Origin of the sequence: Pseudomonas sp. NBRC 111124, assembly GCF_001320245.1 — a bacterium.
Classification (GTDB): Bacteria; Pseudomonadota; Gammaproteobacteria; order Pseudomonadales; family Pseudomonadaceae; genus Aquipseudomonas.
Genome location: NZ_BCBA01000033.1, coordinates 54,851 through 111,229 on the forward strand (window position 1 = coordinate 54,851; position 56,379 = coordinate 111,229).

At 62.2% G+C, this 56,379-nt stretch carries 51 protein-coding genes, 5 tRNA genes and 1 pseudogene (2 of these 57 only partly in view); 38 read left to right on the plus strand and 19 right to left on the minus strand.

Annotated elements, in window-relative coordinates; genetic code table 11:
* The 4 genes from APH28_RS29160 to APH28_RS13705 all read left to right on the plus strand — a co-directional run.
* Positions 1-496, plus strand: partial view of a hypothetical protein gene (locus tag APH28_RS29160; RefSeq protein ID WP_082432297.1) — the 3' portion only. The gene continues 221 nt to the left of window position 1, outside the view; the window shows 496 of its 717 coding nt (coding positions 222-717); its start codon lies off the left edge, out of view; the stop codon is at positions 494-496.
* A gap of 193 nt (positions 497-689) precedes the next feature.
* Entirely contained in the window at positions 690-1,535 is an 846-nt protein-coding gene (locus APH28_RS13695) for a DUF6502 family protein (protein ID WP_060510149.1), read from the plus strand.
* The gene (locus tag APH28_RS13700; protein WP_060510151.1) at positions 1,532-3,208 is read left to right on the plus strand and encodes a DUF5666 domain-containing protein; all 1,677 of its coding nucleotides are present in this window, start codon (positions 1,532-1,534) and stop codon (positions 3,206-3,208) included. The genes APH28_RS13695 and APH28_RS13700 overlap by 4 nt, the downstream gene beginning before the upstream one ends.
* Positions 3,209-3,262: 54 nt before the next feature.
* Positions 3,263-4,012, plus strand: coding sequence for a hypothetical protein (locus APH28_RS13705; RefSeq protein ID WP_060510153.1), 750 nt, complete (start codon positions 3,263-3,265; stop codon positions 4,010-4,012).
* A 71-nt stretch (positions 4,013-4,083) separates the two neighbouring features.
* On the opposite strand, the gene rimO is transcribed toward APH28_RS13705, so the two are convergent.
* Positions 4,084-5,415, minus strand: a complete 1,332-nt coding sequence (gene rimO, locus APH28_RS13710; protein ID WP_060510155.1) for a 30S ribosomal protein S12 methylthiotransferase RimO — start codon at positions 5,413-5,415, stop codon at positions 4,084-4,086.
* A gap of 235 nt (positions 5,416-5,650) precedes the next feature.
* Here rimO and APH28_RS13715 point away from each other — a divergent pair, with 235 nt between their 5' ends.
* Positions 5,651-7,561 (plus strand): potassium transporter Kup, encoded by a 1,911-nt coding sequence (locus APH28_RS13715; protein WP_060510157.1) that lies wholly within the window; start codon positions 5,651-5,653, stop codon positions 7,559-7,561.
* Between the two features lie 33 nt (positions 7,562-7,594).
* Here APH28_RS13715 and APH28_RS13720 read toward each other — a convergent pair whose 3' ends face one another.
* The 5 genes from APH28_RS13720 to APH28_RS13740 form a co-directional block, all read right to left on the minus strand.
* The gene (locus APH28_RS13720; RefSeq protein WP_060510159.1) at positions 7,595-8,887 is read right to left on the minus strand and encodes a virulence factor family protein; all 1,293 of its coding nucleotides are present in this window, start codon (positions 8,885-8,887) and stop codon (positions 7,595-7,597) included.
* Positions 8,887-11,445: a bifunctional lysylphosphatidylglycerol flippase/synthetase MprF gene (gene mprF / locus APH28_RS13725; RefSeq protein ID WP_371263084.1), complete on the minus strand. Its 2,559-nt coding sequence runs from the start codon at positions 11,443-11,445 to the stop codon at positions 8,887-8,889. The genes APH28_RS13720 and mprF overlap by 1 nt, the downstream gene beginning before the upstream one ends.
* 332 nt (positions 11,446-11,777) lie before the next feature.
* Positions 11,778-11,854: transfer RNA gene (locus APH28_RS13730), tRNA-Met, on the minus strand.
* Positions 11,855-11,988: 134 nt separating this feature from the next.
* A tRNA-Met gene (locus APH28_RS13735) sits at positions 11,989-12,065 on the minus strand.
* A 135-nt stretch (positions 12,066-12,200) separates the two neighbouring features.
* Positions 12,201-12,277: transfer RNA gene (locus tag APH28_RS13740), tRNA-Met, on the minus strand.
* Positions 12,278-12,485: 208 nt separating this feature from the next.
* On the opposite strand from APH28_RS13740, the gene dinB reads away from it, so the two are divergent.
* Positions 12,486-13,544 (plus strand): DNA polymerase IV, encoded by a 1,059-nt coding sequence (gene dinB / locus APH28_RS13745; protein WP_177334266.1) that lies wholly within the window; start codon positions 12,486-12,488, stop codon positions 13,542-13,544.
* Between the two features lie 32 nt (positions 13,545-13,576).
* Here dinB and APH28_RS13750 read toward each other — a convergent pair whose 3' ends face one another.
* From APH28_RS13750 to APH28_RS13760, 3 genes are all read right to left on the minus strand, one after another.
* Entirely contained in the window at positions 13,577-14,530 is a 954-nt protein-coding gene (locus APH28_RS13750; RefSeq protein WP_060510166.1) for a hypothetical protein, read from the minus strand.
* 20 nt (positions 14,531-14,550) lie between these two features.
* The gene (locus APH28_RS13755) at positions 14,551-16,266 is read right to left on the minus strand and encodes a proline--tRNA ligase (protein ID WP_060510168.1); all 1,716 of its coding nucleotides are present in this window, start codon (positions 16,264-16,266) and stop codon (positions 14,551-14,553) included.
* A gap of 160 nt (positions 16,267-16,426) precedes the next feature.
* A complete protein-coding gene (locus APH28_RS13760) occupies positions 16,427-17,692 on the minus strand; it encodes an OprD family porin (protein WP_060510170.1) in 1,266 nt (421 codons plus the stop codon).
* A 737-nt stretch (positions 17,693-18,429) separates the two neighbouring features.
* On the opposite strand from APH28_RS13760, the gene APH28_RS13765 reads away from it, so the two are divergent.
* Both APH28_RS13765 and APH28_RS13770 read left to right on the plus strand, forming a co-directional pair.
* Entirely contained in the window at positions 18,430-18,849 is a 420-nt protein-coding gene (locus APH28_RS13765) for an HIT domain-containing protein (protein ID WP_060510172.1), read from the plus strand.
* A gap of 1 nt (position 18,850) precedes the next feature.
* Positions 18,851-19,057, plus strand: a complete 207-nt coding sequence (locus APH28_RS13770; protein ID WP_060510174.1) for a SlyX family protein — start codon at positions 18,851-18,853, stop codon at positions 19,055-19,057.
* A 39-nt stretch (positions 19,058-19,096) separates the two neighbouring features.
* Here the strand turns inward: APH28_RS13770 and APH28_RS29340 are convergent, their stop codons facing one another.
* Positions 19,097-19,690 (minus strand): cold shock domain-containing protein, encoded by a 594-nt coding sequence (locus APH28_RS29340; RefSeq protein WP_060510176.1) that lies wholly within the window; start codon positions 19,688-19,690, stop codon positions 19,097-19,099.
* A gap of 278 nt (positions 19,691-19,968) precedes the next feature.
* Between APH28_RS29340 and APH28_RS13780 the strand changes: the two genes are divergently transcribed.
* The 18 genes from APH28_RS13780 (at position 19,969) to APH28_RS13865 (ending at position 33,518) form a co-directional block, all read left to right on the plus strand.
* Positions 19,969-20,442: a Dps family protein gene (locus APH28_RS13780; protein WP_060510178.1), complete on the plus strand. Its 474-nt coding sequence runs from the start codon at positions 19,969-19,971 to the stop codon at positions 20,440-20,442.
* A gap of 150 nt (positions 20,443-20,592) precedes the next feature.
* Positions 20,593-20,919 (plus strand): ribbon-helix-helix domain-containing protein, encoded by a 327-nt coding sequence (locus APH28_RS13785; RefSeq protein ID WP_156340887.1) that lies wholly within the window; start codon positions 20,593-20,595, stop codon positions 20,917-20,919.
* A gap of 92 nt (positions 20,920-21,011) precedes the next feature.
* The gene (locus tag APH28_RS13790; protein WP_060510183.1) at positions 21,012-21,233 is read left to right on the plus strand and encodes an FmdB family zinc ribbon protein; all 222 of its coding nucleotides are present in this window, start codon (positions 21,012-21,014) and stop codon (positions 21,231-21,233) included.
* Between the two features lie 94 nt (positions 21,234-21,327).
* Complete coding sequence (aspS, locus tag APH28_RS13795; protein WP_060510184.1) at positions 21,328-23,103, plus strand: aspartate--tRNA ligase; 1,776 nt, start codon at positions 21,328-21,330, stop codon at positions 23,101-23,103.
* A 109-nt stretch (positions 23,104-23,212) separates the two neighbouring features.
* Positions 23,213-23,959, plus strand: coding sequence for a YebC/PmpR family DNA-binding transcriptional regulator (locus tag APH28_RS13800; protein WP_027919958.1), 747 nt, complete (start codon positions 23,213-23,215; stop codon positions 23,957-23,959).
* 140 nt (positions 23,960-24,099) lie between these two features.
* A complete protein-coding gene (gene ruvC / locus APH28_RS13805) occupies positions 24,100-24,624 on the plus strand; it encodes a crossover junction endodeoxyribonuclease RuvC (RefSeq protein ID WP_060510186.1) in 525 nt (174 codons plus the stop codon).
* Between the two features lie 109 nt (positions 24,625-24,733).
* Entirely contained in the window at positions 24,734-25,351 is a 618-nt protein-coding gene (gene ruvA, locus APH28_RS13810) for a Holliday junction branch migration protein RuvA (RefSeq protein WP_060510188.1), read from the plus strand.
* Positions 25,348-26,394, plus strand: a complete 1,047-nt coding sequence (gene ruvB / locus APH28_RS13815) for a Holliday junction branch migration DNA helicase RuvB (RefSeq protein ID WP_060510190.1) — start codon at positions 25,348-25,350, stop codon at positions 26,392-26,394. Before ruvA ends, ruvB begins: the two co-directional genes overlap by 4 nt.
* Before the next feature lie 125 nt (positions 26,395-26,519).
* Entirely contained in the window at positions 26,520-26,972 is a 453-nt protein-coding gene (gene ybgC / locus APH28_RS13820; protein ID WP_054883399.1) for a tol-pal system-associated acyl-CoA thioesterase, read from the plus strand.
* Between the two features lie 2 nt (positions 26,973-26,974).
* Positions 26,975-27,670, plus strand: coding sequence for a protein TolQ (tolQ, locus tag APH28_RS13825; protein WP_027919953.1), 696 nt, complete (start codon positions 26,975-26,977; stop codon positions 27,668-27,670).
* A 14-nt stretch (positions 27,671-27,684) separates the two neighbouring features.
* A complete protein-coding gene (tolR, locus tag APH28_RS13830) occupies positions 27,685-28,137 on the plus strand; it encodes a protein TolR (RefSeq protein ID WP_012273765.1) in 453 nt (150 codons plus the stop codon).
* Positions 28,137-29,213: a cell envelope integrity protein TolA gene (gene tolA, locus APH28_RS13835; RefSeq protein ID WP_060510192.1), complete on the plus strand. Its 1,077-nt coding sequence runs from the start codon at positions 28,137-28,139 to the stop codon at positions 29,211-29,213. Before tolR ends, tolA begins: the two co-directional genes overlap by 1 nt.
* Positions 29,214-29,230: 17 nt before the next feature.
* Complete coding sequence (gene tolB / locus APH28_RS13840) at positions 29,231-30,511, plus strand: Tol-Pal system beta propeller repeat protein TolB (RefSeq protein WP_177334267.1); 1,281 nt, start codon at positions 29,231-29,233, stop codon at positions 30,509-30,511.
* Positions 30,512-30,565: 54 nt separating this feature from the next.
* The gene (gene pal, locus APH28_RS13845) at positions 30,566-31,063 is read left to right on the plus strand and encodes a peptidoglycan-associated lipoprotein Pal (RefSeq protein ID WP_023381906.1); all 498 of its coding nucleotides are present in this window, start codon (positions 30,566-30,568) and stop codon (positions 31,061-31,063) included.
* Between the two features lie 6 nt (positions 31,064-31,069).
* Positions 31,070-31,885, plus strand: a complete 816-nt coding sequence (gene ybgF, locus APH28_RS13850) for a tol-pal system protein YbgF (RefSeq protein WP_060510194.1) — start codon at positions 31,070-31,072, stop codon at positions 31,883-31,885.
* A gap of 157 nt (positions 31,886-32,042) precedes the next feature.
* On the plus strand, positions 32,043-32,690 hold the full coding sequence (gene queE, locus APH28_RS13855; RefSeq protein WP_060510300.1) for a 7-carboxy-7-deazaguanine synthase QueE: 648 nt from the start codon (positions 32,043-32,045) through the stop codon (positions 32,688-32,690).
* 16 nt (positions 32,691-32,706) lie between these two features.
* Positions 32,707-33,381, plus strand: coding sequence for a 7-cyano-7-deazaguanine synthase QueC (gene queC / locus APH28_RS13860; protein WP_060510196.1), 675 nt, complete (start codon positions 32,707-32,709; stop codon positions 33,379-33,381).
* Positions 33,382-33,442: 61 nt separating this feature from the next.
* Positions 33,443-33,518: transfer RNA gene (locus APH28_RS13865), tRNA-Lys, on the plus strand.
* Between the two features lie 107 nt (positions 33,519-33,625).
* On the opposite strand, the gene APH28_RS13870 is transcribed toward APH28_RS13865, so the two are convergent.
* Positions 33,626-33,814 (minus strand): bacteriocin, encoded by a 189-nt coding sequence (locus APH28_RS13870; protein WP_060510197.1) that lies wholly within the window; start codon positions 33,812-33,814, stop codon positions 33,626-33,628.
* Between the two features lie 262 nt (positions 33,815-34,076).
* Here APH28_RS13870 and APH28_RS13875 point away from each other — a divergent pair, with 262 nt between their 5' ends.
* Genes APH28_RS13875 through APH28_RS13885 form a run of 3 tightly spaced genes read left to right on the plus strand, consistent with a single transcriptional unit; the run spans position 34,077 to position 38,787 of the window.
* Complete coding sequence (locus tag APH28_RS13875) at positions 34,077-35,333, plus strand: HlyD family secretion protein (RefSeq protein ID WP_060510198.1); 1,257 nt, start codon at positions 34,077-34,079, stop codon at positions 35,331-35,333.
* The gene (locus tag APH28_RS13880; RefSeq protein ID WP_060510200.1) at positions 35,330-37,435 is read left to right on the plus strand and encodes a peptidase domain-containing ABC transporter; all 2,106 of its coding nucleotides are present in this window, start codon (positions 35,330-35,332) and stop codon (positions 37,433-37,435) included. The genes APH28_RS13875 and APH28_RS13880 overlap by 4 nt, the downstream gene beginning before the upstream one ends.
* Positions 37,432-38,787, plus strand: coding sequence for a TolC family protein (locus APH28_RS13885; RefSeq protein ID WP_060510202.1), 1,356 nt, complete (start codon positions 37,432-37,434; stop codon positions 38,785-38,787). The genes APH28_RS13880 and APH28_RS13885 overlap by 4 nt, the downstream gene beginning before the upstream one ends.
* Before the next feature lie 10 nt (positions 38,788-38,797).
* Here APH28_RS13885 and APH28_RS13890 read toward each other — a convergent pair whose 3' ends face one another.
* The 4 genes and pseudogenes from APH28_RS13890 to APH28_RS13900 all read right to left on the minus strand — a co-directional run bounded on the left by APH28_RS13890 (position 38,798) and on the right by APH28_RS13900 (position 43,389).
* A complete protein-coding gene (locus APH28_RS13890; RefSeq protein ID WP_060510203.1) occupies positions 38,798-39,757 on the minus strand; it encodes a cation diffusion facilitator family transporter in 960 nt (319 codons plus the stop codon).
* A 146-nt stretch (positions 39,758-39,903) separates the two neighbouring features.
* Positions 39,904-40,659: a methyl-accepting chemotaxis protein gene (locus tag APH28_RS29500; RefSeq protein ID WP_371263085.1), complete on the minus strand. Its 756-nt coding sequence runs from the start codon at positions 40,657-40,659 to the stop codon at positions 39,904-39,906.
* Positions 40,660-40,761: 102 nt separating this feature from the next.
* A pseudogene (locus tag APH28_RS29505) lies at positions 40,762-41,970 on the minus strand (HAMP domain-containing protein); the annotation flags it as partial.
* Between the two features lie 66 nt (positions 41,971-42,036).
* Positions 42,037-43,389, minus strand: coding sequence for an APC family permease (locus tag APH28_RS13900; RefSeq protein ID WP_060510207.1), 1,353 nt, complete (start codon positions 43,387-43,389; stop codon positions 42,037-42,039).
* Between the two features lie 465 nt (positions 43,390-43,854).
* On the opposite strand from APH28_RS13900, the gene APH28_RS13905 reads away from it, so the two are divergent.
* Entirely contained in the window at positions 43,855-45,363 is a 1,509-nt protein-coding gene (locus tag APH28_RS13905; RefSeq protein ID WP_060510209.1) for a YdgA family protein, read from the plus strand.
* A gap of 234 nt (positions 45,364-45,597) precedes the next feature.
* Positions 45,598-46,656, plus strand: coding sequence for a quinolinate synthase NadA (gene nadA / locus APH28_RS13910; RefSeq protein WP_060510211.1), 1,059 nt, complete (start codon positions 45,598-45,600; stop codon positions 46,654-46,656).
* 117 nt (positions 46,657-46,773) lie between these two features.
* Here the strand turns inward: nadA and APH28_RS13915 are convergent, their stop codons facing one another.
* A complete protein-coding gene (locus APH28_RS13915; protein ID WP_060510213.1) occupies positions 46,774-48,210 on the minus strand; it encodes a M48 family metalloprotease in 1,437 nt (478 codons plus the stop codon).
* A 117-nt stretch (positions 48,211-48,327) separates the two neighbouring features.
* Between APH28_RS13915 and APH28_RS13920 the strand changes: the two genes are divergently transcribed.
* Positions 48,328-48,567 carry a sulfurtransferase TusA family protein gene (locus tag APH28_RS13920; protein WP_027919941.1) on the plus strand — a complete coding sequence of 80 codons (240 nt, stop codon included), beginning with the start codon at positions 48,328-48,330 and terminating at the stop codon, positions 48,565-48,567.
* A 19-nt stretch (positions 48,568-48,586) separates the two neighbouring features.
* On the plus strand, positions 48,587-49,657 hold the full coding sequence (locus tag APH28_RS13925) for an AI-2E family transporter (protein ID WP_060510215.1): 1,071 nt from the start codon (positions 48,587-48,589) through the stop codon (positions 49,655-49,657).
* A 34-nt stretch (positions 49,658-49,691) separates the two neighbouring features.
* Here the strand turns inward: APH28_RS13925 and APH28_RS13930 are convergent, their stop codons facing one another.
* Both APH28_RS13930 and APH28_RS13935 read right to left on the minus strand, forming a co-directional pair.
* Positions 49,692-50,165, minus strand: a complete 474-nt coding sequence (locus tag APH28_RS13930) for a peroxiredoxin (protein WP_060510217.1) — start codon at positions 50,163-50,165, stop codon at positions 49,692-49,694.
* A gap of 11 nt (positions 50,166-50,176) precedes the next feature.
* On the minus strand, positions 50,177-50,740 hold the full coding sequence (locus APH28_RS13935) for a glycine cleavage system protein R (protein ID WP_060510219.1): 564 nt from the start codon (positions 50,738-50,740) through the stop codon (positions 50,177-50,179).
* A 260-nt stretch (positions 50,741-51,000) separates the two neighbouring features.
* Here APH28_RS13935 and dapA point away from each other — a divergent pair, with 260 nt between their 5' ends.
* The 5 genes from dapA (at position 51,001) to APH28_RS13960 (ending at position 54,702) form a co-directional block, all read left to right on the plus strand.
* The gene (gene dapA / locus APH28_RS13940) at positions 51,001-51,888 is read left to right on the plus strand and encodes a 4-hydroxy-tetrahydrodipicolinate synthase (RefSeq protein WP_060510221.1); all 888 of its coding nucleotides are present in this window, start codon (positions 51,001-51,003) and stop codon (positions 51,886-51,888) included.
* Positions 51,889-51,903: 15 nt separating this feature from the next.
* Positions 51,904-53,022, plus strand: a complete 1,119-nt coding sequence (bamC, locus tag APH28_RS13945) for an outer membrane protein assembly factor BamC (protein WP_060510223.1) — start codon at positions 51,904-51,906, stop codon at positions 53,020-53,022.
* A complete protein-coding gene (locus APH28_RS13950) occupies positions 53,023-53,781 on the plus strand; it encodes an MBL fold metallo-hydrolase (protein ID WP_060510225.1) in 759 nt (252 codons plus the stop codon).
* Between the two features lie 29 nt (positions 53,782-53,810).
* On the plus strand, positions 53,811-54,521 hold the full coding sequence (gene purC, locus APH28_RS13955; protein WP_008097517.1) for a phosphoribosylaminoimidazolesuccinocarboxamide synthase: 711 nt from the start codon (positions 53,811-53,813) through the stop codon (positions 54,519-54,521).
* Between the two features lie 91 nt (positions 54,522-54,612).
* A tRNA-Ser gene (locus tag APH28_RS13960) sits at positions 54,613-54,702 on the plus strand.
* Positions 54,703-54,762: 60 nt separating this feature from the next.
* Here APH28_RS13960 and APH28_RS13965 read toward each other — a convergent pair.
* Positions 54,763-56,379 carry the 3' portion of a hypothetical protein gene (locus APH28_RS13965; RefSeq protein ID WP_060510228.1) on the minus strand. The gene runs 135 nt beyond the window's last position, so only the last 1,617 of its 1,752 coding nucleotides appear in the window; its start codon lies beyond the right edge, outside the window; its stop codon occupies positions 54,763-54,765.

The window sequence follows — 56,379 nt, forward strand, 5'->3', positions numbered from 1 at the left end:
TGGTGGTGGTCACGGCGGCGGTAGCGGTGGTGGCGGCGGAAGCGGCGGTGGTGGTGGTCACGGCGGCGGCAGTGGTGGTGGCAGCGGCAGTGGCGGCGGCCACGGTGGCAGTGGCAACGGCAGTGGCGGCCACGCCGGCAACAGTGGCAGCGGCCATGGTGAAGCAGGCCAGGGCCACGATGGCAACTCGAACTCCGGACGCAGCAGCCAAGCTGAAAGGGGTGATGACCATGGCAATCACGTTGGCGGTGAGCCCGGCGACGATCATGGCGATCACGTTGGCGGCGAACCCGGTGACGATCATGGCAATCATGTTGGCGGTGAGCCCGGTGATGATCATGGCACTCATGTTGGCGGTGAACCTGGCGACGATCATGGCAATCACGTTGGTGGTGAACCTGGTGACGATAACGGCAACCATGTGGGTCGCGAACAGGGTGATGACCGTGGTGCTCATGCCACCGGCGAAGTCGGCGATGACAACAGCAGGAGCTGACGGGCATTGAACAGCCCATACAAGGCCCAAGGGACGGGTCTTGTATGAGCGGGTCTCGGGCAAGCAGCCCTTATCACGCATTTGAAATGAGCGCTGACAGCTTCTTCTCATTCTGAGTCGGATGTAGTTACAGTTGGTGTGGGATGTTTTCCCGCGCCCGTATACTGGGTTCAACTGTCAAGGAATGCGCTTCATGCAATCGCCCACGCTTCCCCCGTCCATGTTGAGCGCCCTGCGCAGGGTCATGCGCCCGCTGGTGCGCCTGATGCTGCGCAAGGGGGTGACCTACACGATGTTCACCGATGTGCTCAAGGAAGTGTTTGTCGATGTGGCTCATCGCGAGTTTCGCCTGGACGACAAGGTGCCGACAGATAGCCGTATCAGCCTGCTCACGGGCGTGCACCGCAAGGATGTCAGGCGGCTGCGAAGCGAGCATGAGGCGTCGATCGCTACACTGCCGGAGAATATTACCTTGGGTGCGCAGCTGGTTAACGTATGGACCCGTTGCGCGCCATTCTGCACCGCGTCCGGGCAGGCGTTGGCGCTGCCGCGGCTGGCCAGCGTTGGCGGCGATTGCTCGTTTGATGCCCTCGTAGCGAAAATCAGCACGGACATCCGCGGCAGGGTGGTGCTTGATGAGTGGCTGCGCCTGGGCATCGTCCGCCTTGATGATCAGGACTGCGTCCACCTCGAGACTCAGGCATTCGTACCGCAGAAGGGCTTTGAAGAGAAAGCCGCTTACTTCGGCCATAACCTGCATGATCACGCCTGCGCCGCGGTGCATAATCTCAGCGGCGAAGGTTTGCCATTTTTCGAGCGCAGCGTGCACTACGATGCCTTGACCCCAGCCAGTGTCGACATGCTGCGCGAAGCGGTCAGCAAGGATGGCATGCAGACGCTGCTGGCCTTCAGCCGGCTGGCTGCTGAGCTGGAAAACACAGACGTGCCAAGCCACGAGCAACGCCAGCGCATTACGGTAGGGCTTTATTTCTACACTGAAGCCACCGACCCCGACTCGTCGAAGACAGCTGGCTCATGACACCCCTTGCGCGCCACCTCGGTATTGTCGCACTCGTTCTGGGTTTGAGCCTGAGCCTGCTGGCGCCTGCCGAGGTAACTGCGGCGCCGGTCTGTGTCAGCCGTGATGAAGTGGGTATGGCCGGCGCGGCGAGCCTGCAGTTCCCGGGGGGGACCGGTGGTACCGGTGCCAGAACCGGCGGAGTTGGCGGCACTGGCGTGCGCAGCGAGAACGGCGGCGTGGGGGGCACGGGTGCACCGATCCAGCAACGCCCTGGCGGCACTGGTGGTACCGGTGCGGTGGCAGAGGGTGTAGACGGTACCGCCATCGATCGCGGCCCTGTCCGGCGCCCGGGCGGTACCGGTGGCACGGGCATAGTCGGCACCATCACCGGGTTTGCCTCTATTTGCGTCAATGGCCAGGAAGTGCACTACGGCAAGGATGTACCCGTGACTGAGAACGGTACCCCTGCCAGCAGCGCCCACCTGGCGATCGGGCAGGTTGTTGCGGTGGAGGCCTATGGCACCCAGCGCGGGCTGCAAGCCGGGCGCATCGCCATCCTCAACGTCTACGAAGGGCCGCTGACCGCACTGCCCAATGCGTCTGGGCCGCTGCGAGTCATGGGCCAACCTGTGCGGCTTGCCGCCGGGGCGCGGGTGGCTGAAGGGCTGAGGCCGGGCGAACCGGTCAGGGTCAGCGGCTTGCGCGATGCTGCAGGCGAAGTGGTGGCTAGCCGTATCGAACGGGCGCCTGGGCTCAGTGAGGCCAGTGCCATCGGTGCGGTTGACCGCCCTGGCAGCCTGCAGGGGCTGAAGCTGGGGACCCGCGTAGCTCCGGCGCGGGAAATATTGGTGCGCGGCCAATGGACCGGGAGCCAGCTGGAAGTGGCGCAAACCCGCCCAGACCCGAGCCTGCCGTTTGCCGGCCGCGTGCAGACTGCGGTGATCGAAGGGCTTGTGCAGCGCAGCCAGACGCATCAGTTGGTAGTCGGCGGCATCAACGTGACGCTGGGGCAGGATACCGTGATCGCTGGCAAGCAGCCCGCTGCCATTGCGCTCGACCAACGGGTGCGGGTAAGCGGGGTGTTCAGTGCCACCCACGAGCTACGGGCCTCCCGCGTCGAGTTCGATGACGACCATGGCGACCATTCGCAAAGAGGGCATTCCGGGCGTAACACTGAGCACGGCACAAGCGGCTCGGGCAGCTCGATCAACAGCGGCCAGGGTGAGCGTGGTGACTCCAGCAGCCGTAGCGAAGACAGTGGTCGGGGTTCGGTCATCGACTCCAGTGGCCATGACAGCCTTGAAAGTGAGGACAGGTCTGGCAAGTCGGGGCATGTCGACAGCGTGGAGCTACGCGAGAGCAGCAACAGTGGCCGCTCCGATCGGGTGGAAAAGGTCGAGGATGTTGAAAAAATAGAGCTCGAAGAAGTCGAGAGGTTGGAAAAGGTCGAGAAAGTCGAAAAGGTCGAAAGGCCTGAGAAGGTCGAGAAAGTCGAAAGGCCCGAGAAAGTCGAGAAGGTGGAGAAAATCGAAAAGTTCGAAAGGCCTGAAAAAGTAGAAAAAGTCGAGAAGGTCGATAGACCTGAAAAAGTTGAGAAAGTGGAAAAAGTAGAGCGAGTCGAAAAGCCTGAAACGGTAGAAAAAGTCGAGAAGGTCGAAAAAGTGGAGCATCCGGAGCGCTCAGGGCATTAGGCAACTAGGCTGGGAAAGTCCGATCACACTTCCCGACGGAATATCGAGGTGCAGATGAGACCCTCGCTCCCTCTTTTTGCCTGTTTGTTGTCCTGTACCAGTGCGTCGGCCCTGGCCGACACCTTCAGCGCCTCCATTGGTATGGACTATTCCAGTGGCGACTATGGCACGGGAACCACTTCGGAAATCTGGTACGTGCCCGTGGTCGGTAAGTATGAAACCGGCCCCATGACTTACAAGGTAACCGTGCCTTGGCTGCGCATCACCAACCCTGAAGTGGGCCCTAATGGCGACCCCTTGCCCGGTGGCTGCCATGCGGTGGAGAGCGGGCTGGGCGACACGGTTGCCAGCGCCGCCTATGCACTGCTCGACGGCAGTGAGGGTGGCCTGATGCTGGACCTGATCGGCAAGGTCAAATTTCCCACTGCCGATGAAAAACAGTGCCTGGGCACGGGCGAGTACGACTATACCGGCCAGGTCGACATCGCCCAGGCATTCGGCCCGGTGACCGGCTTCGCAACCCTGGGCTGGAAGAAGTTCGGCGACCCGCCCGACAGCGACTTCAGGGACCCGATATTTACCAGCCTGGGTTTTGCCATTCCTGTGGCCACAGGCACCTCGGCGGGCGCTTCGTACGACTGGCGGCAAAAAGTCGTCTCGACGGGCTCAGAAATCCAGGAGCTGACCCTGTTCCTGACCCATAAACTCAACCGGGAATGGAAAGTGCAATTGTATGCGGTGAAGGGTTTTTCCGATGCCAGCCCCGATGCAGAAGCTGGAATGATGGTTTTTCACACCTTCTGACGAAAAAAGCCCCTGCTGGGTATTTCCGCATTGGGAATACTCAGCAGGGGCTTTTTCATGTGCCGACGGTTTTAAACCGGCTCGGCCCACATGTCGTATTCGTCGGCATCCACTACGCGGCAACGCACTTTGTCGCCCGGCTTGAAGCCATGATTGCCGTCGATGAAGACGCTGCCGTCGATTTCCGGGGCATCGAAGAAGCTGCGGCCAACCGAACCCTGCTCCTCGACTTCGTCGATCAGCACCTCGATTTCCTTGCCGATGCGCTGTTGCAGGCGGGCAGCGCTGATGGCCTGCTGGTGCGCCATGAAGCGGTCCCAACGGTCTTGCTTGACGTCATCCGGCACTTCTTCAAGGCCCAGATCATTGGCCGGGGCGCCTTCGACCGGCGAGTACTGGAAGCAGCCGACGCGGTCGAGCTGGGCCTCGGTGAGCCAGTCCAGCAGATACTGGAAGTCTTCTTCGGTCTCGCCAGGGAAGCCGACGATGAACGTCGAGCGGATCACCAGCTCTGGGCATTGCTCGCGCCAGTTCTTGATGCGGGCCAGGGTACGGTCTTCGAAGGCCGGGCGCTTCATCGACTTGAGTACCTTGGGGCTGGCGTGCTGGAACGGGATATCCAGGTACGGCAGGATCTTGCCGGCGGCCATCAGCGGGATCACGTCGTCGACGTTCGGGTACGGATAGACGTAGTGCAGGCGCACCCAGGCACCCAGGCTGCTCAGCGCTTCGCACAGTTCAAGCATGCGGGTCTTGACCGGGCGACCGTTCCAGAAGTCGGTCTTGTACTTGACGTCGACGCCGTAGGCGCTGGTGTCCTGGGAGATCACCAGAATTTCCTTGACGCCGGCCTTGACCAGACGCTCGGCCTCGCTCAGTACTTCACCGACCGGGCGGCTGACCAGCTTGCCGCGCATTGACGGGATGATGCAAAAGCTGCAGCTGTGGTTGCAGCCTTCGGAAATCTTCAGATAGGCGTAATGGCGCGGGGTCAGCTTGACACCCTGCGGCGGCACCAGATCGATCAGCGGGTTGTGGTCCTGGCGTGGTGGCACCACTTCGTGCACGGCATTGACCACCTGCTCGTACTGCTGCGGGCCGGTCACCGACAGCACGCTTGGGTGCACGTCGCGAATAGTGCCTTCTTCGACACCCATGCAGCCGGTGACGATGACCTTGCCGTTTTCCTTGATCGCTTCACCGATCACTTCCAGCGACTCGGCCTTGGCGCTGTCGATGAAGCCGCAGGTGTTGACCACCACTACATCGGCATCCTCGTAGGTGGGCACGACTTCATAGCCTTCCATGCGCAGCTGGGTCAGGATGCGCTCGGAATCGACCAGGGCCTTGGGGCAACCCAGGCTGACGAAACCAACCTTGGGGGTGGCGGGAGTGGTGGACATGACTAACCTCGGTATTGAATGCAGTTCGCCCAGCCGCACACGGGGGCGATCTTGACGGGCGCTTTCGGCGCCTCTGATCAAAAAGTGCGCAATTCTAGCGAGCGCACGGTCGCTTGACCAGCAGAAAAGCGACGAACGCTGCGCTATGCTTCGCGCCATTGCGCCGGGGTTGATGGATGCCCTTGACGCAGGTGTGAATTCTACCGGCCTTCAAGGCCATCTGCGGGAGTGTTCGATGGTTCAGGCAAGCAGTCACGCCGAAGGCGGGCACGCGGGGAAGCAGGGCGCGACACGGTCGCTGGGCCTGCTCGTGGCAGCGGTCGGGGTGGTCTATGGCGATATCGGTACCAGCCCCTTGTATACCCTCAAAGAGGTCTTTACCGGCGGCTACGGGGTGCCGGTCAACCATGATGGGGTGCTGGGGATCCTCTCGCTGATCCTCTGGTCGCTGTTGTGGGTGGTGTCGTTCAAGTACGTAATGTTCATCCTGCGCGCCGACAACCAGGGCGAGGGCGGCACCATGGCATTGACCGCGCTGGCGCGGCGGGCCACGGCGGCCTATCCGCGCCTGCGCTCGCTGATGGTTGTCTGTGGCCTGATCGGCGCCTCGCTGTTCTATGGTGACAGCATGATCACCCCGGCGGTGTCGGTGTTGTCTGCCGTGGAGGGCATGGGCCTGGCCTTCGACGGGATCGACCACTGGGTGGTACCCATTTCGCTGGTGGTGCTGGTGGCCCTGTTTTTGGTGCAAAAGCACGGCACCGACAAGATCGGCAAGCTGTTCGGCCCCATCATGGTGGTCTGGTTTCTCGCGCTCGCCGCGTTGGGTGCCCATGGCATTTCCCAGAGCCCGGAAGTGCTCAAGGCGTTCAACCCTGGCTGGGCGGTGAACTTCTTCATCGTCCACCCAGGCATGGGTGTGGCCATCCTCGGCGCTGTGGTGCTGGCGCTGACCGGTGCCGAGGCGCTGTATGCCGACATGGGCCACTTCGGCCGTAAACCGATTGCTCGTGCCTGGTTTGCCCTGGTGCTGCCGGCGCTGGTACTCAATTACTTCGGCCAGGGGGCGATATTGCTGCAGAACCCCGACGCCGCCCGCAACCCGTTCTACCTGCTGGCGCCAGGCTGGGCACTGCTGCCGATGGTCGGGCTGGCGACCATGGCCACCGTGATTGCCTCGCAGGCAGTGATTTCCGGGGCCTTCTCCTTGACTCGCCAGGCTATCCAGCTGGGCTATATCCCGCGCATGCAGATCCAGCACACCTCCAGCGACGAGCAGGGGCAGATCTACATCGGTGCGGTGAACTGGACATTGATGGTCGGCGTTGTGTTGCTGGTGATCGGTTTCGAGTCTTCCGGCGCACTGGCGGCGGCTTACGGTGTGGCCGTGACCGGCACCATGCTGATGACCACCATCCTGGTGTCGGCGGTGATGTTGCTGCTGTGGAAATGGCCGCCGGTGCTGGCAGTACCGATTCTGGTCGGTTTCCTCTTCGTCGACGGGCTGTTCTTCGCGGCCAACGTGCCGAAGATCGTCCAGGGCGGTGCCTTCCCGGTGTTGGCAGGCGGCGTGCTGTTCTTGCTGATGAGTACGTGGAAGCGCGGCAAGCAGATCCTCGTGGAGCGTATCGATGAGGGCGGGCTGCCGCTGCCGGTGTTCATCAGCAGCATCCGCGTGCAGCCCCCGCATCGGGTAGAAGGTACGGCGGTGTTCCTGACGGCGCGGGCAGATGCGGTGCCCCATGCGCTGCTGCACAACATGCTGCATAACCAGGTGCTGCACAGCCAGGTGGTGCTGCTGACGGTGGTCAGCGAAGATCGTCCACGGGTGCCGGAACAAGAGCGTTTCGAGGTCGAGGCCTACGGTGATGGCTTCTTCCGCGTGCTGCTGCACTTTGGCTTCATGGATGAGCCGGACGTGCCGGCGGCACTGAAGCTGTGTCACCTGGATGAGCTGGACTTCAGCCCGATGCGTACCACCTACTTCCTCAGCCGGGAAACGGTGATTGCGTCGCGTCTGGAGGGGATGTCGCACTGGCGGGGCAACCTGTTCGCATTCCTGTTGAAGAATGCCAACGGTAACTTGCGCTTCTTCAACCTGCCGTTGAACCGGGTGATCGAGCTGGGGACCCAGGTCGAGATATGAGTGGCTGGGGCCGCACAGCGGCCCCAGTCATTGTCAGTTCTGTGCAGCGACGCTGGACTTGCCCTGACGGGTTTCGATCTCGTCGATCAGGCGCTTGGCCAGCGCCGGGTAGTTCTCATCGAAGTGGTGGCCGCCTGGCAGCTTCATGCGCTCGCCCACTGCGGTCTTGTCGGTGCAACCGCTCTCGTCGGTCTCTTCAATACCGTACACGCAGACCACCTTGGAGGCTGGCAGCTTGGCCATTTCCGGGCCGGTAGGCGCTTCCTGGCCTTCCTTGCCCAACCAGCCCTCGACCTCGATCTCGAAGCTGCCACTGCGGGCGAACGCCAGCAGCACGACCGCATCGATACGCTGCTGGTCTTCGGCCGGCAGGCGGTTGTAGATGGCCGGCAGCACGTCGGCGCCGAACGAGTAACCGGTCAGCACGAAACGCTTGGTACCCCACTTCTGGCGGTAGTGCTGCATCAGTTCCGACAGGTCAGCGGCGCTTTGCTCAGGGGTCTTGTGCTGCCAGTAGTAGCGCAGGGTGTCGATACCCACCACCGGGTAGCCGAGCTTGGCCATTTCCCCCGCCACGTCGCGGTCCAGGTCGCGCCAGCCGCCGTCACCGGACAGGAACAGGGTGACGGTGTCGGTAGTCTGGCCGGCCGGGACTTCCACCACCGGGATCGCCAGGGCGTTGCCGTCGCGGCCGACCAAGGCCTGGGTCAGCTGGGCCTTGAGCACCTGTGGCAGGTGGATGTCATAGTCGCTGATGCTGGTCTCGGCGTTGGCCTGATCGCGCACGAAGGCGGCACTGGCGTCGTCCGGGTTGTCGTTCCAGGCGACGTTCCAGTGGCCGTGGGCGGCCGACTTCGGCAGCTCGGCCTTGCAGCTTGGCTGCTCCAGGGTGAAGTCGACCGAGATGGCCCGCGCCTTGTCGTCACGCTGGGTAGCCAGCCAGCGCCATGCCTGGGATGCACCCGGGCCGATGCCGGCGACCAGGGTCGGTTTGTCGGACAGCTGGGTCAGTGCCTGATCCATGGCCTGCTGCTGCTTGGTGCAGTCATTCGGTGGGAGGATCACCTGGACCAGTTGCGCCTCGGCGGCCTGGCTCAGGTCCAGCAGCTGCTTGTCGGTCAGGGCCTGGTCCTGAGGCACGCCGATGGCGACACGGGCCTTGGCGTGCACGCCAGGGGTGACCCGGGTGATGCTGGTGTCATTGAGGGTCAGCTGCTCCAGCCGTGCCTCGGGGGCAGGGCGGGCCCACAGCCAAAAGCCCGCAGCGCCGGCCAGGGCGGCCAGCAGCAGGGGAATCAGTACGTACAACCAATAGCGTCGGATCATCAACGTTTCACCAATCCAGTCAGGCCGCCGGCAATCAGGGCGGCAGTATCGGCCAGTGCTACCAGCGGGTCGAGCCCGGCCGGTACGGCCATATAACGAGGTTCCCAGTCCGGCTGGAACTTGTCCTTGAAGCGCCGCAGGCCTTGGAAGTTGTAGAGCTGCTCGCCACGACGGAACACCATCGAGCCCAGGCGCTGGGTCAAGGGTGCGCCGCGCCGTGGCTGCAGGCCGGAAAGCGGAACCATGCCCAGGCTGAAGCGGCCGTAGTCATGGCTTTTGTAATGCAGGATCAAGCCGATCATCATGAATTCCATGGTCAGCTTCGGCGCCTCGGGGTGAGCGCGCATCAGGTCGAGGCTGGCCAGTTCGTTGCTGTGGGTTTCCAGCAGGTTGGCGAAGGCCACCGGCCGGCCCTGGAAACGAATCAGGGCGATACGGAAGTGCTGCAGGTATTCGGGGCTGAAGCGCCCCAGCGAGAAGCCTTTCTCGCGTACGTTCTTGCCGCCGAGCCAGGCGTCAGAGATTTCCTTGAGCTCGGCCAGTGGGGCCTGGCCGGGTTCGTGAATCTCCAGGCTCAGGCCATCCCGGCCGCCGCGGTTCCAGGTGTAACGCAGGTCCTTCATTTCCTTGCCCTTGGCTTCGAGGTCGAAGCGGCGCAGGTCGACCCGCGCTTCCTCGCCCAGCTTCAGGGCAGTCAGGCCGATATCCATGTAGAACGGCAGGTTCTCCGCGCGCACCTGGTAGAACACCGGGCGGGCGTGGTGCAGGTCGCACAGGTCGCGGAACTGCCAGATCATCTCGGCGCGTTCCTGGGCCGGGCCGATCGGGTCGTACAGCGCCACCAGGCTGCGGCCACGGCGGGCATACATGAGGAAGGCATTGTCGCTCGGGTGGAACAGCAATGCCTTGTCGCCGGTCAGTGCCAGGCCCCCATCGGGCTGGTCGGAGGCCTGCAGGATGCGGTTGGCACGTTGCAGTTCGGTGTCGTCAGGCAGGTGAATGACCGGACGGGCGGTGCGCAGCAGCCAGGTGAGAGCGACAATCACCAGCAGCACCGCACTGCCCAAAGCTGCGCGCAGGCCGCGGGGGGCGTCGGCGTCGAGGGTGAACTGCCACCACAGCTTGTGGGTGTAGGGCACATCCTGGTAGGCGAACAGCAGCAGCCACACCGAAGCGCCGACCACGCAGGCACTGGCCACCAGGTATACCGGTGAGAAGGGCAGTTCGAGCAGCCGGCTCGGCCGGTAGAACGAGCGGCGGAAAATGGCCAACAGCGCAGCGGTCAGGGTCAGCAGGCTGGCTTCTTCCCAGTCGAAACCTTTGAGAATCGACAGCAGTGCGCCGACCAGTAAAAGCACGGTGGTCAGCAGCCAGGCCGCCGACAGACGCCGGCGCAAGCCCTGGGCCAGCAGCAGGCAAAGTACGCCAATCAGGCTGGCGCCGAAGTGCGAGGCGTCGATCAGCCGGTGCGGCACGAGGAAGCCCATGTGCTCCAGGCGGGTGTCGATTTCCGGAGTGGCGCCGGAGAACAGCAGCACCACGCCCGACAGGAACACCAGAATCGCCAGGATCGGTGCGCCCAGGCCCGAGGCCGCCTTGATCGCTTGCTGGGCGAACAGCAGGCGGCGTGCTTCGTTGGCCAGCAGCAGTACACAGGCCAGCAGCAGCGGCAGCACCACGTAGATCAGGCGGTACAGCAGCAGGGCAGCGGCCAGTGGTGCAGCGCCCAGCTGGTCGGCGAAGGCCGCCAGCAGAATCGCCTCGAACACCCCGACGCCGCCCGGCACATGGCTGAGCACGCCAGCGGCCAAGGCCAGCAGGTAGACCAGCACGAAGGCGCCGAAGGGTGGGGCCTGCGGCAGCAGCAAGTAAAGCACGGTGGCAGCAGCGGCCACGTCCAGCGCAGTAATCAGCAATTGCAAGGCCGCCAGGCGGCCACCGGGCAGGCGCAAAGTGCGGCGGCCCAATTGCACCAACAGATTGTCGGCCAGCGGTTGTTCCGGCAGGCGGCGGCGATACAGCCCGATCACTAGCACGGCGGTGATGGCCAGCACGGCGATGGCGATCCCAGCCAGCACCGACGACGGTAGGCGCAGGGCGGTTGCTGCTGCCGGCAGGTTGCTCAAGGTCGCCAACGCCGCCAGTGGCGGCAGCGCGCAACCCAGCGACAGGCTGGCAAACACCGTCATGCGCGCGACTTCAGCGGCGCCAAGGCCCTGGCGTGCGTACAAGCGGTAGCGCACCGAGCCGCCCGAGAGCATTGACAGGCCGATCGCGTTGCCGATGGCAAAGGCGCTGAAGCCACCCATCACCAAGGTACGCGGGGGCAGCTTGACGGCTGCATAACGGCTGGCCGACCACTCATAGCCCAACAGGATCACGAACCCTGCGACTGTCGCCAGCAGGGCGCCGATCAGTGACTGTGCCGGTACGTCGAGCATGGCATCGTGCAGGGCGTAGATGTCCAGCTCGCTCAACAAATGCCGACAGGCGATCAGCGCCATGGCAAACAGCAACAAGGTAACGGCCAGTCCAATTGGCTGACGGTAACGGCTCATCCGCTCCAGCCAAGGCAGGCGTTGCGCAGCAGTCGGCAATGCCGAAGCGAGAGGCACCTGGGGTTCAGGATTGTGCGATGTCATGAGATGCCTCGGGCGTACTGCGCGAGGAGGGGAAGAGCTGCGGCCAAGTGAAAGTCCCTTTGGTAAACGTATCCTGATATTACTCCGGGCAACGTTACTTTCAGTCGTCCGGCAGTGTTAAAGATAGTTCATCCTCAATACGACACCTCAAATGAACGGGTTTGGGTGGAATAGGAGGATTTTTCAGGCGACGAAATGCAACAAACCCCGCGCTGCTGTTACACAGGCGGGGTTTGTTCTGACGAATATGGTTGCGGGAGCCGGATTTGAACCGACGACCTTCGGGTTATGAGCCCGACGAGCTACCAGGCTGCTCCATCCCGCGTCAGAGGTGCGCATTTTATAGATTTGGTTATCTATGTCAATAGCTAAATGCTCAATGGCGCGTAATTGCTTCAGGCGGTGTTTTTCGGCACAAAGAAAAAGGCCACTGCGTTAACAGTGGCCTTTTCTCGAATCTGGTTGCGGGAGCCGGATTTGAACCGACGACCTTCGGGTTATGAGCCCGACGAGCTACCAGGCTGCTCCATCCCGCGCCTGTGGGATCGAATTCTACAGTGTAAGCAGCGGGTGTCAAGCGCTACTTGTTGATTTACCTGATTTTTCTTCGCCGGATAAAGGCGGGGCAAAAGAAAAAGGCCACTGCGTTAACAGTGGCCTTTTCTCGAATCTGGTTGCGGGAGCCGGATTTGAACCGACGACCTTCGGGTTATGAGCCCGACGAGCTACCAGGCTGCTCCATCCCGCGCCTGTGAGATCGAATTCTACGGATTTTCCTGCCCATGTCAAGCGATATGATGAAAAACCCTTTTTCGTTCAACCTCTTAGCGTTTGTGCCTGGCTGCGGCTCAGGCGCGGCGGGGCTTTCAGGCCGATTATCGAAGCAGGCTGTCTCAGCGTCAGTCGCATGCGCTACTATCTGTATGAATTTACAGTGGTGGCCGTCATCAATGTCTTTGCGCAAGATCATCCATATCGACTGCGATTGCTTTTACGCCGCGATCGAGATGCGTGACGACCCGCGCCTGGTCGGTCGCCCTATGGCAGTGGGCGGTTCCCCGGACCGTCGCGGGGTGATCGCCACCTGCAATTATGAGGCGCGTGCCTACGGTGTGCGCTCGGCCATGTCGTCGCGGCATGCCTTGAAGCTTTGCCCTGACCTTGAAATCGTCAAGCCGCGTTTTGACGCCTATCGGGAGGCTTCGCGCGAGATTCACGCCATTTTCCGTGATTACACCGAGTTGATCGAGCCGTTGTCACTGGATGAAGCGTACCTGGATGTCAGCGAAAGCCAGTGGTATGCCGGGAGTGCTACGCGAATTGCTGAAGACATTCGCCGGCGGGTCGCCCGTACCCTGCATATCACCGTATCCGCGGGGGTCGCGCCAAACAAGTTTCTAGCCAAGATTGCCAGCGACTGGCGTAAACCCAACGGCATATTCGTGATTACCCCGGATCAAGTCGAGGCCTTTGTTGCTGCCTTGCCGGTGGCCAAGCTGCACGGAGTGGGCAAGGTGACAGCGGAGAAGTTGAGCCGCCTGGGTATCGATACCTGTCTCGACCTGCGCGAGTGGTCGCGGCTGGCGTTGGCGCGTGAATTCGGCAGCTTTGGCGAGCGGCTGTGGGGGTTGGCGCGGGGGATTGATGATCGTGCTGTTCACAACGATAGCCGCAGGCAGTCGGTCAGCGTCGAAAACACTTATGACAACGACCTGCCGGACCTGGCCAGTTGCCTGGAACGTTTGCCTGAGTTGCTCGACAGCCTCAATGAACGTATTGCCCGGATGGACAGCAGTTATCGCCCGGACAAGCCGTTCGTCAAGGTCAAGTTCCATGACTTCAGCCAGACGACCATGGAGCAGGCGGGGGCGGGCAGGGACCTGGAAAGCTACCGCCAATTGCTGCGCCAGGCGTTTGCCCGGGGTGGCAAGCCGGTGCGCTTGCTGGGGGTGGGAGTGAGGCTGCGGGATCTGCGCGGGGCGCATGAACAACTGGAATTGTTCCCCGGAAAATGAGAAGGGGCCGTAAAACGGCCCCTTCTTTATAGCTACTGCACGCCGGGATCGGCGACCAACCGGCCAGTGGCCTTGGTCAGTGCTGTCAGAAACTCCTGCTGCAGCTCTGGATCGTTGCGCGTCAGCTCGATCAGGCTCTGCTCCATCTCGCTGGCTTCCTCTTCCAGGCCGAGCTCGGATAAACGCTTGACCCGGTGTACCCACTGGCCTACATCGTCATCTTCGAGGTCATCGAAGATCAGCTCGTGGGCCTCGCGCAGCTTGTTGCGCAAGGTGGCGCTGACCAGCAGGCTGGCATCGCCACGCACGCCGTTGTCCTCGTCGACCACCTGCATGTGCAGGGTGCCGACGTGGTTCAGGTGCTGTTCCGAGAACGGGCTGTCCAACAGGTTCAGGCGCAACACGCCGTTCTTGTCGGTGGTCAGCTCATGGGTCATCTTGCCGGCTTTGACCTCGACCAGTCGCTCGCTCCACGGCACGCTGGTGAATTCTTCGCGCTTGTCCTTCTGCACTTCACTGATGCCCGCAAGGTTCTGCTGGGCGCGACCATTGGACGGCGTGTTCATGAACGGGTTGAGCCCATCCACGCCATAGCTGAGCCAATCGTGGGTGATGCTCTGAGGCAGACTACCGAGGGCGAACACGTTGACCACGTTTGCCCCTATACCGGCCACCACGGCGACCGCGCCCAACGGGATCTCGTAGATCTCCCGCCAGGGCTGGTACGGCGTGTAGCGGTCGTAGCGGCGGGTGACCTCGTATTCGGTAACCTCGAAGCGCTTTTGTTCATGGATGCGCACACGCCGTTGCGGAAGCTCCATCACCTTCGGCTCGCCGACATCGATCTGCAGGGTGTGTTCGAGCAGCTTGCGCTCGACGCGCTCTTCATGGTCGCTGCGCTGGGACATCTGGTTGGCGCAACCGCTGACGAGCAGGGCGCCACACAGTGTGGCGCCCCCCAGGGTAAAGGTACTTCGCTTGGACATGATCACTCGTGCATTGATTATCAGCGGCGAACGCGGGCCTGCAGGAAGGTCAGCACTTCATTGAGCGGCAGCGGATGGGCTTCCGATTCGGTGCGGTGCTTGTACTCCAGGTTGCCTTCGGCCAGGCCGCGGTCGCTGACGACGATGCGGTGTGGAATGCCGATCAGCTCCATGTCGGCAAACTTGATGCCGGGGCTGGTCTTCTTGTCGCGGTCGTCCAGCAGCACTTCGAAGCCAGCGGCGGTCAATTCGGCGTACAGCTTGTCGGTCGCCTCGCGCACTACCTCGGTTTCGTAGCGCAGCGGTACCAGAGCGATCTGGAACGGTGCCAGGGCGTCGTTCCAGATGATGCCTTTATCGTCGTAGCTCTGCTCGATGGCGGCAGCGACCACGCGGGACACACCAATGCCGTAGCAGCCCATGGACAGCACCACCGGCTTGCCGTTCTCGCCCAGTACCTGGCACTTGAGTGCCTCGCTGTACTTGGTGCCGAGCTGGAAGATGTGGCCGACTTCGATGCCGCGCTTGATCACCAGCGTTCCCTTGCCATCCGGGCTTGGATCGCCTTCTACGACATTGCGCAGGTCGGCAACCTGTGGGACTGGCAGGTCACGCTCCCAGTTCACGCCGAAGTAGTGCTTGTCGTCGATGTTGGCGCCGATGCCGAAGTCGCTCATCAGGGCGACCGAACGGTCGATCACGATTTCCAGCGGCAGGTTCAGCGGGCCGAGCGAACCGGCGCCGGCACCAATGGCCTCGCGCAGTTCGGCGTCGGTGGCCATGACCAGCGGGTCGGCAACCTGTTCCAGCTTGGCGGCCTTGATTTCGTTGAGTTCGTGGTCGCCACGGACGATCAGGGCGACCAGCTTGCCTTCTTCGGCGCCGTGCACGATCAGGGTCTTGACGGTCTTTTCGATCGCCAGGCCGTGGTTTTCCACCAGTTGGGCAATGGTCTTGGCATCCGGTGTGTCGACCAGGCGCAGCTCCTCGGTAGGAGCAGGGCGCACGGTTTCACGCGGGATGGCTTCAGCCTTCTCGATGTTGGCGGCGTAATCGGAGCTGTCGCTGAAGATCACGTCGTCTTCGCCGGACTCGGCCAGGACGTGGAATTCGTGGGAGTAGCTGCCACCGATGGAGCCGGTGTCGGCCTGCACTGGGCGGAAGTCCAGGCCCAGGCGGGTGAAGACATTGGTGTACGCCTGGTGCATGCGGTCGTAGGTTTCCTGCAGGGAAGCCTGGTCGGCATGGAAGGAGTAGGCGTCCTTCATGATGAATTCGCGGCCGCGCATCAGGCCGAAGCGTGGGCGAATCTCGTCGCGGAATTTGGTCTGGATCTGGTACATGTTGAGCGGCAGCTGTTTATAGCTGGACAGCTCGTTGCGGGCCAGGTCGGTGATCACTTCTTCGTGGGTCGGGCCAACGCAGAAGTCGCGCTGGTGGCGATCCTTCAAACGCAGCAGCTCAGGACCGTATTGTTCCCAGCGGCCGGATTCCTGCCACAGTTCGGCAGGCTGGATGCTTGGCATCAGCACTTCCAGGGCGCCGGCGGCGTTCATTTCCTCGCGCACAACGTTCTCGACCTTGCGCATCACCCGCAGGCCCATCGGCAGCCAGGTGTACAGGCCGGAGGCCAGTTTGCGGATCATGCCGGCACGCAGCATGAGCTGATGGCTGATGACCACTGCGTCGGCAGGGGTTTCTTTCTGGGTGGCGAGCAAATATTGACTGGTGCGCATGGTTAGCCGTGTCGATTGCCTAAGACGTTGAAATAGCCCCGCATTGTACGGGGGCGAAACGAAGGCGTACAGAATGCCCCAGGGCGTGGCAGTTGTCAGCCAAGAAAAAGCCCGGCAAGTGTGCCGGGCTTTTTCAGGTGCAGGGCACTATAAGCCAGGCTTACAGGATGCTCAGCGGGTACTCGACGATCAGGCGCAGTTCGTCGATCGAGTTCGAACCGTAGTAGACGCCATCGCTGGAGCGGTAGGTGGCCTGACGCACGCGGAAGCTCAAGTCCTTGGCCGGGCCTTCCTGCAGTACGTACTTGACGTCTACGTCGCGTTCCCATTCCGAGCCATTGTTGGTGCCAGTGACATGGGCGTCGGTACCGCGTACATAACGGGTCATGAAGGTCAGGCCCGGAATGCCGAATTCAGCGAAGTTCAGGTCGTAGCGAGCCTGCCAGGACTTCTCGTTTTCCGCGTTGAAGTCGGAACGGGCAACGGAGTTGGCCAGGAAGACGGTACCGCCACCGTCGACGCCATAGCCATAGTCGCCGTCGCCGGAGACTTTCTGATAGGCCAGGGTAAAGGTGTGTGCGCCAATGTTGTACGCACCGGACAGGCTGTACGCGCGGTTGTCCAGTTTGCCTTCATCGAAGGACTTGTAGTCGGCCGAGCCAATACTCTTGGTGTCATAGATGTTGAAGTCGAACACCAGGCCCTGCTTCTCGGAAATTGGCAGCGCCCAGTTCACGTTGGCGTAGTACTTGCGCCAGTAGTCTTCAACATTGGAGTAGTACAGGCTGGTGGACAGGTTGTCGGTGAAGGCGTAGGTGCCACCGATAACGTCGGCCTTTTTCAGGCGCATGCTGTCGTGGTTGGTCTCGGCCTGGGCATCCAGCGCGGTGAAGTGACCCGCGTTCAGGGTCAGGCCCTTGATTTCGTTGCTGGTGACCAGGGCGCCTTCGGCCATCTCCGGCAGCAAGCGGCTGTCGTCGGTGGCGAACACAGGCAGGGCGGTGAACTGATCACCTACTTTCAATACGGTGTCGGAGACGCGGAATTTGACCGCACCGCCGCCTTTGGAGTAGTCATCTTGTGAGCGTTGGTCGGAACCTGTCGGGAAAAGGCCGGTGCGGGCGCGGCCCTTGCCGCTGTCAAGTTTCAGACCGAGCATGCCGATCGCATCGACGCCCACACCGATGGTGCCTTGGGTGAAGCCGGATTCGTAAGTGCCGACGAAGCCGAGACCGGTTTCTTCAGCGCGGCTTGGGCCGCTGTCGTTGTTACGGAAGTCACGGCTGAAGTACAGCATGCGAGTCTTGACGTTCAGCTTGCTGTCTTCGAGGAAACCCTTGGAATCGTCCTGGGACGAGGCCACTGCCATCTGCGAGGTCCCTGCCGCAACGGCCAGGGCGATCATGCTCCACTTCATCACGCGCATCGTGATTTGCTCCTTTGGTTTTTAGGAAGAGTACCGCTGCGCCCAAGTCTTTTAGTTATATGGGGCAGCTCTTTCTTGTTATGTCGGCGGAAATGTATAGCACGCTGACTGTTGTTGGCGATATGGCAAAAATCATCCTTACGGGAACTTTATTGCCATGTCGCATTCAGGTATTTCCATGTCGCAAATCACTTCCCGGTTAACCGGGCAGTCCAACGCCAGCGCTGTTCCTTTGCCGTAACGATTCTGTAACTACAGATTCCGGTTAAGGAAACTCCCTGGGGTAGCCAATTCGCTGTTGTTATTTGTCGCGTCACCCAGTCAATGCAGGTGTCGTGCCGACTTGGCGTGAAGAGAATGCAACAAGCGTGCTCAAAATTAACAACGATTCATGAAATTTTCACAGACGCTGCTGTCGAGGGTCGAAAAGTGCCGAGAATACGGGGCGGGAGTTGTCTGATGGTGTGCCAGGTTCAATGGGCCGGATAAAAGAAAAAGCTGCCATAAAAGTCAATGTGTTACCGCTGACTGTTGATCCTGAGTCGTTCCTGTGAGTAGAAGCGTAGTGCTGCACACTTTTGTGGCCTCTTTTTGGTGCGAAAAGTAGCGTTGTGTTACCGCCATTGTGCAAGTCTTGGCGATTCATGAACTTAAAGCGTGCAGCCCTGCGCCTGACCATGTCGAGGCGGGCGAAGCAGGGTATCCTTGGTGCATTGGTTTATGGGTGGAGATTGATTGTGTTTGATATGGATTCGCGTTTGCAGCAGGATTCCTTGGTCCTTGGTGATTTCCCACTGTGCCGGCTGTTGCTCAGCAAGGATGCCAATTACCCTTGGTTCATTCTGGTACCCAAGCGCGCGGGCGTTAGCGAGCTGTTCGACTTGAGCCAGGAAGACCAGTCACAGCTGTGGAAAGAAACCACCTACCTCGCCGAAGCGCTCAAGCGTGAGTTCGCGGCTGACAAGATGAACGTCGCCACGCTGGGTAACGTGGTCAGTCAGATGCACATGCATGTGATCGTTCGCCACCAGGGCGATGCAGCCTGGCCAGCGCCGGTCTGGGGCAAGGTCCCGGCTGTCGAGTATGCGCCGGGGCAGGTGGATGCCATTCGTCAGCGCCTGCGTGCACTGCTCAAACTCGATTACCAGGAGGCCTGACATGTCACCGGAGTCGCGCATTATTGAACTGGAAACCCGTCAGGCGTTTCAGGACGACACGATCCAGGCGCTGAATGATGTGGTGGTCGAACAGGGGCGGGTCATCGAGCGCCTGCAGTTGCAGGTGGCCGAGCTGATCAAGCGCTATGAAGAAATGGTCGGGCAGTACGGCAGCGAAGGGGAAGAGGCGCCGCCGCCGCATTACTGATGTGGGGTAGCCCTGGGGTTGCCCCAGGGCTGCGCAGGGTCAGCGGCGGTTCACCGCGACCACGTCCTCGGCCTGCAGGCCTTTGTCGCGGTGCATCACCGAGAATTCCACGCGCTGGCCTTCGACCAGGATGCGGTGGCCCTCGCCGCGGATGGCGCGGAAGTGGACAAAGATATCGTCACCCGAGTCGCGGGAAATGAACCCGAAGCCCTTGGAGGTGTTGAACCACTTCACTGTGCCGGTATCGCGCTTGCCGGCCTCCATTGGCGCGCCTTGGCTGGCGCGGGGCTTTTTGCTGAGGCGGGCGAAACCGGCTACCAGGTGCAGGGCGACGGCCAGTGCAGCGCAGACCAGCGCCGCCAGGTTGCCCATTTCCGGACGTGCCAGCAGGGTGAGGGTCTGCACGACAACGGCCACCACCAGCAGGGCGCAGGCCAGGTATTGCAGCTGTTGCCGCGCACCGCGGTAATACAGCGGCACGACCGGGGCCAGCAGCAGGTTGAGCAGGCCGAGCAGGGCCAGATAGACCGCGTCGGGTTGCTGCAGGAAGGGTGTAGCTTCGGGTTTGAGGCTGGGCATGAGCGATAGCAGCAAAGCCGCAACGCCCGTCACCAGATGGACGATCTTGAACATGGGTTGGCTCACAGTTGATAAGGCCGATCACAGGAAGAGCTGGCGGCACGGTGCGCATGAGGTATAAAGCGCGAACACGTGGTGGGCCAGCCTATGCACCCGGCAATAACAGTCCGCACGGGTGGCACCGTGCCTATTTAACAGCAAAGGCGGGGGGTTCTCAAACCGCAGGCGGCGGGTGCCGATCGCTTGCCCTGTGTCATGGGCACGTTGCGCCAAGTGTTGATACAGTGTACCGGGCCCGCTTGATCATCAAGCCTTATGGAAAGGGGAACTTCATGGCAATCGATATCGGTATCAGTGAAGAAGATCGCAAGTCCATCGTCGAAGGGCTTTCCCGCCTGCTGTCGGATACCTACGTGCTGTATCTGAAAACCCATAACTTTCACTGGAACGTCACCGGTCCGTCGTTCCGCACCCTGCACCTGATGTTCGAAGAGCAGTACAACGAGCTGGCGCTGGCCGTCGACTCGATCGCCGAACGGATTCGCGCGCTGGGCTTCCCGGCGCCGGGCTCGTATGCTTTTTATGCCAAGCACTCCTCGATCAAAGAGGAGGAAGGCGTCCCGCCTGCGGACGAAATGATCCGCCAGCTAGTCCAGGGGCAGGAGGCCGTGGTGCGTACTGCGCGCAGCATTTTCCCTGTGGTGGACAAGGTCAGCGATGAGCCGACCGCCGATCTGCTGACCCAGCGGATGCAGGTGCATGAAAAGACCGCCTGGATGCTGCGAGTGCTGCTCGACGGTAAATGATCGGTTAATCGTGTAGTACTTTTCCGAAGGCCCGGCTGAATCCACTTCAGCCGGGTCCTTTTGTTTGTGCGGGAAGATTTTGCCGCTGCTTCAAACGCCTCGCTCAGCGCTTCATTGAACCCCAGTTGATTGAGCTGAGGAAATGGCGTGATGCAAGCAATCAAGCGTGCGGTGAGGGTGGGGCACTGGCCAGGCAAGCAGTGCATCGATCCGTTCAAGGCCGATTTCGACATGTTGCAGACCCAGCCCGTGTCGCGTTCGGTTAGGTTGAATGGTTTTTCCACCTGTCTGCGCCTGGAGGCCGTGTATTGGGGTATCCTCGACCAGATTGCCGCAGCGAACCAATGCTCGGTCAGTGCCGTGCTGTCGTATGTCGACCGCGAAGTGCACCTGCGTCAGGGCGGGGTGCGCAACTTCAGCGGGCTGATCCGGGTGATCTGCGTGGCCTGGTTGCGTGATCCGCCAAGTGAACGCTGATCGCCCGGCGGGCTGCGCAGTGTCGGTTAACCATATATAATCCCGCTTTTTGCTGCCCCGGCAGCCAGCGTTGTGGTTGACGAGAGACGTTCATGCCCCTTTATGACTATCAATGTGCCTCCTGCGATCACCGGCTGGAGGCGCTGCAGAAGATCAGCGCCGCGCCGCTGACCGACTGCCCGGCCTGTCAGGCGCCGGCACTGAAGAAGTTGCTGTCGGTCCCCGGCTTTCGCCTGAGCGGCACTGGCTGGTACGAAACCGACTTCAAGACCGGGGCGAAAAAGAACCTGGCAGGCGGCGACAAAGCCGACTGAGTTGAATTGCAGTAGCCGGGTCTTGCAGTATTAGCCCTCCGGGCGGCCAAGGCCTCCAACGAATACACGAATCACGAGAAGCGAAACCACCATCATGATGCGCAGCCATTATTGCGGCCAACTGAACGAGAGCCTGGACGGCCAGGAAGTCACCCTTTGCGGCTGGGTCCATCGTCGCCGCGACCACGGCGGGGTGATCTTCCTCGACATCCGTGACCGCGAAGGCATGGCCCAGGTCGTGTTCGACCCGGATCGCGCCGAAACCTTCGCCGCCGCCGATCGCGTTCGCAGCGAATACGTCGTGCAGATCACCGGCAAGGTGCGCAAGCGCCCGGACGGCGCGGTCAACGCCAACATGGCGTCCGGGGCCATCGAGATCCTCGGCTATCAGCTGAACGTGCTCAACGAAGCGGAAACCCCACCGTTCCCGCTGAATGAATATTCCGACGTCGGCGAGGAAACCCGCCTGCGTTACCGCTTCATCGACCTGCGTCGCCCGGAAATGGCCGACAAGCTGCGCCTGCGTTCGCGCATTACCAGCAGCATCCGTCGCTTCCTTGATGAAAACGGCTTCCTCGACGTCGAAACCCCGATTCTCACCCGCGCCACTCCGGAAGGCGCGCGTGACTATCTGGTGCCGAGCCGTACCCACGCGGGCAGCTTCTTTGCCCTGCCGCAGTCGCCTCAGCTGTTCAAGCAGCTGCTGATGGTTGCCGGTTTCGACCGCTACTACCAGATCGCCAAGTGCTTCCGCGATGAAGACTTGCGTGCTGACCGCCAGCCGGAATTCACCCAGATCGACATCGAGACCAGCTTCCTCGACGAAGCCGAGATCATGGGCCTCACCGAGAGCATGATCCGCAAGCTGTTCAAGGAAGTGCTGGACCTGGAATTCGGCGAATTCCCGCACATGACCTTCGAAGAAGCCATGCGCCGCTACGGCTCCGACAAACCAGACCTGCGTATCCCGCTGGAACTGGTCGACGTTGCCGACCAGCTGAAAGACGTCGACTTCAAGGTCTTCGCAGGCCCGGCCAACGATCCGAAATGCCGCGTCACCGCCCTGCGCCTGCCAGGCGGTGCCAGCATGCCGCGCAGCAAGATTGACGAGTACACCAAGTTCGTCGGCATCTATGGTGCCAAGGGCCTGGCCTACATCAAGGTCAACGAGCGCGCCAAGGGCGTCGAGGGCCTGCAGTCGCCGATCGTCAAGAACATCCCTGAGGCCAACCTCAACAACATCCTCGACCGCGTTGGCGCTGTCGATGGTGACATCGTGTTCTTCGGTGCCGACAAGTTCAAGGTCGTCAGCGAAGCCTTGGGCGCGCTGCGTATCCGCCTGGGCCACGACTTCGAGCTGCTGACCTGCGAGTGGGCACCGATGTGGGTGGTCGACTTCCCGATGTTCGAAGAGAACGAAGACGGCAGCTTCACCGCGCTGCACCACCCGTTCACCGCGCCGAAGTGCACCCCGGAAGCGCTCGAGGCCAACCCGGCCACCGCACTGTCCCGTGCCTACGACATGGTCCTGAACGGTACCGAGCTGGGTGGCGGTTCGATCCGTATCCACCGCAAGGAAATGCAGCAAGCGGTATTCCGTCTGCTGGGCATCGAGGCCGAGGAACAGGAAGAGAAGTTCGGCTTCCTGCTCGACGCCCTGAAGTTCGGTGCACCGCCTCACGGTGGCCTGGCCTTCGGCCTGGACCGCCTGGTCATGCTGATGACCGGCGCCCAGTCGATCCGTGAAGTGATCGCCTTCCCGAAAACCCAGAGCGCCGCGTGCGTCATGACCCAGGCCCCTGGCATGGTCGACGCCAAGGCCCTGCGCGAGCTGCACATCCGTCTGCGCGAGCAGACCAAGGTCGAGTAATCGGCCCCGGGCGCATCCCGGCGGGTGCGCCCAAGCGCTTCGGCGCAGTATTCCCACGTTCCGCCCTTCGGGGCGGAACCTGTTTCTGTTTCAAGGATTCGGAGTCGTTATGGCTGGTCATTCCAAGTGGGCGAACATCAAGCACCGCAAAGAGCGCCAGGATGCCAAGAGAGGCAAGATCTTCACCAAGTGGATCCGTGAGCTGACCGTTGCCGCCAAGCAGGGTGGTGCTGATCCAGGCTCCAACCCGCGCCTGCGCCTGGCGCTGGACAAGGCCCTGGGCGCCAACATGAGCCGCGACATCATTGATCGCGCCGTGGCCCGTGGCGCCGGCACCAACGAAAGCGACAACGTCGAAGAGCTCAGCTACGAAGGTTACGGCCCTGGTGGCGTGGCGATCATGGTCGAGGCCATGACCGACAACCGCAACCGCACCGCTGCCGCTGTGCGCCATGCTTTCACCAAATGTGGCGGCAACCTCGGCACTGACGGCTCGGTGGCTTACCTGTTCGAGCGCAAGGGGCAGATCAGCTTCGCCCCCGGCATCGACGAAGATGCCCTGATGGAAGCCGCAATGGAGGCCGATGCCGACGACGTGGTGGCCAACGACGATGGATCGTTCGAGGTGTTCACCTCGTTCAACAGTTTCTACGCCGTGCGTAACGCGCTGGAAGAAGCGGGTTTCAAAGCCGCCGACGCAGAAATCGTCATGCAGCCGACCACCAGCGCCGAACTGGACCAGGAGGGCGCCGAGAAGGTGCTCAAGCTGATCGACATGCTCGAAGACCTGGATGACGTGCAGAACGTCTACTCCAACGCGCAGATCTCTGACGAGATCATGGAAAAACTCGGCTAAGATTTTGCGCTTGGCTTACAGGGCCTATTCGCGGGCAAGCCCGCTCCCACAGGTATTGCATCAGGCTCAGGTTTGGTGCGGTCCCTGTGGGAGCGGGCTTGCCCGCGAATAGGCCGGTACTTTTTGAACACGCAGGCGCTATGACTCTGATTCTTGGTATCGACCCCGGCTCGCGCATCACCGGCTACGGTGTGGTCCGCCAGACCGCCCGTGGTTGCGAGTACGTGGCGTCGGGCTGCATTCGTACCGGCAGCGGCGAGTTGCCTGAGCGGTTGCAGATTGTTTTTCGCGGTGTCAGCGAGATCATCGCTCAGCACGGCCCGGTGACCATGGGCATCGAGCGAGTGTTCATGGCGCGCAACGCCGACTCCGCGCTCAAGCTCGGTCAGGCCCGTGGCGCTGCCATTGTTGCCGCCGCCGAAGCCGGCCTGGAAATCGCCGAATACAGCGCCAGCCAGGTCAAGCAGGCAGTCGCCGGCAGTGGCGGGGCAAATAAGGAACAGGTGATGCTGATGGTCATGCATCTGCTCAAGTTGACCCAGAAGCCGCAGATCGATGCCTCCGACGCCCTGGCCATCGCCCTTTGCCACGCTCACACCCGCTCCAGCCTGGTGCCCCACGGCCTCGCTACGGCACGGCGGCGCGGCGGGCGCTTGCGTCTGTAAGCGCTTCATGCGCTGATACACATTTTGTTCGGGTGAAGCGTTCGCCCGGCGCATTTGCTGATAGGGTTGAGCGGTCTTTGACCGGCTCCCCGAGAGGAAGGATCGGAACGTGATTGGACGTTTGCGCGGCACCCTGGCGGAAAAACAGCCGCCGCACCTTGTTATCGACGTCAACGGCGTGGGCTATGAGCTGGAAGTGCCGATGACCACCCTGTATCGCCTGCCCAAGGTCGGCGAACCAGTGACCGTGCATACCCACCTGGTGGTGCGCGAAGACGCTCACCTGCTGTATGGCTTTGCCGAGAAGCGCGAGCGCGAGCTGTTCCGCGAGCTGATCCGCCTCAATGGCGTGGGCCCGAAGCTGGCGCTGGCACTGATGTCCGGCCTGGAAGTGGACGAGCTGGTGCGCTGCGTGCAGGCTCAGGACGCTTCGGTTCTGGTGCGCGTACCCGGTGTCGGCAAGAAAACCGCCGAGCGCCTGCTGGTCGAGCTCAAGGACCGCTTCAAGGCCTGGGAAACCTCCCCGGCCATGTTCACTCTGGTCTCCGATGGCCCGCTGCCGGTGGCCAGCGAGTCTTCCGCCGAGGCCGACGCGGTCAGCGCTCTGGTGTCCCTGGGCTACAAGCCGCAGGAGGCGAGCAAGGCGATTGCCGCGATCAAGGACAAGGCCGGCCTGAGCAGCGAGGAACTCATTCGTCGCAGCCTTAAAGGGATGATTACCAAGTGATCGAAGCCGACCGCCTGATCGCCGCCAGTGGCCGCGACCGTGAAGAAGTCCAGGACCGTGCGATCCGCCCGTTGCGCCTGGACGAATACATCGGCCAGCCGGTGGTCCGCGAGCAGATGGCGCTGTTCATCCAGGCGGCGCGCGGGCGTGGCGAGTCCCTCGACCACACGCTGATCTTCGGCCCGCCCGGGCTGGGCAAGACCACCCTGGCCAACATCATCGCCCAGGAAATGGGCGTTTCGGTCAAGAGTACGTCGGGGCCGATCCTCGAACGGCCGGGCGACCTGGCAGCGATGCTGACCAACCTCGAGCCGCACGATGTGCTGTTCATCGACGAAATTCACCGCTTGTCGCCGGTGGTTGAAGAAGTCCTGTATCCGGCGATGGAAGACTTCCAGCTCGACATCATGATCGGCGAAGGCCCTGCGGCCCGTTCGATCAAGCTCGACCTGCCGCCGTTTACCTTGGTGGGTGCCACCACCCGCGCCGGCATGCTTACCAACCCGCTGCGTGACCGCTTCGGTATCGTCCAGCGCCTGGAGTTCTACAGCGACAAGGACCTTTCGACTATCGTCAGCCGCTCGGCTGGCATCCTTGGCTTGGCCATCGAAGAGCAGGGCGCCTACGAGATCGCCCGCCGTGCCCGCGGTACGCCACGTATCGCCAACCGCCTGCTGCGCCGAGTGCGCGATTACGCCGAAGTACGCGGCAAGGGCCAGATCACCAAGGCCGTGGCCGACATGGCGTTGAACCTGCTGGACGTCGACGAGCGCGGTTTCGACCATTCCGACCGTCGACTGCTGCTGACCATGATCGAAAAGTTCGATGGTGGCCCGGTGGGCGTGGACAACCTGGCTGCGGCGATCAGCGAGGAACGCCACACCATCGAGGATGTGCTCGAGCCCTACCTTATCCAGCAGGGTTACATCATGCGCACGCCGCGCGGTCGAGTAGTTACCCGGCACGCCTATCTGCACTTCGGCTTGAATGTGCCTGGCAGCCTGGGAGGCACGGGTGAATTTTCCGAGCCAGGCGATGAATGACAGATCAAAACCGGCTTTTCATGGTCCTACCGCTGGCATGCCGATGGTGCGCTGGCAATACGACATTAATGAACAAAAAACAGTTGCCGCAGCGGATTGGCAAGCTGAGGAGTAAGCACTAGAGTATGCGCGCGCAAAATGGCCTGGAACCGTTCGCACACCGTTGTCGTGTCTATTACGAGGATACCGATGCCGGTGGCGTGGTGTATTACGTCAATTACCTGAAATTCATGGAGCGCGCGCGCACCGAGCGCCTGCGGCATCTGGGGTTTTCCCAGGCGCAGCTGGCCGAGGACAACCTGCTGTTCGTGGTTCACTCCAGTGAAGCCCGCTATCACGCGCCGGCACGCCTGGACGACGAGCTGAGGGTCACCGCGCAAGTACTTGAACTCAATCGCGCCAGCCTGCGCTTCGTGCAGCAGGTCTGGCGAGAAAAAGATGAAACGCTGCTCTGTGAGGGGCAGTTCCTGGTGGCCGCCGTGCGCGCCGACACTTTCAAACCCCGAGCCATACCCCCGGAGCTGCGCGACGCCTTTGTGGCGGACGGCTCGGGTAATCAATCGAACGCAGGAGAATAAGCGTGGAAGCTAACGTCGTCGACCATACCTCCATGTGGAGTCTGGTCAGCAATGCCAGCGTGGTGGTACAGCTGGTAATGCTGACCCTGGTGGCCGCCTCGGTCACCTCATGGATCATGATCTTCCAGCGCAGCACCATGCTGCGCGCCGGTCGTCGTGCGCTGGATGCCTTCGAGGAGCGCTTCTGGTCGGGCATCGACCTGTCCAAGCTGTATCGTCAGGCAGGCAGCAACCCGGACCCGGATTCCGGTGTGGAGCAGGTCTTCCGTGCCGGCTTCAAAGAGTTTTCGCGCCTGCGCCAGCAGCCAGGCGTGGACCCGGACGCGGTCATGGAGGGCGTGGCCCGTGCCATGCGCGTGGCCATTTCGCGTGAAGAAGAAAAGCTCGAGCAGAGCCTGCCGTTCCTCGCCACCGTCGGTTCGACCAGCCCGTACATCGGCCTGTTCGGCACCGTGTGGGGCATCATGAACTCGTTCCGCGGCCTGGCCAGTGCCCAGCAGGCTACCCTGGCCACCGTGGCCCCGGGTATCGCCGAAGCACTGGTCGCCACGGCCATCGGCCTGTTCGCGGCCATTCCGGCGGTCATCGCCTACAACCGGTTCGCGGCGCGCAGCGAAGTGCTGATCGGTCGTTACTACACCTTCGCCGACGAGTTCCAGGCGATCCTGCACCGCAAAGTGCACACCAGCGAAGAGTAATCAGGTAGAAGCCCATGGCCCGAGTTCGCCACAAACGCAAGCCCGTCGCCGAGATGAACGTGGTGCCCTACATCGACGTGATGCTGGTGCTGCTGGTCATCTTCATGGTGACGGCGCCCATGCTCAACCAGGGCGTGAAGGTCGACCTGCCCAAGGTTTCCAGCGAAGCCTTGCCGCAGGACAACAACGTCCAGATCCTTACCATTTCCATCAAGGCCGACAAGACCTACTACTGGAACCTCGGCAGCGAAGTCGACACCGACAAGCAGATGGACAAGGCCATGACCTTGCCGGACATGACCAACGCAGTGACCAAGATCATTGCCGCCGGTCGCGACCAGGGCAAGCAGACCCAGGTCTTCATTCGTGGCGACAAGGCTGTCGACTACGGCGCCGTCATGGGCGCCATGGGCGGGTTGCAGAAGGCCGGTGTCGGTAACGTTGGCCTGATTACCGAGGCGCCCTGATGCAACAGCGAGAGCCATCCGCCTCGGAAAGCTACTTCTGGCCCAGTGTCTGGGCCATCGGCCTGCATGTGCTGGTGTTCGCGCTGCTGTTCGTCAGCTTTGCCATGACGCCTGAATTGCCGCCTTCCAAGCCGATCGTTCAGGCTACCCTGTATCAGCTCAAGTCGAAGAGCCAGGCGACCACCCAGACCAATCAGAAGATTGCCGGGGAAGCGAAGAAAACCGCCGCGCGCCAGACCGAAGTCGAGCAGCTGGAGCAGAAGAAGGTCGAGCAGGAGGCCATCAAGGCCGCGGAACAAAAGAAAGCCGACGCCGCTCAAAAGGCTGAGGAAGCACGCGAAGCCGCCGAAGCCAAGAAGGCCGAGGAGGCTGCAAAGGCTGCCGAAGCCAAGAAAGCCGCCGAATCCAAGAAGGCCGAAGAGGCGAAGAAGGCCGCCGAGAAGCAGCAGGCCGACATCGCCAAGAAAAAGGCCGAGGAAGAAGCGAAGAAGCAGGCCGAGGAAGAAGCCAAGAAAAAAGCAGCCGAGGAGGCCAAGAAGCAGGCCGCCGAGGACGCGAAGAAGAAAGCAGCCGAGGACGCCAAGAAGAAAGCGGCGGCCGAGGACGCGAAGAAGAAGGCAGCTGAAGAGGCCAAGAAAAAGGCCGCTGCAGACGCTCAGAAGAAAAAAGCACAGGAAGCGGCCCGCAAGTCGGCGGAAGACAAGAAAGCTCAGGCCCTGGCCGAGCTGTTGTCCGACACCACCGAGCGGCAGCAGGCCCTGGCTGACGAGCAGGGTGACCAGGTGGCCGGCGACTTCGACGACCTGATCCGCATGCGCGCGGCCGAGGGTTGGGCGCGTCCGCCTTCCGCGCGCAAAGGCATGACGGTGACCCTGCAGGTCAACATGTTGCCTGATGGTACTGTTACCGGTGTGAGCGTGATCAAGTCCAGTGGTGACGGTCCGTTCGACAGTTCGGCGGTGGCAGCGGTGAAGAATATCGGTCGTCTGACCGAGATGCAGGGTATGAAGCCGAGCGATTTCAACCGTTATCGTTCGTTCAAGATGACATTTACTCCTGAGGATCTAGCGTTGTGATTAAACTCCTTCGAGGAATGCTGGTCATGCTCTGCTGCGTGGCCGGCATGGCCATGGCAGAGGAAAAGAACATCCTGGTCACCAGCGGCAGCGATCGGGCCACGCCCATCGCGGTAGTGCCGTTCGGTCTGCAGGGTGGCAGTGTGCTGCCGGAAGACATGGCCGACATCATCGGCAATGACCTGCGCAACTCGGGCTACTACTCGCCGATTCCGCGTCAGAACATGATCAGCCAGCCTACCCAGGCCAGCGAAGTCATCTTCCGTGACTGGAAAGCGCTGGGTGCCCAATACGTCATGGTTGGCAGCATCGTGCCGTCGGGCGGTCGCCTGCAGGTGCAGTACGCGCTGTTCAACGTCGCCACCGAGCAGCAAGTGCTGACCGGTAGCGTGGCGGGCAGCACCGACCAGCTGCGCGACATGGCGCACTACATTGCCGACCAGTCGTTCGAGAAGCTCACCGGCATCAAGGGTGCGTTCTCTACCCGCATGCTGTACGTGACCGCCGAGCGCTTCTCGGTCAACAACACCCGCTACACCCTGCAGCGTTCGGACTACGACGGTGCCCGTGCAGTGACCTTGCTGCAGTCGCGTGAGCCGATCCTGTCGCCACGCTTCGCGCCGGATGGCAAGCGCATCGCCTATGTTTCGTTCGAGCAGAAGCGCCCGCGCATCTTCGTCCAGAACATCGACACTGGCCGCCGCGAGCAGGTGACCAATTTCGAAGGCCTGAACGGCGCACCGGCCTGGTCGCCTGATGGTTCGCGCCTGGCATTCGTGCTGTCCAAGGACGGCAACCCGGACATCTACGTGATGAACGTGGCTTCGCGCCAGATCAGCCGCGTCACTGCCGGCCCGGGCATCAACACCGAACCGTTCTGGGGCAAGGATGGCAACACCCTGTACTTCACCTCCGACCGTGGCGGCAAGCCGCAGATCTACAAACAGTCGGTCAGCGGTGGTGGTGCCGAGCGTGTGACATTCGTGGGCAACTACAACGCCAACCCGAAACTGTCGGCGGACGAAAAGACCCTGGTCATGATTCATCGCCAGCAGGGTTTCACCAACTTCAAAGTGGCGGCACAGGACTTGCAGCGCGGAAGTGTAAAGATTCTCTCGGAAACAAGTCTTGATGAGTCGCCCACTGTTGCGCCAAACGGCACCATGCTAATCTACGCCACCCGCCAGCAGGGCCGGGGAGTCTTGATGCTCGTGTCGCTTAACGGCCGTGTGAGGCTCCCACTTCCTACCGCTCAAGGCGAAGTCAGAGAACCGTCCTGGTCCCCTTACCTGAACTGATTGCGGCGTAACACGTTTTGCTTAACACACTGGGGTTTCATTAGGAGTTTCACGATGGAAATGCTGAAGTTTGGTAAATTTGCTGCGCTGGCTCTGGCCATGGCCGTAGCTGTAGGTTGCTCCTCGAAAGGCGGTGACAACGCTGGTGAAGGCGCTGTTGATCCGAACGCTGGCTACGGTGCCAACACTGGCGCTGTTGACGGCTCCCTGAGCGAAGAAGCTGCCCTGCGCGCAATCACCACCTTCTACTTCGAATACGACAGCTCGGACCTGAAGCCAGAAGCCATGCGCGCTCTGGACGTTCACGCCAAGGACCTGAAAGCCAACGGCAACCGCGTTGTTCTGGAAGGCAACACCGACGAGCGCGGCACCCGCGAGTACAACATGGCTCTGGGTGAGCGTCGTGCGAAAGCCGTTCAGCGCTACCTGGTTCTGCAGGGCGTTTCCCCTGCTCAGCTGGAACTGGTTTCCTACGGCGAAGAGCGTCCAGTTGCCACCGGCAACGACGAGCAGTCCTGGGCTCAGAACCGTCGCGTAGAACTGCGTAAGTAAGTTCTTATGCGTATGTGCCGTCGTGTTGTAACCGTCCTCGCACTCAGCCTTCCGCTTTCGGCGTGGGCTGCGGTTCCTGTAGTTGATGACAACGGGGGTGCTTACCCACCTTCCGGTTATGGCACGAGCGGCGCCTATGCCGGCGCAGGGGCTTCGGCCCCTGCCTCGGCACAGGGCCAGCTGTTCATGCAGCTGCAACAGATGCAGGATCAACTTTCCCGCCAGCAAGGCATCATCGAAGAGCTGCAAAACGATGTGTCGCGCATGAAGCAGGAAAACCTGGAGCGTTACCAGGATCTTGATCGTCGCATCAACAGTGGTGGCGCGCCTGCCGCGACCCCCGACAATTCCTCTACCGGTGGCGCACCCGATGCCGCTACCGGTGCTGCAGCAGGCGCCGCTGGCGCTGCTGCACAACAGCCGGCCGCCAGCAGCGAGCCCGGTGATCCGGCGAAAGAAAAGCTCTATTACGATGCCGCTTTCGACCTGATCAAGCAGAAGGACTTCGACAAGGCCAGCCAGGCGTTCAACGCCTTCCTGCGCAAGTACCCTAACAGCCAGTACGCCGGCAACGCCCAGTACTGGCTGGGTGAGGTAAACCTGGCCAAGGGCGATCTGCCAGCGGCTAGCCAAGCCTTCGCCCAGGTCAGCCAGAAGTACCCCAAGCACAGCAAGGTGCCAGATTCGCTTTACAAGCTGGCTGACGTCGAGCGCCGCATGGGCCACACCGACAAGGTGAAAGGCATCTTGCAACAGGTCATCACCCAGTATCCTGGCACGTCCGCCGCGCAACTGGCGCAACGCGACCTGCAGAAGCTCTAAGTTGCACCTTTGCAAGAAACCCGCGCCTGTCGCGGGTTTTTTCGTTAGAATTACGGCCCTTTTTATAAACACGCTGTAGCGGATAACGCCATGTCGAGTCCGCGACAGTGCCTGACGGAGGCGGACAGCCTGTTTAGCTGTCACGCCCGTGGCGAGCATGCAAGACACATTACGCATCACCGAAGTCTTTTACTCTTTGCAGGGTGAAACACGAACGGCTGGGCTGCCCACGGTATTCGTGCGCCTGACCGGTTGCCCCCTGCGCTGCCAGTACTGCGACAGTGCCTACGCCTTCACCGGCGGCACCCTGCGCACCCTCGATTCCATCCTTGAGCAGGTTGCTGGCTTCAAGCCGCGCTACGTCTGCGTTACAGGCGGCGAGCCGTTGGCCCAGCCGAACGCCTTGCCGCTGCTGCAGCGCCTCTGCGATGCCGGTTACGAGGTCTCGCTGGAAACCAGTGGCGCCCTGGATATCTCCGGCACGGATGTGCGCGTCAGCCGTGTGGTCGACCTCAAGACCCCCGGGTCGGAAGAGTCGCACCGCAACCGCTACGAGAACATCGAGCAACTGACCTGCAACGATCAGGTCAAGTTCGTCATCTGTTCCCGTGAGGACTATGACTGGGCGGTATCCAAACTGATCCAGTACAACCTGGCTGAACGTGCGGGCGAAGTGCTGTTCTCGCCCAGCCACCACCAGGTGAGTTCCACCGACCTGGCCGACTGGATCGTTGCCGACAACCTGCCCGTGCGTTTCCAGATGCAGCTGCACAAGCTGCTGTGGAACGACGAGCCCGGACGTTGATTGAGGAGTGAAAGAGATGACTGAGAAACGCGCGGTAATCCTGCTGTCTGGCGGCCTCGATTCGGCCACGGTCGTGGCCATGGCCAAGGCCGAAGGCTACAGCTGCTACACCATGAGCTTCGACTACGGCCAGCGCCACCGCGCCGAGCTGAATGCCGCCGCTCGTGTCGCCCGCGACTTGGGCGTGGTCGAGCACAAGGTCATTGGCCTGAACCTCGATGGTATTGGCGGCTCGGCCCTGACCGACAGCAGCATCGATGTGCCGGAAACCCCAGGCGAGGGCATTCCGGTGACTTATGTGCCGGCCCGTAATACCGTGTTCTTGTCGCTGGCCCTGGGCTGGGCAGAGGTGCTGGAAGCGCGTGACATCTTCATCGGTGTCAATGCCGTGGACTATTCCGGCTACCCGGATTGCCGCCCGGAGTTCGTGGAGGCGTTCGAGCGCATGGCCAACCTGGCGACCAAGGCCGGCGTCGAAGGGCAGGGCTTCCGCATCCAGGCGCCGCTGCAGAACATGAGCAAGGCGCAGATCGTGCAAGCGGGCATTGCCCAGGGCGTGGACTACAGCCTCACGGTTTCCTGCTACCAGGCCAACGATGAAGGCCAGGCGTGTGGAAACTGTGACAGTTGCCGCCTGCGTGCCGATGGTTTCAAAGCGGCGGGTGTAGCAGATCCGACGCGCTACTTTTGACGAAAGGTCGGTGCAGGTATTGATTTCCCGTTAGAAATCAGTATTATACGCGCCATCCAACGGGTCGTTAGCTCAGTTGGTAGAGCAGTTGGCTTTTAACCAATTGGTCGTAGGTTCGAATCCTACACGACCCACCATATGCAGAACACAAAGCCCGCAACCAGCAATGGTCGCGGGCTTTGTCGTTCCGGGCCTTTCACGAACGGCAACGGTCCACGCCCTCAAAGGTCGTGGACCTGGTCAATCAGCACAGCTTCAGCTCGAAGAAGTTGTACTTGCCGCTGTTGCTGCCCCAGCTCACATGCAGGGTCGAGCCTTGACCATAGTTAACGACGCTGGCACCGGCGTGGTAGCCGAATGCTGAAATGCCTCCACTGACCTGTTCCAGTTCGTCATCGTCGAGTGTGCGCAGGTTTTCATGTTCGGTATTCATGGATGAGTCCTCTTCAAGTTGTGTTGTTCCGTCACCGGTAAAGCGTCTACCGGACCTGGCAAATCATGTGAAGGGGCTGGCGCTTGAGGCAATAGGACGGGTGACCTAGTGTCCTATTGCCACAGTGTGATGCCGTTCTCGCGGCGTCACGCACTAGTGCATCTGTACTAGTGCCCGTTGTGACTGGCTTGTTTAGTCTGGCCTGGCCCGAAGCCGGACTTGCTGCAGGGCGATTTCGCAACTGCCAGTAGTAGGCCAGGGAATGCTATTTCGTAAGGAAGCACTGCAATCAGGGGCACGCAACGACCTGGGTAGCGTGATATTGCTATCGCCACCGTCCTTGCGCATCGCCAGCGCCTGCGCAGTGCTGTTCTGCATCGCCGTAAGCCTGTTCATCACCTTTGCCAGCTACACGCGGCGTGAGGCCGTTAGCGGTGTGCTGGTGCCCGAGGCCGGGGTAATCAAGGTGTTCGCCCCGCAGGTTGGGGTGGTGCAGGACCTGCAAGTCAGCGATGGCGAGCAGGTAAGGGCGGGGCAGGCCCTGTTGACCCTGGTCAGCGACACCCGCAACGGTGAGGCGGCTGCGAACCAGGATGCCATCAGCCGGTTGCTTGCCCGGCGCAACAACAGCCTGGCCGACGAAATTGACGAAACCCGGGTGCTTCATCAGCAGGAACGTGACGGCAAGAGCCGCCGCCTCGGCATGTTGCAGGGCGAACAGGAAAAGGTCGCCGCGCAGATTGCCCTGACCCGCCAGCGCCTGGCCTTGGCCCAGGGGATTGCCGAGCGCTACGCCGAGCTGCAGCGTCAGGACTTCGTTTCCCGTGACCTGCTCCAGGCCCGCCAGGATGCGGTGCTGGAAATGCGCCTTCGCGCCGAGGAACTGAACCGCTCGCTGTTGGCCCTGCGCAACGAGAGTGCCGCGTTGCGCGCCGAACTTGCCGAACTGCCCTACAAGCAGACCAAGCAGATGGCAGAACTGCAGCGCCGGTTGCTGGAGAGCCAGAGCAGCCTGCTGGAAAGCGAGCTCAAGCGCCAGGTGATGCTCACCGCCCCGGTGGCAGGGGAGGTGGCGGCGCTAGGGGTGGTCAACGGGGCGCGCGCCGATACGGGTCGCCCGCTGCTCAGCCTGGTACCGCAGGACAGCAACCTGTACGCGGAACTCTATGTGCCCAGTCGTTCGGCCGGCTTCGTGCGGCCAGGGAATACCGTGCTGCTGCGCTACCAGGCTTTCCCCTATCAGCATTTCGGCCTGGCCCGCGGTACCGTGGCTTCGGTCTCGCGCAGTGCCATGCCGGCTGACGAGGTCATGAGCGTTGGCGTGCCCTCCGAGGCGTTGCGCGAACAAGGGCCGCTGTACCGGGTCAAGGTCACGCTGGAGCGACAAAGCCTGTTTGCCCGCGGCGGTGAAGAACACCTGCGCTCCGGCATGCAGTTGGATGCGGACATCATGCTGGAGAAGCTGCCGCTCTACGAATGGCTGCTCGAGCCCCTGCGCGGCATAGGAAAACGCCTGTGAGCCTTTACCATTCCTTGAGCTTCGGCATCGGCCGCAAGCTGCCTGTGATGCTGCAGGTCGAGGCCGCCGAATGTGGCCAGGCTTGTCTGGCGATGGTTGCCGCCTTTCATGGCCAGGTGCATGACATGCAGGGCCTGCGCCAGAGGCTCGCGCCTTCCATGAAGGGGGCCACGCTCAAACAATTGATGGCCATGGCCGGCCAGTTGGGCCTGGCCACGCGGCCGCTGCGTCTGGAGCTGGAGGCACTGCCGCAATTGCGTCTGCCGTGCATTCTGCACTGGCAATTCAACCACTTCGTGGTGCTCAAGGAAGTCGGCCCGCGTGGCGTGGTCATCCATGATCCGGCGCGCGGGGTGCGCAAGCTTGGCCTTGAGGAGGTCTCCGGCGCCTTCACCGGTATCGCCCTTGAGCTGTGGCCACACAGCGATTTCCAGCCGGGTGAGGTGAAGACGCGGCTGTCCCTGCGCCGCTTGCTGGGCAGGGTCGAGGGCTTTGGCGGCGTGTTCGCCAAGGTACTGGCGCTGGGCCTGGCGCTGGAGCTGTGCACGATACTCGCGCCATTCTTCATACAGACAGTAATCGACAAAGTGCTGGTCAGCGCCGATCGCGACCTGCTGGCGGTGTTGGCCATCGGCTTCGGCCTGCTGCTGCTGGCACAGCAGGTGCTGTCGCTGGGCCGTTCATGGGCATTGATGTACCTGGGTACGCTGCTCGGCAGCCAGTGGCAGATCAATGTGTTCAACCACCTGGTGCGCCTGCCGGTGGCATTCTTCGAGCGGCGGCATCTGGGCGACATCATTTCTCGTTTTGGTTCGCTCAAGGCAATCCAGCGCACCCTCACCACATCGTTCATCGAAGCCATTCTCGACGGTCTGATGACCGCGGTCACCCTGATCCTGATGTTCCTCTACAGCCCGCCATTGGCGCTGATAGCGGTGGCTGCCATGGTGCTCTACGGGCTTGCGCGCTGGGCCTGGTTCGGGCCACTGCGACGGGCCAGCGAAGATGAACTGGTGCGAGCGGCGAGGCAGCAGAGCCATTTTCTCGAAACCATGCGCGGTGTACGCACGCTGAAACTGTTCGCACACCAAGAGCAGCGGGCGACGACCTGGAGCGGGCTGCTGGTCGACGAGATCAATGCCGGGTTGCGGCCGCAGAAGCTGCAGCTGCTGTACCGCACGTTCAACGGCCTGCTGTTTGGCATGGTGACCCTGCTGGTGATCTGGCTGGGCGCCCGGCAGGTGATGGACGGTGCGTTCAGCGCCGGCATGCTGATCGCCTTCAGTGCCTACAAGGACCAGTTCAACAGCCGCGTGTCAGGGTTGATCGACAAACTGGTCGACGTCGTGATGCTGCGCCTGCACGGTGAGCGCCTGGCCGACATTGTGCTGGAAGCCGCCGAACCGCAGTCGCGGTTGCTGCCGGAGACTGACACTGGGCCAGTGCCGCGGCTGGAAGTGCGTCAGCTGAGGTTCCGCTATTGCGCCTACGAACCTTGGGTGCTGGACGGTGTTTCACTGGTGATAGAGCCGGGTGAGTCGCTGGCCATCGTCGGCCCGTCAGGTTGCGGCAAAAGCACGCTGCTGAACGTGATGCTGGGCATCCTGGCACCGGTCGAAGGGCAGTTGCTGCTCGATGGCGAACCGATCGACGCACGTTCGATAGACCGCCTGCGCCGGATCAGCGCCACGGTGCTCCAGGACGACGTGCTGTTCGCCGGTTCCATCGCCGACAACATCAGCTTCTTCGCCAATGACGCCGACCCAGCCTGGATCGAGCAGTGTGCACGCCTGGCTGCCGTACATGACGACATCGCACGCATGCCGATGGCCTACAACACGCTGGTCGGCGACATGGGGGCAGTGCTCTCCGGCGGACAGAAGCAGCGCATCCTGCTGGCCCGGGCGCTGTACCGGCGCCCGAAACTGCTGTTTCTCGACGAAGCCACCAGCCACCTGGACATCCAGCGCGAGGCGGCAGTCAACCAGGCACTGGAAGCGCTGCACATCACCCGCGTGATCGTCGCCCATCGGCCGGATACCATCCGCTCGGCCCAGCGGGTGGTTGCGCTGCTCGACGGGCGGGTGACGGGCGCATCATGAAGCGCCGCGCAGTGTTGGCCATGGTGCTTTGCCTGGCCGGCCTTCAGGGGCAGGCGGCGCAGCCTTTGCAGGCTTGCCCCGGGCCATTGCCTGGCGACCAGCCGCTGGCCTTGTCCCGTGCCGTGGCCATGGCTCTGTGCGCTGACCCCGAGCTGCAGGCAGCCTGGCGTACGCAGTTGAGCAGCCAGGCCAGCATGGAGGCCGAACGCTCGGCCTACTGGCCAACCCTGCAGGGGCAGGCAAACAGCGGCAGGGCCAACCGCCGGACGCGCTATGACGGTTTTCCCGAAGCCGACTCCAGCCTGAATGCCCGGACCAGCGGCTATGGGTTGAGCCTCAACTGGGTGCTGTACGACTTTGGCCTGCGCGCGGCCAGGGTGGAAAGCGCCCGCCAGTTGCTCAATGCGGCCAGCAGCAGCCGGTTGGAAAAGATCCAGCAGGTGGTTCTCGGCACCAGCAAGGCGTTCTACCAGGTGCAGGCCAGCAGCGCACTGCTCGAGGCCCGGCGCAGCATCGAGGCGCTGGCCGCCGACAGCTTGCGCGTGACCATCGCCAAGCACCAAGCCGGGGCAGGGGAGCGCGCCGACCGCCTGCAGGCACAGACCACCTTCGAGCAGGCGCAACTGGAGCGGGTGTTGGCCGAGGGCGACCTGGCCATTGCCAGTGGTGCGCTGGCCAGTGCCTTGAACCTGTCGCCTTCCGCACCACTGCGCCTGGAGGCGCTGGACGAGCCGCAAGGTCAGGAAGCAGGCTTCATGCAAAGCGTCGATGCGTTGATGGAGCAGGCCCGGCAGGCTCATCCTTCGGTGGACAGCGCTCGCGCCCAATGGGCCTCCAGCCTGGCCAAGGCCGAGGCGGAGCGGGCCCAAGGGCGGCCGACGATCTCGCTGTACAGCGACTACCGGCATGAGGATACGCCGGTCGAGCAGGTGGCCTCGCGGCAGCAGATCGAAACCTGGACCGTGGGCGTGCAGGTCAGCGTGCCGATCTTCGATGGCTTTCTAGCTCGCCGCCGGGCCCGGGCGGCCGAGGCGGAAGCGGCGGCGCGGGAGCAGGACCTGTACGGTGCGCAGCGTGCCATCGCGCTAAGCGTCTGGCGCAGCCGCCAGTCCCTCGAGGCGCGTACGCAGGCGCTGGTCATCAGCCGCCGGCTGGTCGCCAGTGCCAGTCAGTCGCACCGGGTGGCGCTGGGGCGGTACAAGGCCGGGGTCGGTAGCATCATCGAGCTGCTGAACGCCCAGAACGAACTGGCCAACGCGCAGCAGCGACGGGTCGCGTCGGTGGTCGACTGGTACACAGCGCGCCTGCAACTGGCCGCTGATCTCGGCCAACTGAACGGCGCCGAGCACTAGCGAACGCCGTTTATTCCGCCCAGGCCGGGTCGCCGGTGAACACCACGGTGATCCAGCGATCCGGGCCTTCGCCGCCGACAGCCTCACCGACCTCGTCACGCAAGGCATCCCACTCAGCGATCGAGCGTGGCCGCATGTCCGCTGGCACGATGAAATAGAGTTCGATTTCGCGTGAGCGCCCGACCTTGGCCACGTAGGCCTTGTAGGACTTCAAGCCGTGCTTGGCGACGAACTGTCGTGCAACGGTGTCGACGTGCAGCTTGAGGTCGCCGGGTGTCACCAGGAATATCTCCGACAGTGCCTGACGCACCACCGACAGTGGCAACGGGATGATCACCAGGCAGACCAATGCCAGTACCGCCGGGTCGATGTACGGCGATACCCACTCCCATCGCGTGCCTTGCACCGCGTAGCCGAAGCAGAAGGCGATCAGCAGGGCGGCGGTGATGCTGGCCGACATCACCCAACCCTTGACGTCCATGCGCACAAAGTCCGACTTCAGCTTGCGGTTGGCGCGGTCCTCGATCACCGCGATGGTCGCGCAGGCGATCACGGTCAGCAGCGCGTAGACCATGGCGATGCCGAACTCCAGGTGTCGCCCGCCTTGCAGCAGGCTGCTGACAGCGTTGATCAACGCGTAGATGGCAACGCCGCTGAGCAGGATGCCATTGAGTGCCAGGACCATCGGTTCCAGGTGCCAGAAGCCCATGGTGAAGCGCTCACGCAGCTTGCGCGAGAGTTGCAGGCTGGTGGCATGCGAAGTGATCAGCTTGACCACTACCAGCGACAGGCCGCTCATGCTGGCGTCAACCAGCGAGTAGACGCCGTCGAAGACGATCGAGAACGAGCCGGAGGCCAGGCCGAAGCCGATGCCGATGGTGGCGATGAACAGCGTGACGGCGATTGAGGTGCGTAACAGGCCCTGTTCGCTGGTTATATCGAAAAATGAACTTCGGGTTGCGGTTTGCATGTGTTGTGCTCGGTAAATAGCGATGTTGCTGTGTTGTCTGTGTTGGCCTCTTCGCGGGCGCGCCCGCTCCCACAGGAATATCACAAGCCTTGAGGGCTGCGCTGTACCTGTGGGAGCGGGCATGCCCGCGAAGAGGCCCTTACAGGCTAGACGCGGAACTGTTCCATCAATGCCTGCTGTTGGTTGGCCAGGCGATTGAGCGCCTGGCTGATGCGCGCCGATTCGTCGGCCTGGCCCGACAGCGACTCAGTCACGTCGCGAATCCCGGCCACGTTGCGGTTCACTTCCTCGGCCACCGCACTTTGCTCCTCGGCCGCCGAGGCAATCTGCAGGTTCATGTCGCTGATCACCGCCACGGCCTCGCCGATGCGCTCCAGCGCAGGCAGTGCCTGCTCCATGCGGGTGGCGCTGGCCTGGGCCTGGCGCTGGCCTTCGTGCATGGCACCGACCACGTCCTGGGTGCCTTGCTGCAGGCCTTCGATCACCTGGCGAATCTCTTCCACCGACACCTGGGTGCGCTGGGCCAGGCTGCGTACTTCGTCGGCGACCACGGCAAACCCACGCCCGGCTTCGCCTGCGCGTGCGGCTTCGATGGCGGCGTTGAGGGCCAGCAGGTTGGTCTGCTCGGCAATCGCGCGGATCACCTCGAGGACCGAGCCGATCTGCTCGCTTCGGTGCTCCAGTGCACGGGCTTCATCCATGGCGGTGTTCATGCCGGTTGCCAGCTGGTCGATGGTCTGGCGTGTGCTGGCGATCAGTTGCAGGCCCTCCCGGCTGGCCTGATCGGCGCCACGTGCGGCCTGGGCCGCCTGTGCGGCGTTGTGCGCGACATCCTGGGCGGTGGCACTCATTTCGTTGGCGGCGGTGGCGACCTGTTCGATTTCCCGCTGCTGTTGCTGCATGCCATTGCTGGTCTGGCTGGCGATGGCGGCGGACTGGTCGGCGGTGCCACGGGCTTCGAGCAGTGAGCCTTTGACCTGAGCGATCACCGGCTGCAGCTTGTCGAGGAAGCGATTGAACCAGCCTGTCAGCTGGCCAAGTTCATCCTCGCGGGCGTAGTCCAGGCGACGGGTCAGGTCACCTTCGCCGCTGGCGATGTCTTTCAGGCGGGCAGCCACGGCGAGGATCGGCCGGGTAACGCCACGGGCAGTCAGCCAGACCAGCAGCAGGCCGATGATTGCGGCGCCCAGGCCGATCAGCAGGCTGGTCAGGTTGGCGCTCTGGTTGTGGCTGTCCAGGCGCTGGTTGAGGGCCACGGCTGGCGCTTGCAGCACGGCTTCAGGCAGTTCCAGCTGTACGTGCCAGGGGCTGGCTTCAGGAATAGGCGCGAACGGCCGGGTTACACGCAGCAGGCCCTGATCCACTTCCTTGTCCAAGGGCTGGCCCAGCTTGCTGGCGTCGCGACTGTGCCCGGCGAGCAGGCCGGCAGCGCTGACGATACTGACCTGGCCCTGGCCGTCGAAGAGTTCCTTGCGGCCATCCAGGCTCAGCTGCTGCAGGTTGTCCAGGCTGATGTCCAGGCCAACCACGCCGACGACCTTGCCGTTTTCCAGCAAGGGCAGGGCGATACTGGTCATCAGCACCTGGTGACCGTTGACCTCATCAAGGTAGGGCTCGAGTACACAGGCCTTGGCGGTTTCCTGCGGGCAGGTCAGCCAGCGGTTCTTGGCCAGGCCATTGGTGCCGGGGCTGTTGTCGCCCAGCATCGATTCAGGCATCGCCTCCAGCTCGAGGGAGCCTGGGCGGGGTTGTGACCAGTACAGCGAGAAACGTCCGCTTTCATTGCTACCGCTGGTCTCTTGGCCAACGAACTGATTGTCCTGGTGGTCCAGTGCGTTGGGCTGGAACACCAGGTACAGGCCGATCACGTCCGGGTTGCCGGCCAGGCTGGCGTGAGCCTGACGGGTCAGTTCGGCGCGCAAGTCGCTGCCGCCCTTGGTCTTGAGCACCTGTACCAGGCGGGCAAAGCCGTTGCCGTACTGGTAGGCGTCCATGAAGTAACGCTGGATGCGTAACGCCTGCGTTTCGGCGTGGGCCTGAAGGCGCAGGCGTGCACTGTGTTCAAGCATTTCCGTGCTGGCCTGGTTGACCAGCGCCGCGCTACGCCGCGACTGGGTCAGTGAGCTGGTGACCAGCAGGGCGACGATGGCCAGCAGGCACAGGCCGGTGAGCAGGGTGATCTTCCATTGGATGGAGAGGCGACGCAGCGGCATGAGGACTTTCCTTCTCGTTCAACAACAACGCCCGCGTTCAGGCGCGGGCGTTGTCGGAGGCTGGTGTCATTCAGCGACGTAGTTCGGTGGCGCGACCCGGAAGGCCTTGGTCAGCCAGGCCAGATGTAACAGCCCCGCCAATGCCCAGAGGCCGCCGAAGATCAACGAATGCTCGTTGAGGTCAAGCCAGAGCTTGGCAATGATACAGAAGCCAAAGGTCGGCAATACCAGGTACTTCATCTTGTTCGCCAGCCCCTGACGATTACCCTCGCGCAGGTAGCAGTGAATGATCACCGACAGGTTGACGAAACTGAAGGCTACCAGCGCGCCGAAGTTGATGATCGAGGTGGCGGTGACCAGGTCGAAGAAGATCGCCGAGAGGGCGATCACGCCGACCACGGCAATGTTCACGATCGGGGTCTTGTAGCGCGGATGCAGGCGGGCGAACACGCCGCTCGGGATCACATTGTCGCGGCCCATCACGTACAGCAGGCGCGACACGCTGGTCTGCGAAGCCAGGCCTGAGGCGATGGTATTGATCACGGTGCAGGCGATGAAGATCGACTGGAACAGCTTGCCACCGACATACAGGGCAATTTCCGGCAGTGCTGCTTCCGGGTCATGGAAGCGCGCATTGGTCGGGAAATACGCCTGCATGAAGTACGACACCAGGATGAACACCGCGCCGCCGATCAGGGCAGTGAGGAAGATCGCGCGTGGGATGGTTTTGCCCGGATCCTTGGTTTCTTCAGACAGGCAGGTGACCGCGTCGAAGCCCAGGAACGAGAAGCACAGGATGGTTGCGCCGGCAGCCAGGGCGCTGAGCTGCGTCTGCGAGTCGGCGAACGGCAGCAGGCTCCAGGTAGTCCCCAGCCCTTCGCCTTGGTCCAGGCCGCGTACGCAGAGGTAGATGAACACCGACATGATCATCAGCTGCACGACCACGAACAGCAGGTTGAAATGCGCGACCAGGTTGATACTGCGCATGTTGATCAGGCTGATCAGGGTGACGAAGCCGGCCACCCACATCCAGGCCGGCACCTCAGGGAACATGGCCGAGAGGTAGAGCTTGGCCAGCAGCGCGTTGACCATCGGCAGCAAGAGGTAATCGAGCAGCGAAGACCAGCCGACCAGGAAGCCCACGTGCGGGTTGATGGCGCGCTGAGTGTAGGTGTAGGCAGAACCGGACTGCGGGAAGCGGCGCACCAGCGTGCCGTAACTCACAGCGGTGAACAGAACGCCGGCCAGGGCCAGCAGGTAGGCGCTGGGAACGTGGCCGGAAGTGATGCCGGACACGATGCCGAAAGTGTCGAACACGGTCATGGGCGTGAGGTACGCCAGGCCAATGATGACCACGTGCCAGAGGCGCAGGGATTTACGGAATTGGCCGTTGCCGGTGGCGTTGTGGTCATGCTGCATGCTGGTGTGGCTCCATGTTGTTCACCTTTTTGTTTGGAGCAGAGGTAGGCGCGTGCTAGGCGCCGGCGTCAGGCTGGCAGTGCCTTGGCGAGGAGGTTGAAGCGTGCGGGCAGGGGCATCCGAGCATCATGACGGCGCGACTTTTTCTTCTTCGTGGATCGGGCGCTGGGCAGGTGGTGAAAATAAAAAACGATTGGTAGGGAGGCGTCAAGTTAAACATGACAAGATGTTGCGAAATTGAAATATTTATCGGGTAAACGGCCTGAATGTTCGGTTTTTGCGCGTTTTTTTGCGGTTTCGATCGACTTGGATGTTCGTAAAAATTAACGATTGTCGGACATTTCCTTAATCCATTCTTCTGCCCAAGGCGTGCTCAACACGCTGCCGCGTCGATGATATCCTTTTGCATCCCTTGCAGCCGATTGGCTGTGAATCCGCCCATATGGACATCGATCGGTTCTATTCATGAAGAAATCAGTAGGCATTCTTTCCGGCCTGGCTATCGCCATTGCCGTCGTGAGCACCGCAGGCGCCTGGTACACGGGCAAACAGCTGCCCGGGGAGCTGGCCAACGCCGTCAGCCGCAGCAACGACCAGCTCAAGAAGGCCCTGACCAACTATGGCGGCAGCATGACCGTCGAGCTGGTCTCGCTCGATCAGCATTTCTTCAGCAGCACCGCGCAGTACCGGCTCAAGGCCAAGGATATCAACCTGGGTAACGGCGAAGTCGTCAGTTTCGACCTCGGCATGACCGACCAGATCGAGCATGGGCCGTTCCCGTGGTCGCGGGTCAAGGCACTGAAGCTGGTGCCGGTGCTGGCTGCGAGCAGCAGCAGCCTGCAGAAGGATGATCTCACCGCGCCGTGGTTCGCTGCTGCAGGCGAGCAGTCGCCGATCAGCGCACACACCAGCCTGGGCTTCTCGGGCAACGTCGACAGCAGCATCAGCGTGGCACCGCTCAAACACACCGAAGCCGACGGCAGCAGCCTGGATTTCTCGGGGATGTCGCTGGAGGTCAGCGGTGATCAGGAAGGCAAGGCGTCGAAATTCCATGGCAGCGCGGATCGCTTCGTGATGAAGCTGGTCGGCGAGGACCATGCGCCGGCCACCCTCGAGCTATCGGGGTTGAAGGTCGGTGGCAATCTGGCTGCCAGCAAGCATGACGCCGTTTATGTCGGCAATGTCGACCTGCTGCTGGCCGAGGCCAAGGCAACCTTGGGTGACAAGCAGCAGGTGCTGGTGCTCAAAGGCCTTGAACAGAATGTCCTGCAGACCCTGGATGGCCCTGACACCGTGGGTGGCCGCGTCGATTATCGGGTAGCGGACATCACCTGGGATGGCCGCGCGGTCGGTAACGCGCAGATGGGTGTGAGCGTCAAGTCGCTCAATGCCCCGGCCTTGCAGTCGCTGTCGAAATGGTACCAGGCCCACCTGCCGGAGTTCGAAGCCGCTCAGGCTGCCGGCCAGCCGGTGCCGGAAATCCAGATGGATGAGGCGGAAAAAGCCAGGTTCCATGGCGACCTGCAACAATTGCTGGCCTCCAAGCCCAAGCTGGCCATCGAGAACCTGGCGTTTCGCACCGCCAATGGTGAGAGCCGCTTCGACCTGTCGATGGATTTCGCCAGCCCGGCCTCGTTCGACCTGCCGCCTGACCAGCTGAGCAAGCAGCTGATTACCGAGGTGAAGAGCAAGCTGTCGTTGTCCAAACCGATGATTGGCGACCTGGCGACCTTGCAGGCGCTACTGGAGGGGCAGACCGATGCCCAGGCGATTGCTTCGCAATCGAGTCAGGCCGGGGAGATGGTCGGCATGATGGCGCTGCAGAGCGGTATGGCCACCGTGCAGGGCAACGATGTGGTGTCGAGCCTGCACTATGCCGATGGCATGGTCGACTTCAACGGCAAGAAGATGACCGTCGAAGAATTCGCCATGTTGCTGGCGGCGCATTTTGCCGCCATGCAGCCGCAGGGTTGATGGGTTGACCTGTGCTGGCCTCTTCGCGGCTTTAGCCGCAAAGAGGCCAGCACAGGCCTCACAAAAACCACTTTAGAATTCCCTTGATTGTCTGTAGCCTTCGGCGTCCGATAATAATCCGCGCCCGCAGAGGGCCGTGGCGGCACGCCTGCCGTCCGGCACCCTTAGCCGATCTGCCAGGGCCGGGTGATACACTCGATTTGACGCGCACGCGCGCCTGCAGGTCCAGCGATCATGACCCAGATTTCCGAACGCCTGTTGGTTCAGGCCCACCTTGATGCCAAGCAGCCCAACCCGCTGACCGCCGAGCAGGAGGCCGAATACCGTGCGGCCATCGCTGCCGAGCTGAAAGCGCAGAATGCCGTGCTGGTGGCTCACTACTACTGCGACCCGGTCATCCAGGCGCTGGCCGAAGAGACCGGCGGTTGCGTGTCCGACTCGCTGGAAATGGCCCGCTTCGGCAAGAACCACCCGGCCCAGACAGTGATCGTCGCCGGTGTGCGTTTCATGGGCGAAACCGCCAAGATCCTCACGCCGGAGAAGCGCGTGCTGATGCCGACCCTCGAGGCGACCTGCTCGCTTGACCTGGGTTGCCCGGTCGAAGAGTTCTCGGCTTTCTGCGATCAGCACCCGGAGCGTACCGTGGTGGTGTATGCCAACACCTCCGCTGCGGTTAAGGCGCGGGCTGACTGGGTAGTGACCTCCAGCTGCGCGCTGGAGATCGTCGAAAGCCTGATGGACAACGGTGAAACCATCATCTGGGGCCCGGACCAGCACCTGGGCCGTTACATCCAGAAGCAGACCGGTGCCGACATGCTGCTGTGGGACGGTGCGTGCATCGTCCACGAAGAGTTCAAGTCGCGCCAGCTGGCCGACATGAAGGCGCTGTATCCGGATGCCGCCATCCTGGTACACCCGGAGTCGCCGGAAGCGGTGATCGAGCTGGCCGACGCAGTGGGCTCCACCAGTCAGCTGATCAAGGCGGCGCAGACCCTGCCAAACAAGACCTTCATCGTCGCCACTGACCGCGGCATCTTCTACAAGATGCAGCAGCTGTGCCCGGACAAGGCATTCGTCGAAGCGCCGACTGCCGGTAACGGCGCGGCGTGCCGCAGCTGCGCGCACTGCCCGTGGATGGCGATGAATACCCTGGAGCGGGTACTGCATTGCTTGCGAAATGGGGGGGATGAAATCTTCGTTGATCCGGCGCTGGTGCCGAAGGCGATCAAGCCTTTGAACCGTATGCTGGACTTTACCCAGGCCGCTCGCCTGAAGCTCTCCGGTAACGCTTGAGATCGCTGGGGCCGCGTTGCGGCCCTTTCGCGACACAAGGCCGCTCCTACAGAGGATCGCACAATCCTGTAGGAGCGGCCTTGTGTCGCGAAAGGGGCGCAAGGCGCCCCCAAAATATCAGCGCCCCATCATTTCCTGAACCATGCGCTTCTGCTCCATGATCTCGCGCTGACGCTGGTCGATCTGCGATGCCAGCGGGAAGTTGCTGCCCGCTCGACGCTTGGCGTAATCCAGCTGCTGTACCGCCTGGTCGAAATCCCCCACCAGGGTGAAGTATTCCGCGCGCGCCCGGTGCAGGCCAATGGTGTTGCCCGACAAGCCGCGCACTTCTGCCATGTCGTACCACACGTCCGGGTCATCCGGCCGGCTCTTGAGCAGGTCGTCCAGCACCTTCTCGGCCTCGGCCGGCTTGTTCTGCTTCACCAGCAGGTCGGCACGCACCTGTTTCAGCGGATAGTTGCCCGGGTACAGCCCCTGCATGCGCTCGGCGCGCTGCTGCGCGTCGGCCAGGCGGTTGTTGGTGATGTCCAGGTCGATCTGCGCCAGGTTGTAGGTGATGTCGTTGGGCGCCTTGGCCAGCAATGGTTTGAGATTTTCCCGCGCTTCATTGAGCTGGCCACCCTTGATCTGTGCCAGGGCCAAGCCATAGCGGGCGGCATCGAGTTTCGAGTCTTCGTCGAGCTGGGCGCGGAAGCGCTTGGCCGCGAGGCCCGGAGTGCCCTCATAGGTCAGTGCCACGCGGGCGCGGATCAGTTGGTAGCGCTGGCTGTCTTCGACGCCGCCCTTGGGCGCCTGCTCGGCGCGGTTGCGGGTGTCGGCAATACGCGATTCGGTCACCGGGTGAGTCAACAGGAACTCTGGCGGCTTGGCGTCATAGCGGTACTGGCGCGCCAGGCGTTCGAACATGGTCGGCATGTTGCGTGGGTCGTAGCCGGCCTTTTCCAGGTTCTGGATACCCACGCGGTCGGCTTCCTGCTCGTTCTGCCGGGAGAAGCGCCGTTGCTCCTGGATCGCCGCCGCCTGGGTGCCGGCGATCATGCCGATACCGGCATCACCCGCGCCGCCTGCTGCCAGCACGATACCGGCCAGCAGGGCAGCCATCATCGGCAGCTGCATGCGCTGCTGGGCCTCGACGCCACGGGCGAAGTGGCGTTGTGACAAGTGTGCCAGTTCGTGCGCCAGTACCGAAGCGTACTCGCCTTCGGTCTGGGCGTTGAGGAACAGGCCGCCGTTGACCCCGACGATGCCGCCCGGCGCGGCAAAGGCGTTGAGCTCGCGGCTGTCGATAAGGATGAACTCCAGGCGCCGGTCCTGCAGCTGGCTGGTTTCGGCCAGCCGGTAGACGGTGGTTTCGACATAGTCCTTGAGCTGCGGGTCGTTAAGCTGGTTGACCTGGCCGCGCAGCAGGCTCAGCCAGGCGCGGCCGAGGTCGTGCTCCTGTTTCGGCGAGACGATCGCGGAGCTGGCGTCGCCCAGTGACGGCAGGTCGTCGGCATGACCGGGAAGGGCCATCAGGCAGGCCAGCGTCAGCAGGGTGGGGCGCAGTAGATTCATGCAGAAGCTCGCGTCGATCAAAAGGCTTACTGTAGCCGGGTCGCGCGGAGCCGACCAGTGGCGGTATGCTACCGAGCTTTTCCCAAGACTGTCCGCCCCGCCCTGGAGACGCGCCCGATGAGTGACACCCTGACCTGCGACGCCGAGCTCGACGCCAGCGGGCTGAATTGCCCGCTGCCACTGCTGAAGGCCAAGATGGAACTCAACCGCCTGGCCAGCGGGGCGGTACTGAAAGTCATTGCCACCGATGCCGGTTCCCAGCGCGACTTCCGCACTTTCGCCCAGCTTGCCGGTCATACCCTGCTGCATGAAACGGCCGAGGCCGGAACCTATACCTACTGGCTCCGCAAGGCCTGAGCCAACCCAAGGATCGTCAATGTTCAAAGTGCTTCGCGACTGGATAGAGCGCTACTTCTCCGATGAGGAAGCAGTGGTGCTGGCGGTCCTGCTGTTCCTGGCCTTCACCGCGGTACTCACCCTCGGCGGCATGCTCGCGCCGGTGCTGGCGGGCATGGTCCTGGCGTTCCTGATGCAAGGGCTGGTCAACGCCCTGGAGCGCGTACGGGTGCCTACCCGGCTGGCGGTGATGCTAGTGTTCGCCCTGTTCATGGGGGCGCTGGCGGTATTCATGCTGGTGCTGGTGCCGTTGCTTTGGCATCAGCTGATCACATTGTTCAACGAGCTGCCGGGGATGCTTGGCAAATGGCAGTCGCTGTTGCTGCTGCTGCCTGAGCGTTATCCGCACCTGGTGTCGGATGAGCAGGTGCTGCATGCGATCGAGTCGGTGCGGGGCGAAATTGGCAAGTTTGGCCAATGGGCGCTGACCTTCTCGCTGTCGAGCCTTCCGTTGCTGGTCAACGCGATGATCTACCTGGTACTGGTGCCGATCCTGGTGTTCTTCTTCCTCAAGGACCGCGTGCTGATCGGGCGCTGGGTCAGTGGCTACCTGCCGCGCCAGCGCACCTTGCTGAACCGGGTGGGCAGCGAGATGAACCGGCAGATTGCCAACTACATTCGCGGCAAAGGCATCGAAATCCTGATCTGCGGGATTGCCACCTACATTGCTTTCATCAGCCTGGGGCTCAATTACGCCGCGCTGCTGGCGTTGCTGGTGGGGTTGTCGGTGGTGGTGCCTTATGTGGGCGCGGTGGTGGTGACCGTACCGGTGACGCTGATCGCGCTGTTCCAGTGGGGCTGGGGCGACCAGTTCATCTACCTGATGACGGTGTATGCGATCATCCAGGCGCTGGACGGCAACGTGCTGGTGCCGCTGCTGTTCTCCGAGGCGGTGAGCCTGCACCCGGTGGCGATCATCTGTGCGGTATTGCTGTTTGGCGGGTTGTGGGGGTTCTGGGGGATCTTCTTTGCGATCCCGCTGGCAACCTTGATCAAGGCTGTGCTGGATGCCTGGCCCCGGCAGGAGTCGAGCGTTTCACCGTTGCTTTGAGGTAATGGGGGCCGCACAGCGGCCCCCATCCATTTCAGCCTTTGTTCAAGGCCTGGGCAGCTGCCAGCACGGCATCCACATGCCCGGGCACCTTCACCCCACGCCATTCCTGGCGAAGCACACCGTCCTTGTCGATCAGGAAGGTGCTGCGGTCGACGCCCATGTATTCCTTGCCATACAGCTTCTTCAGCTTGATCACGTCGAACAACTGGCACAGGGCCTCGTCCTTGTCGCTGATCAGCTCGAACGGGAAGGCTTGCTTGGCCTTGAAGTTCTCGTGCGACTTGATGCCATCACGCGACACGCCGAACACGACGGTGTTGGCGACGGCAAAGGCGTCATGCTGGTCGCGGAAACCCTGGCCTTCGGTAGTGCAGCCCGGGGTGCTGTCTTTCGGGTAGAAGTACACCACCACTTGCTGGCCCTTGAGCTCGGCCAGGCTGACGGTCTGGCCACTGGTGGCCTGGGCCTGGAAGTCGGCGACGGGTTGGTCGAGTGCTACTGCCATGGTCGGTTTCCTTACATGGGGTTTTGTGGACGCCACGGCTCGATCAGGGCATCGAGGTTCAGGGCGTCGGCGAAGTCCAGGAACTGGTCGCGCAGCCAGCTGATCTGCGTGCCGGCCGGCAGGATCACGGTGAACTGGGCATTGAGCATGCTGCTGCCGGTCTGCGGCGCCAGGTAGGTGTCGCAGGTCATGGCTTCGAGTTCGACGCGGTGATCGAGGAAGAACTGGCACAGCTCGTTGATGATGTCCGGGCGGTAGGCGGCGCTGACGTAGGCCACGTAGGGCAGCGCCTGTGGGCGTACTTCTTGGTCGGCGCTGCGCACCACGTCGAGGGTCAGGCCGTGTTTCTTGCCCAGGCCCGGCAGCATGGCTTCGAGGCGCGCCAGGGCGTCCCAGCTGCCGCCTACCTGCAGCACCAGGGCGCTGGTCTCGCCGTGGCGGCTCAGGCGCGAGGTGACCACCGCGCAGCGGTTTTCGAAGGCGGCGCGGCTGAGGACATTGGCCAGCTCCATGGGGTTGGGCCCCAGGGCGCTGATGACGAGGAATTGTTCGCGGACGGAGGTGGGGGTGGACATGCAGCATTCCTAAAGCGATGAGCGGTCGGTGCAGGACGGGCGAAAGCCTCCTGTCGGCAGGGCCCGGGGCTCGCATGCGAGGACGTGGACGCTGGCCGCGGAGCAGGGTCGACGGCCCGGCGGGCCGCGCTGCACCGATCAAAGGATCAAGGGTAGCGAAATAAGCCGCCGAGGGGAATGCTCCAGCCGCCTGCTTCGCTTGTGCAAGGCCGATGCCCCCAGTACCATTACCGCTCTCTTTTTCCGGCAGGAGCAGTTACATGATTGCGGGCAGTATGGTGGCGTTGGTCACACCCATGGATGCACAAGGGCGTCTGGACTGGGTAAGCCTCGACAAACTTGTAGACTTCCACCTGGAAAACGGCACCCACGCGATCGTCGCTGTCGGCACCACCGGTGAGTCGGCCACGCTGGATGTCGAAGAACACATCCTGGTCATCAAGCACGTGGTCGAGCGCGTCAAGCGCAGCAACAAGCCGATCCCGGTCATCGCCGGCACCGGTGCGAACTCCACCACCGAAGCCGTGCACCTGACCCAGAACGCCAAGAATGCCGGCGCCGACGCCTGCCTGCTGGTAGTGCCGTACTACAACAAGCCGACCCAGGAAGGCCTGTACCAGCACTTCAAGCACATTGCCGAAGCCGTCGACATTCCGCAGATCCTCTACAACGTGCCTGGCCGCACCTCCTGCGACATGCAGGCCGACACCGTGATCCGCCTGTCGAAGGTCAAGAACATCATCGGCATCAAGGAAGCCACTGGCGACCTGGCCCGTGCCAAGGCGATTCTCGATGGCGTCGACAGCGACTTCATCGTCCTGTCCGGCGATGACCCGACTGCCGTCGAGCTGATCCTGATGGGCGGCAAAGGCAACATCTCCGTCACCGCCAACGTCGCCCCGCGCGAAATGGCCGACCTGTGCGAGGCCGCCCTTGAGGGCAACGCCGAGAAGGCCCGCGCAATCAACGAAAAACTCATGCCGCTGCACAAAGACCTGTTCTGCGAAGCCAACCCGATCCCTGTGAAGTGGGCGCTGGTGGAAATGGGCCTGATGCACAAAGGCATTCGCCTGCCATTGACCTGGCTGAGCGAAGGTTGCCACGAAAAAGTCCGTACTGCCTTGCGCCAGTCCGGCGTACTGGTTTAAGAGGAAGTACACCGCATGAAGCGACTGGCTGGTCTTTCCGCGCTCGCCCTGATCATTTCCAGCACCAGTGGGTGTGGCTGGCTGTGGGGCGAGGATGGCTATTTCCGTGACCGCGGCAGCGATTACCTGCAGGCCCACCCGACTGCGCCGATGCAACTGCCGCCAGACGCCGGCAACGTCAAGCGCCTTGACCCGTTGCTGCCGATCCCGCGCAACGTCGCCGACGATCGTGCCACTGGCGAGTTCGAAGTGCCGCGTCCACAACCCCTGACGGCCGGTGCCGAAGCCAGTGACTACACCCTGCAGCGCAGCGGCAATAGCCGCTGGGTACTGGCCCAGCACTCGCCGGCCGAAGTGTGGCCGGTGGCTCACCAGTTCTTCGAGGACAATGGCTTCCGCATTGCCGAAGAGCGCCCGCAGACCGGTGAATTCAACACCACCTGGCAGCGTTTCGACGAACTGTCGGCATCGCTCGGCCAGCGTCTGTCGAGCACTGCCAGCAGTGGCGACAGCGAAGTGCGTGTGCGTGTGCGCATCGAGCCCGGCGTGCAGCGCAACACCTCCGAGGTGTACATCGTCAGCGTCGAGCGCCCGGCAGGCAGCACCGCCGACACCGCGTTCCCGTCCACTTCGGCCAACACCGGCGCCGACGCGCTGCTGGTCGACGAAATGCTCGCCAGCATGAGCCGCAGCGCTGAGAAAGGCGGTTCGGTATCGCTGCTGGCCGCACGTGACTTCGACGCCCCTAGCCGTGTCAGCCTGAGCGAAGACGGCAGCGGCAACCCGGTGCTGTTCCTCGGTTCGGACCTGGACCGTGCTTGGTCCGGCGTGGGCCGTGCCCTGGAGCAGGGTGGCGAATGGCGCGTCGAGGACATCAACCGCAGCCTGGGCCTGTACTACATCAACCTGTCGGAAAAGCCTGACGACAAGCAGAACGAGCCTGGCTTCTTCAGCCGCATGTTCGGCAGCGCCCCGACCAAGGAAGAGCGTGAAGCCCGTGCCGAGCGTTATCAAGTGCGCCTGAGCAAGGTCGGCGAGAGCGTGCAGGTCACCGTCGAGAAGAACATCAACACCGTGGCCCCGGCCGATGTCGCCCGCCGCGTGCTGAGCGCCATTCAGGACCACCTGGGCTAAGTGCGCTTCGCGGTACTTGGAAGCGGCAGCCAAGGGAACGGCACGCTGATCGCCAGTGGTGACACGTTCATCCTGGTCGATTGCGGCTTTTCCCTGCGTGAAACCGAGCGGCGCCTGGCGCTGCTCGGGGTGTCGGCGGCGCAACTGAGCGCCGTGCTGGTGACCCACGAACATGCCGACCACGTGCATGGGGTGGGGTTGCTGTCGCGGCGCTACAATGTACCGGTCTACCTCAGCCAAGGCACATTGCGCGGCATGCGCAAGCCGGTGGAGGTGACCGGTTTTCTCGCTTGTGGCGAACGGTTGCAGATCGGCGCCCTGGAAGTGAGCGCGGCACGGGTCGAACATGACGCCTACGAGCCGCTGCAGTACGTGATCGGCGACGGGCGGCGGCGTTTCGGCATGCTCACCGACCTGGGTTCGTACGATGCGCTGCTGCTTGATCGCTACCAAGGCCTTGACGCACTGCTGATCGAAGCCAACCACTGCCGTGACCTGCTCGCGCGCGGTCACTACCCGGCCTTCCTGAAGCAGCGGGTAGGTGGCATGCAAGGGCATTTGAACAACCACCAGGCTGCGCGCCTGGTGCAAGAGTTGGGCTGGAACAACCTGCAGCATTTGGTGCTGGCCCACCTCAGCAGCAAGAACAACCTGCCACACTTGGCCCGCCAGTGCTTCGTCGACACCCTCGGGTGCGACCCGGACTGGCTCCAGGTGGCGAATCAGGAACACGGGCTCGACTGGCGCGAAATCGCCTAGCCCAACACCTCAGCAAGCGGAGCCCAATCATGGAAAAACGCGAAGAACTCTACCGCGGCAAGGCCAAATCGGTTTACAAGACCGACGACGCCGACCGCTTGATCCTGCTGTTCCGTAACGACACTTCGGCGTTCGACGGCAAGCGCATCGAACAGCTCGACCGCAAAGGCATGGTGAACAACAAGTTCAACGCCTTCATCATGCAGAAGCTCGAAGAAGCCGGCGTGCCGACCCAGTTCGACAAGCTGCTGGGCGACAACGAGTGCCTGGTGAAGAAGCTGGACATGATCCCGGTCGAGTGCGTGGTGCGCAACTACGCCGCCGGCAGCCTGGTCAAGCGCCTGGGTGTGGAGGAGGGCATCAAGCTGGAGCCGTCCACCTTCGAGCTGTTCCTGAAGAACGACGAGAAGGGTGACCCGTTCATCAACGAATCCCACGTTGTCGCCTTCGGCTGGGGCACCGCCGAGCAGCTGGTCGAGATGAAGAAGCTGTCGCTGAAGGTCAACGAAGTGCTGAACAAGCTGTTCGATGACGCAGGCCTTTTGCTGGTCGACTTCAAGCTGGAGTTCGGCGTATTCCACGGCCAGATCGTCCTGGGTGACGAGTTCAGCCCGGACGGCTGCCGCCTGTGGGACAAAGAAACCCGCAAGAAGATGGACAAGGACCGCTTCCGTCAGGGTCTGGGCGATGTGATCGAAGCCTACGAAGAAGTTGCCAAGCGCCTGGGCGTGCCGCTGTAAGCCGCACGCGCACGCAAGCGCCTGATACCACGCGATTTTTTTTGAAAAAAGATTTGCCTTTCAAGAAAACGCTGGTATGATGCGCGGCATTGGAGAGATGCCGGAGTGGTCGAACGGGACGGATTCGAAATCCGTTGTACTGGCAACAGTACCTAGGGTTCAAATCCCTATCTCTCCGCCATACAAGATGAAGCCCCGCAGATTAACGTCTGCGGGGCTTTTTCGTTTCTGGCGTTTCAACTTACCAAGGCGTGGGTTCCAGTGCGCCAACCCCGGTGGGGGTGGTACTGCCTTCGCCATTGCGCAGGAATGGCAGGTGCCAGAAGTCATTGGGCACGATCTCGTCCCCTGGCTTGACGTTTTCCGGGAAGATGAACTCGAACACCGGTGCCACGTACTGGCCGGCGGTCAGCCCGTTGGCCACGGTCAGGCGGCCGGCGTTCTGCAGGCAGCTATCGACTCCAGGTTGCGGGAGGGTGTTGGTGGGTACGCACAGTGAGCGAGCGACCACCCGCAAGGTACGGGTTGGCTGGCTGAGCAGGCCGGTCGGTGCCTTGGATGCACGCAGCCGTGCACGTTGTGGCTGTGGGCCAACGTTCTGCGTGGTGATCCCGCCGGAAGCGCCGGCGCAGGTGGCCGCCTGCACGGTGGCAGGGTCGCATTCCCCGGTCATTTCAAATGGCGTGATCCAGCGGTTGCGTTGCACGCCGGTGGCGGGGTCGACGTCGATCAGGTAGATGTCCACCGGGGTCTTGACGTCGGTGGTCTCGGCTTCGAGGAAGATGCGGTCCTGGGTTTCCTGAGCTGCACCGTTGACTGCGACCGCGGCCGGGTCAGCAGTGCCGACGCCGAATTCGCCAATGGCCAGGTAGCTGGGCTGAGAGCCCGGCTGGGTGTAGATACCGAGGTTGGCCTCAATGGTGTGGGCGGAAATGAAGTCCGGCACACCGGCAGTGGTCGATTTGAACAGCGTGCCTGAGTAGCTGATGAAGTCGCCGACTTCGAACGGGACTTGTTGGGTCGGGTCTGGGTCGGTTGCCGTCCGGGTCGGGTCACTGAAGCGCTTCATGACGAACTGGCTGCAATACAGCTGGCCTGCCTTCGGTGGTGTCAACTCACCTGACGCAGGCAGCGCCACGCCGGCCTGGGCAAAGTTGCGGCAGTTGTTGGTAGTAGTGGGTGTCACCACTTTAGGCCGGTTTTTTTGTGGGCAGAGCGGGTCGTCACCGGTGCGCGGGACGCACATCGGGTAACCCGTGGCCGAGTGAATGGTAGGGTTGGCGTCGTCCACCGAGAAGCGCGCATCGGGGCTCTGGGCCCGACCGAAACGCCCGTTGGGATCGTTGATCTGCAACACGGTCGGTTGCGGCGAGTTGGTGCTCGTCACCTCTATGTTCCCGGTGGTCTGGTCAATCCTGCTGATATAGCCACTGCCGACCTGGGCCGATTGTTGGGAGACGAATATCAACCCGGCAATTTGTTTGCCTGCGACTGTATTGCCGACAACATGCACTTCAAATGATGGATAAGTGGCGGGTAGTTGTTTAAGCCCCAATGGGCCGCCGTGTACGAAGTCCGCCCAAGTGAGCGTATTGGCGGGCATCTGGATGACCGAGTTGCACGGCACGGTAATGGTTGTGCCGTTAACAACTACCGTACCGCCCAACCGGTCCGGGCTGCTGGTATTGGGACAATTGCTGTTGCTGCTGTCGACGGTCATGTCCTGAATGAAACCGGTGATGTCGAAGCCATGAATGGCCAAGGGGTCGACAAAGATCGGGTCAGGTAGCGTGGGCGTAGTGAAAGGTGATGGAGTGCCCTTCACCGGCTTGTCGGTCCCGCCCTTGGCCCAGGCGTC

Excerpts from the sequence above, each read along its gene's own strand:
- APH28_RS13695 (WP_060510149.1), top strand. The coding sequence starts at position 690 with ATGCAATCGCCCACGCTTCCCCCGTCCATGTTGAGCGCCCTGCGCAGG.
- APH28_RS13700 (WP_060510151.1), top strand. The coding sequence starts at position 1,532 with ATGACACCCCTTGCGCGCCACCTCGGTATTGTCGCACTCGTTCTGGGT.
- APH28_RS13705 (WP_060510153.1), top strand. The coding sequence starts at position 3,263 with ATGAGACCCTCGCTCCCTCTTTTTGCCTGTTTGTTGTCCTGTACCAGT.
- rimO (WP_060510155.1), bottom strand. The coding sequence starts at position 5,415 with ATGTCCACCACTCCCGCCACCCCCAAGGTTGGTTTCGTCAGCCTGGGT.
- APH28_RS13715 (WP_060510157.1), top strand. The coding sequence starts at position 5,651 with ATGGTTCAGGCAAGCAGTCACGCCGAAGGCGGGCACGCGGGGAAGCAG.
- APH28_RS13720 (WP_060510159.1), bottom strand. The coding sequence starts at position 8,887 with ATGATCCGACGCTATTGGTTGTACGTACTGATTCCCCTGCTGCTGGCC.
- mprF (WP_371263084.1), bottom strand. The coding sequence starts at position 11,445 with ATGAGCCGTTACCGTCAGCCAATTGGACTGGCCGTTACCTTGTTGCTG.
- APH28_RS13750 (WP_060510166.1), bottom strand. The coding sequence starts at position 14,530 with ATGTCCAAGCGAAGTACCTTTACCCTGGGGGGCGCCACACTGTGTGGC.
- APH28_RS13755 (WP_060510168.1), bottom strand. The coding sequence starts at position 16,266 with ATGCGCACCAGTCAATATTTGCTCGCCACCCAGAAAGAAACCCCTGCC.
- APH28_RS13760 (WP_060510170.1), bottom strand. The coding sequence starts at position 17,692 with ATGCGCGTGATGAAGTGGAGCATGATCGCCCTGGCCGTTGCGGCAGGG.
- APH28_RS13770 (WP_060510174.1), top strand. The coding sequence starts at position 18,851 with ATGTCACCGGAGTCGCGCATTATTGAACTGGAAACCCGTCAGGCGTTT.
- APH28_RS29340 (WP_060510176.1), bottom strand. The coding sequence starts at position 19,690 with ATGTTCAAGATCGTCCATCTGGTGACGGGCGTTGCGGCTTTGCTGCTA.
- APH28_RS13780 (WP_060510178.1), top strand. The coding sequence starts at position 19,969 with ATGGCAATCGATATCGGTATCAGTGAAGAAGATCGCAAGTCCATCGTC.
- APH28_RS13785 (WP_156340887.1), top strand. The coding sequence starts at position 20,593 with ATGCAAGCAATCAAGCGTGCGGTGAGGGTGGGGCACTGGCCAGGCAAG.
- APH28_RS13790 (WP_060510183.1), top strand. The coding sequence starts at position 21,012 with ATGCCCCTTTATGACTATCAATGTGCCTCCTGCGATCACCGGCTGGAG.
- aspS (WP_060510184.1), top strand. The coding sequence starts at position 21,328 with ATGATGCGCAGCCATTATTGCGGCCAACTGAACGAGAGCCTGGACGGC.
- APH28_RS13800 (WP_027919958.1), top strand. The coding sequence starts at position 23,213 with ATGGCTGGTCATTCCAAGTGGGCGAACATCAAGCACCGCAAAGAGCGC.
- ruvC (WP_060510186.1), top strand. The coding sequence starts at position 24,100 with ATGACTCTGATTCTTGGTATCGACCCCGGCTCGCGCATCACCGGCTAC.
- ybgC (WP_054883399.1), top strand. The coding sequence starts at position 26,520 with ATGCGCGCGCAAAATGGCCTGGAACCGTTCGCACACCGTTGTCGTGTC.
- tolR (WP_012273765.1), top strand. The coding sequence starts at position 27,685 with ATGGCCCGAGTTCGCCACAAACGCAAGCCCGTCGCCGAGATGAACGTG.
- tolA (WP_060510192.1), top strand. The coding sequence starts at position 28,137 with ATGCAACAGCGAGAGCCATCCGCCTCGGAAAGCTACTTCTGGCCCAGT.
- tolB (WP_177334267.1), top strand. The coding sequence starts at position 29,231 with ATGCTGGTCATGCTCTGCTGCGTGGCCGGCATGGCCATGGCAGAGGAA.
- pal (WP_023381906.1), top strand. The coding sequence starts at position 30,566 with ATGGAAATGCTGAAGTTTGGTAAATTTGCTGCGCTGGCTCTGGCCATG.
- ybgF (WP_060510194.1), top strand. The coding sequence starts at position 31,070 with ATGCGTATGTGCCGTCGTGTTGTAACCGTCCTCGCACTCAGCCTTCCG.
- queE (WP_060510300.1), top strand. The coding sequence starts at position 32,043 with ATGCAAGACACATTACGCATCACCGAAGTCTTTTACTCTTTGCAGGGT.
- queC (WP_060510196.1), top strand. The coding sequence starts at position 32,707 with ATGACTGAGAAACGCGCGGTAATCCTGCTGTCTGGCGGCCTCGATTCG.
- APH28_RS13870 (WP_060510197.1), bottom strand. The coding sequence starts at position 33,814 with ATGAATACCGAACATGAAAACCTGCGCACACTCGACGATGACGAACTG.
- APH28_RS13875 (WP_060510198.1), top strand. The coding sequence starts at position 34,077 with ATGCTATTTCGTAAGGAAGCACTGCAATCAGGGGCACGCAACGACCTG.
- APH28_RS13885 (WP_060510202.1), top strand. The coding sequence starts at position 37,432 with ATGAAGCGCCGCGCAGTGTTGGCCATGGTGCTTTGCCTGGCCGGCCTT.
- APH28_RS13890 (WP_060510203.1), bottom strand. The coding sequence starts at position 39,757 with ATGCAAACCGCAACCCGAAGTTCATTTTTCGATATAACCAGCGAACAG.
- APH28_RS29500 (WP_371263085.1), bottom strand. The coding sequence starts at position 40,659 with ATGCAGCAACAGCAGCGGGAAATCGAACAGGTCGCCACCGCCGCCAAC.
- APH28_RS13900 (WP_060510207.1), bottom strand. The coding sequence starts at position 43,389 with ATGCAGCATGACCACAACGCCACCGGCAACGGCCAATTCCGTAAATCC.
- APH28_RS13905 (WP_060510209.1), top strand. The coding sequence starts at position 43,855 with ATGAAGAAATCAGTAGGCATTCTTTCCGGCCTGGCTATCGCCATTGCC.
- nadA (WP_060510211.1), top strand. The coding sequence starts at position 45,598 with ATGACCCAGATTTCCGAACGCCTGTTGGTTCAGGCCCACCTTGATGCC.
- APH28_RS13915 (WP_060510213.1), bottom strand. The coding sequence starts at position 48,210 with ATGAATCTACTGCGCCCCACCCTGCTGACGCTGGCCTGCCTGATGGCC.
- APH28_RS13920 (WP_027919941.1), top strand. The coding sequence starts at position 48,328 with ATGAGTGACACCCTGACCTGCGACGCCGAGCTCGACGCCAGCGGGCTG.
- APH28_RS13925 (WP_060510215.1), top strand. The coding sequence starts at position 48,587 with ATGTTCAAAGTGCTTCGCGACTGGATAGAGCGCTACTTCTCCGATGAG.
- APH28_RS13930 (WP_060510217.1), bottom strand. The coding sequence starts at position 50,165 with ATGGCAGTAGCACTCGACCAACCCGTCGCCGACTTCCAGGCCCAGGCC.
- APH28_RS13935 (WP_060510219.1), bottom strand. The coding sequence starts at position 50,740 with ATGTCCACCCCCACCTCCGTCCGCGAACAATTCCTCGTCATCAGCGCC.
- dapA (WP_060510221.1), top strand. The coding sequence starts at position 51,001 with ATGATTGCGGGCAGTATGGTGGCGTTGGTCACACCCATGGATGCACAA.
- bamC (WP_060510223.1), top strand. The coding sequence starts at position 51,904 with ATGAAGCGACTGGCTGGTCTTTCCGCGCTCGCCCTGATCATTTCCAGC.
- purC (WP_008097517.1), top strand. The coding sequence starts at position 53,811 with ATGGAAAAACGCGAAGAACTCTACCGCGGCAAGGCCAAATCGGTTTAC.